51 protein-coding genes (1 of these 51 only partly in view) are annotated in these 57671 nt (G+C 71.4%); 15 read left to right on the top strand and 36 right to left on the bottom strand.

Translation table 11 applies throughout. The annotated features are described in order from the left end of the window. The 12 genes from ABD120_RS19435 to pdxT form a co-directional block, all read right to left on the bottom strand. Positions 1–1656 carry the 5' portion of a RelA/SpoT family protein gene (locus tag ABD120_RS19435; RefSeq protein WP_343951348.1) on the bottom strand. The gene continues 540 nt to the left of window position 1, outside the view, so 1656 of the gene's 2196 nt are visible here — the first part of the coding sequence; it begins with the start codon at positions 1654–1656; its stop codon lies off the left edge, out of view. A 179-nt stretch (positions 1657–1835) separates the two neighbouring features. Beyond that, positions 1836–2345: an adenine phosphoribosyltransferase gene (locus tag ABD120_RS19430; RefSeq protein WP_343951347.1), complete on the bottom strand. Its 510-nt coding sequence runs from the start codon at positions 2343–2345 to the stop codon at positions 1836–1838. Positions 2346–2433: 88 nt separating this feature from the next. Then, complete coding sequence (gene secF, locus ABD120_RS19425) at positions 2434–3438, bottom strand: protein translocase subunit SecF (protein ID WP_343951346.1); 1005 nt, start codon at positions 3436–3438, stop codon at positions 2434–2436. A gap of 1 nt (position 3439) precedes the next feature. Further along, positions 3440–5257, bottom strand: coding sequence for a protein translocase subunit SecD (gene secD, locus ABD120_RS19420; RefSeq protein ID WP_343951345.1), 1818 nt, complete (start codon positions 5255–5257; stop codon positions 3440–3442). Positions 5258–5301: 44 nt separating this feature from the next. Further along, entirely contained in the window at positions 5302–5694 is a 393-nt protein-coding gene (yajC, locus tag ABD120_RS19415) for a preprotein translocase subunit YajC (RefSeq protein WP_343951344.1), read from the bottom strand. 276 nt (positions 5695–5970) lie between these two features. Further along, positions 5971–7014 carry a Holliday junction branch migration DNA helicase RuvB gene (ruvB, locus tag ABD120_RS19410; protein ID WP_343951343.1) on the bottom strand — a complete coding sequence of 348 codons (1044 nt, stop codon included), beginning with the start codon at positions 7012–7014 and terminating at the stop codon, positions 5971–5973. Between the two features lie 207 nt (positions 7015–7221). Beyond that, entirely contained in the window at positions 7222–7842 is a 621-nt protein-coding gene (gene ruvA, locus ABD120_RS19405) for a Holliday junction branch migration protein RuvA (RefSeq protein WP_343951342.1), read from the bottom strand. After that, positions 7839–8366, bottom strand: coding sequence for a crossover junction endodeoxyribonuclease RuvC (gene ruvC / locus ABD120_RS19400; protein WP_343951341.1), 528 nt, complete (start codon positions 8364–8366; stop codon positions 7839–7841). The genes ruvA and ruvC overlap by 4 nt, the downstream gene beginning before the upstream one ends. 277 nt (positions 8367–8643) lie before the next feature. Then, positions 8644–9792, bottom strand: coding sequence for a GNAT family N-acetyltransferase (locus ABD120_RS19395; protein ID WP_343951340.1), 1149 nt, complete (start codon positions 9790–9792; stop codon positions 8644–8646). Positions 9793–9825: 33 nt separating this feature from the next. Continuing rightward, positions 9826–10281: a hypothetical protein gene (locus ABD120_RS19390; protein ID WP_343951339.1), complete on the bottom strand. Its 456-nt coding sequence runs from the start codon at positions 10279–10281 to the stop codon at positions 9826–9828. Next, entirely contained in the window at positions 10281–11033 is a 753-nt protein-coding gene (locus tag ABD120_RS19385) for a YebC/PmpR family DNA-binding transcriptional regulator (RefSeq protein WP_343951338.1), read from the bottom strand. Before ABD120_RS19385 ends, ABD120_RS19390 begins: the two co-directional genes overlap by 1 nt. A gap of 3 nt (positions 11034–11036) precedes the next feature. After that, positions 11037–11561 carry a pyridoxal 5'-phosphate synthase glutaminase subunit PdxT gene (gene pdxT / locus ABD120_RS19380; RefSeq protein ID WP_425564002.1) on the bottom strand — a complete coding sequence of 175 codons (525 nt, stop codon included), beginning with the start codon at positions 11559–11561 and terminating at the stop codon, positions 11037–11039. A gap of 244 nt (positions 11562–11805) precedes the next feature. Here pdxT and ABD120_RS19375 point away from each other — a divergent pair, with 244 nt between their 5' ends. Then, positions 11806–12648 carry an alpha/beta hydrolase gene (locus tag ABD120_RS19375; RefSeq protein ID WP_343951336.1) on the top strand — a complete coding sequence of 281 codons (843 nt, stop codon included), beginning with the start codon at positions 11806–11808 and terminating at the stop codon, positions 12646–12648. Positions 12649–12722: 74 nt separating this feature from the next. Here ABD120_RS19375 and ABD120_RS19370 read toward each other — a convergent pair whose 3' ends face one another. The 9 genes from ABD120_RS19370 to pgsA all read right to left on the bottom strand — a co-directional run bounded on the left by ABD120_RS19370 (position 12723) and on the right by pgsA (position 21183). After that, positions 12723–14375: an alkaline phosphatase D family protein gene (locus tag ABD120_RS19370; RefSeq protein ID WP_343951335.1), complete on the bottom strand. Its 1653-nt coding sequence runs from the start codon at positions 14373–14375 to the stop codon at positions 12723–12725. 400 nt (positions 14376–14775) lie between these two features. Then, complete coding sequence (locus ABD120_RS19365) at positions 14776–14964, bottom strand: hypothetical protein (protein ID WP_343951334.1); 189 nt, start codon at positions 14962–14964, stop codon at positions 14776–14778. A 90-nt stretch (positions 14965–15054) separates the two neighbouring features. After that, positions 15055–15582, bottom strand: coding sequence for a nucleotidyltransferase domain-containing protein (locus ABD120_RS19360; RefSeq protein WP_425564000.1), 528 nt, complete (start codon positions 15580–15582; stop codon positions 15055–15057). Positions 15583–15868: 286 nt separating this feature from the next. Beyond that, entirely contained in the window at positions 15869–16783 is a 915-nt protein-coding gene (gene pdxS, locus ABD120_RS19355; protein WP_343951333.1) for a pyridoxal 5'-phosphate synthase lyase subunit PdxS, read from the bottom strand. 150 nt (positions 16784–16933) lie between these two features. Next, a complete protein-coding gene (locus ABD120_RS19350) occupies positions 16934–17935 on the bottom strand; it encodes a DUF3048 domain-containing protein (protein WP_343951332.1) in 1002 nt (333 codons plus the stop codon). 78 nt (positions 17936–18013) lie between these two features. Further along, complete coding sequence (locus ABD120_RS19345; RefSeq protein WP_343951331.1) at positions 18014–18556, bottom strand: hypothetical protein; 543 nt, start codon at positions 18554–18556, stop codon at positions 18014–18016. Positions 18557–18566: 10 nt separating this feature from the next. Beyond that, positions 18567–19637 carry a glycosyltransferase family 4 protein gene (locus ABD120_RS19340; protein ID WP_343951395.1) on the bottom strand — a complete coding sequence of 357 codons (1071 nt, stop codon included), beginning with the start codon at positions 19635–19637 and terminating at the stop codon, positions 18567–18569. Positions 19638–19681: 44 nt separating this feature from the next. Continuing rightward, positions 19682–20590, bottom strand: coding sequence for a phosphatidylinositol mannoside acyltransferase (locus ABD120_RS19335; protein WP_343951330.1), 909 nt, complete (start codon positions 20588–20590; stop codon positions 19682–19684). Further along, on the bottom strand, positions 20587–21183 hold the full coding sequence (gene pgsA, locus ABD120_RS19330; protein ID WP_343951329.1) for a phosphatidylinositol phosphate synthase: 597 nt from the start codon (positions 21181–21183) through the stop codon (positions 20587–20589). Before pgsA ends, ABD120_RS19335 begins: the two co-directional genes overlap by 4 nt. Before the next feature lie 164 nt (positions 21184–21347). On the opposite strand from pgsA, the gene ABD120_RS19325 reads away from it, so the two are divergent. The 3 genes from ABD120_RS19325 to ABD120_RS19315 all read left to right on the top strand — a co-directional run bounded on the left by ABD120_RS19325 (position 21348) and on the right by ABD120_RS19315 (position 27527). Then, on the top strand, positions 21348–23486 hold the full coding sequence (locus ABD120_RS19325) for an elongation factor G-like protein EF-G2 (RefSeq protein ID WP_343951328.1): 2139 nt from the start codon (positions 21348–21350) through the stop codon (positions 23484–23486). 111 nt (positions 23487–23597) lie between these two features. Then, positions 23598–25148, top strand: a complete 1551-nt coding sequence (locus ABD120_RS19320; RefSeq protein WP_343951327.1) for a glycoside hydrolase family 10-like protein — start codon at positions 23598–23600, stop codon at positions 25146–25148. 309 nt (positions 25149–25457) lie between these two features. Further along, positions 25458–27527 carry a hypothetical protein gene (locus tag ABD120_RS19315; RefSeq protein WP_343951326.1) on the top strand — a complete coding sequence of 690 codons (2070 nt, stop codon included), beginning with the start codon at positions 25458–25460 and terminating at the stop codon, positions 27525–27527. On the opposite strand, the gene ABD120_RS19310 is transcribed toward ABD120_RS19315, so the two are convergent. Next, positions 27480–28007: an HIT family protein gene (locus tag ABD120_RS19310; RefSeq protein ID WP_343951325.1), complete on the bottom strand. Its 528-nt coding sequence runs from the start codon at positions 28005–28007 to the stop codon at positions 27480–27482. The two genes, ABD120_RS19315 and ABD120_RS19310, sit on opposite strands and share 48 nt — an antisense overlap. 181 nt (positions 28008–28188) lie before the next feature. Here ABD120_RS19310 and ABD120_RS19305 point away from each other — a divergent pair, with 181 nt between their 5' ends. Beyond that, complete coding sequence (locus tag ABD120_RS19305; protein ID WP_343951324.1) at positions 28189–28905, top strand: PIG-L deacetylase family protein; 717 nt, start codon at positions 28189–28191, stop codon at positions 28903–28905. 40 nt (positions 28906–28945) lie between these two features. On the opposite strand, the gene ABD120_RS19300 is transcribed toward ABD120_RS19305, so the two are convergent. The 4 genes from ABD120_RS19300 to ABD120_RS19285 all read right to left on the bottom strand — a co-directional run bounded on the left by ABD120_RS19300 (position 28946) and on the right by ABD120_RS19285 (position 33826). Next, positions 28946–30103 (bottom strand): alkaline phosphatase PhoX, encoded by a 1158-nt coding sequence (locus tag ABD120_RS19300; protein WP_343951323.1) that lies wholly within the window; start codon positions 30101–30103, stop codon positions 28946–28948. Between the two features lie 159 nt (positions 30104–30262). Next, positions 30263–32227: a threonine--tRNA ligase gene (gene thrS, locus ABD120_RS19295; RefSeq protein ID WP_343951322.1), complete on the bottom strand. Its 1965-nt coding sequence runs from the start codon at positions 32225–32227 to the stop codon at positions 30263–30265. Between the two features lie 40 nt (positions 32228–32267). Then, positions 32268–32873 (bottom strand): glycoside hydrolase family 25 protein, encoded by a 606-nt coding sequence (locus ABD120_RS19290; RefSeq protein ID WP_343951321.1) that lies wholly within the window; start codon positions 32871–32873, stop codon positions 32268–32270. Between the two features lie 56 nt (positions 32874–32929). Then, positions 32930–33826 (bottom strand): TIGR03564 family F420-dependent LLM class oxidoreductase, encoded by an 897-nt coding sequence (locus ABD120_RS19285; protein ID WP_343951320.1) that lies wholly within the window; start codon positions 33824–33826, stop codon positions 32930–32932. Positions 33827–33889: 63 nt separating this feature from the next. On the opposite strand from ABD120_RS19285, the gene pgm reads away from it, so the two are divergent. Further along, the gene (pgm, locus tag ABD120_RS19280) at positions 33890–35509 is read left to right on the top strand and encodes a phosphoglucomutase (alpha-D-glucose-1,6-bisphosphate-dependent) (protein WP_343951319.1); all 1620 of its coding nucleotides are present in this window, start codon (positions 33890–33892) and stop codon (positions 35507–35509) included. A gap of 3 nt (positions 35510–35512) precedes the next feature. On the opposite strand, the gene ABD120_RS19275 is transcribed toward pgm, so the two are convergent. Continuing rightward, entirely contained in the window at positions 35513–36667 is a 1155-nt protein-coding gene (locus ABD120_RS19275) for a hypothetical protein (RefSeq protein WP_343951318.1), read from the bottom strand. A 385-nt stretch (positions 36668–37052) separates the two neighbouring features. On the opposite strand from ABD120_RS19275, the gene ABD120_RS19270 reads away from it, so the two are divergent. The 3 genes from ABD120_RS19270 to ABD120_RS19260 are packed head-to-tail and all read left to right on the top strand — an operon-like array spanning position 37053 to position 39306. Then, positions 37053–38222 carry a cytochrome P450 gene (locus tag ABD120_RS19270; protein WP_343951317.1) on the top strand — a complete coding sequence of 390 codons (1170 nt, stop codon included), beginning with the start codon at positions 37053–37055 and terminating at the stop codon, positions 38220–38222. A 19-nt stretch (positions 38223–38241) separates the two neighbouring features. Further along, positions 38242–38988, top strand: coding sequence for an HAD family hydrolase (locus ABD120_RS19265; RefSeq protein WP_343951316.1), 747 nt, complete (start codon positions 38242–38244; stop codon positions 38986–38988). A 45-nt stretch (positions 38989–39033) separates the two neighbouring features. Then, a complete protein-coding gene (locus ABD120_RS19260; protein WP_343951315.1) occupies positions 39034–39306 on the top strand; it encodes a DUF4031 domain-containing protein in 273 nt (90 codons plus the stop codon). Here the strand turns inward: ABD120_RS19260 and ABD120_RS19255 are convergent. Then, the gene (locus ABD120_RS19255; protein ID WP_343951314.1) at positions 39260–39904 is read right to left on the bottom strand and encodes an HD domain-containing protein; all 645 of its coding nucleotides are present in this window, start codon (positions 39902–39904) and stop codon (positions 39260–39262) included. The genes ABD120_RS19260 and ABD120_RS19255 overlap by 47 nt on opposite strands. Before the next feature lie 38 nt (positions 39905–39942). Here ABD120_RS19255 and ABD120_RS19250 point away from each other — a divergent pair, with 38 nt between their 5' ends. Further along, positions 39943–40131, top strand: coding sequence for a hypothetical protein (locus tag ABD120_RS19250; protein WP_343951313.1), 189 nt, complete (start codon positions 39943–39945; stop codon positions 40129–40131). On the opposite strand, the gene ABD120_RS19245 is transcribed toward ABD120_RS19250, so the two are convergent. Further along, positions 40128–41027, bottom strand: coding sequence for a DUF3800 domain-containing protein (locus tag ABD120_RS19245; protein WP_343951312.1), 900 nt, complete (start codon positions 41025–41027; stop codon positions 40128–40130). The two genes, ABD120_RS19250 and ABD120_RS19245, sit on opposite strands and share 4 nt — an antisense overlap. Before the next feature lie 66 nt (positions 41028–41093). Between ABD120_RS19245 and ABD120_RS19240 the strand changes: the two genes are divergently transcribed. After that, entirely contained in the window at positions 41094–41321 is a 228-nt protein-coding gene (locus ABD120_RS19240; protein WP_343951311.1) for a DUF6011 domain-containing protein, read from the top strand. Positions 41322–41325: 4 nt separating this feature from the next. Here ABD120_RS19240 and ABD120_RS19235 read toward each other — a convergent pair whose 3' ends face one another. Then, on the bottom strand, positions 41326–41871 hold the full coding sequence (locus ABD120_RS19235; RefSeq protein ID WP_343951310.1) for a carboxymuconolactone decarboxylase family protein: 546 nt from the start codon (positions 41869–41871) through the stop codon (positions 41326–41328). A 98-nt stretch (positions 41872–41969) separates the two neighbouring features. Here ABD120_RS19235 and ABD120_RS19230 point away from each other — a divergent pair, with 98 nt between their 5' ends. Then, complete coding sequence (locus ABD120_RS19230) at positions 41970–42842, top strand: DinB family protein (protein ID WP_343951309.1); 873 nt, start codon at positions 41970–41972, stop codon at positions 42840–42842. Between the two features lie 15 nt (positions 42843–42857). On the opposite strand, the gene ABD120_RS19225 is transcribed toward ABD120_RS19230, so the two are convergent. From ABD120_RS19225 to ABD120_RS19200, 6 genes are all read right to left on the bottom strand, one after another. After that, positions 42858–44048, bottom strand: coding sequence for a class I SAM-dependent methyltransferase (locus tag ABD120_RS19225; protein WP_343951308.1), 1191 nt, complete (start codon positions 44046–44048; stop codon positions 42858–42860). A 65-nt stretch (positions 44049–44113) separates the two neighbouring features. Continuing rightward, positions 44114–45493, bottom strand: a complete 1380-nt coding sequence (locus ABD120_RS19220) for a cytochrome P450 (protein WP_343951307.1) — start codon at positions 45491–45493, stop codon at positions 44114–44116. Then, the gene (locus tag ABD120_RS19215; RefSeq protein ID WP_343951306.1) at positions 45490–46524 is read right to left on the bottom strand and encodes an enediyne biosynthesis protein; all 1035 of its coding nucleotides are present in this window, start codon (positions 46522–46524) and stop codon (positions 45490–45492) included. The genes ABD120_RS19220 and ABD120_RS19215 overlap by 4 nt, the downstream gene beginning before the upstream one ends. A gap of 5 nt (positions 46525–46529) precedes the next feature. After that, positions 46530–48497, bottom strand: coding sequence for a CRTAC1 family protein (locus ABD120_RS19210; RefSeq protein ID WP_343951305.1), 1968 nt, complete (start codon positions 48495–48497; stop codon positions 46530–46532). Further along, on the bottom strand, positions 48494–49474 hold the full coding sequence (locus ABD120_RS19205) for a DUF1702 family protein (protein WP_343951304.1): 981 nt from the start codon (positions 49472–49474) through the stop codon (positions 48494–48496). The genes ABD120_RS19210 and ABD120_RS19205 overlap by 4 nt, the downstream gene beginning before the upstream one ends. A 9-nt stretch (positions 49475–49483) precedes the next feature. Next, the gene (locus ABD120_RS19200; RefSeq protein ID WP_343951303.1) at positions 49484–50524 is read right to left on the bottom strand and encodes a DUF1702 family protein; all 1041 of its coding nucleotides are present in this window, start codon (positions 50522–50524) and stop codon (positions 49484–49486) included. Between the two features lie 277 nt (positions 50525–50801). On the opposite strand from ABD120_RS19200, the gene ABD120_RS19195 reads away from it, so the two are divergent. Genes ABD120_RS19195 through ABD120_RS19185 form a run of 3 tightly spaced genes read left to right on the top strand, consistent with a single transcriptional unit; the run spans position 50802 to position 57659 of the window. Continuing rightward, the gene (locus ABD120_RS19195) at positions 50802–56630 is read left to right on the top strand and encodes an SDR family NAD(P)-dependent oxidoreductase (protein WP_343951302.1); all 5829 of its coding nucleotides are present in this window, start codon (positions 50802–50804) and stop codon (positions 56628–56630) included. Then, complete coding sequence (locus ABD120_RS19190) at positions 56630–57115, top strand: acyl-CoA thioesterase (RefSeq protein WP_343951301.1); 486 nt, start codon at positions 56630–56632, stop codon at positions 57113–57115. The genes ABD120_RS19195 and ABD120_RS19190 overlap by 1 nt, the downstream gene beginning before the upstream one ends. A 1-nt stretch (position 57116) precedes the next feature. Then, positions 57117–57659, top strand: a complete 543-nt coding sequence (locus ABD120_RS19185; protein WP_343951300.1) for a flavin reductase family protein — start codon at positions 57117–57119, stop codon at positions 57657–57659. Positions 57660–57671 lie beyond the last annotated feature (12 nt).

Raw genomic sequence — 57671 nt, 5'->3', positions numbered from 1 at the left:
GATGGAGGCCACGAGCTTCTGCACGACCGTCTGCGCGGCCACATGGCCCTCGCCCACGGCGGCATACAGCGCGGACACGTCCGGGTAGCGCAGGTCGCGCGAGAGCGCCAGCAGCGCCTCGCCCGACATCAGCCGCTGCAGCGGCAGGCCCTGCTTGCGCATGGCCCGGCCGATGGCCTCCTTGCCCGCCTCGATGGCGGTCTCGCGGCGCTCCTTGGAGAACCACTGCCGGATCTTGTTGCGGGCCCGCCCCGACTTGACGAACTTCAGCCAGTCGCGCGACGGCCCGGCGTCCGGCGACTTGGAGGTGAAGATCTCGACCGTGTCGCCGTTGCCGAGCCGCGACTCCAGCGGCACCAGGCGGCCGTTGACGCGGGCGCCGATGCAGCGGTGGCCCACCTCGGTGTGGACGGCGTAGGCGAAGTCGACCGGCGTGCCCCCCTCGGGCAGCGCCACGACCTGCCCGCGCGGCGTGAACACGTACACCTCGGAGACCGACAGGTCGAAACGCAGCGACTCCAGGAACTCGCCCGGGTCGGCCGTCTCCTTCTGCCAGTCGAGAAGCTGGCGCAGCCAGGCCATGTCGCTGCCCGGCTTGACCTTGCCGCCCGGGGCGACGGCGCCGACCTCCTCCTTGTACTTCCAGTGGGCGGCGACGCCGTACTCGGCCCTGTGGTGCATCGCGTGCGTGCGGATCTGCAGCTCGACCGGCTTGCCCTCCGGGCCGATCACCGTCGTGTGCAGCGACTGGTACATGTTGAACTTGGGCATCGCGATGTAGTCCTTGAAACGCCCGGGCACGGGGTTCCACCGCGCGTGGATCGTTCCGAGGGCCGCATAGCAGTCGCGCACCGAATCGACCAGCACCCGGATGCCCACCAGGTCGTAGATGTCGTCGAAGGCGACGTCCCTGGCGATCATCTTCTGGTAGACGGAGTAGTAGTGCTTGGGCCGTCCCTTGACCACCGCGCGGATCCGCGCCTCGCGCAGGTCGCCCGAGACCTTCTCGATGACCTCCTGAAGGAACAGGTCGCGCCTCGGCGCCCGCTCCGACACCATGCGGGCGATCTCGTCGTACCGCTTCGGATAGAGCATCGCGAACGCGAGGTCCTCAAGCTCCCACTTGATGGTGTTCATGCCGAGCCGGTGGGCCAGCGGCGCGAAGATCTCCAGCGTCTCGCGGGACTTCTGCTGCCGCTTGTGCTCGGGCAGGTAGCGCATCGTGCGCATGTTGTGGAGCCGGTCGGCGAGCTTGATCACCAGGACGCGGATGTCGCGGGACATCGCCACGACCATCTTGCGCACGGTCTCGGCCTGTGCGGCGTCGCCGAACTTGACCTTGTCGAGCTTGGTGACGCCGTCGACCAGCGAGCCGATCGTGTCGCCGAAGTCGCCGCGCAGTTCGTCGAGCCCGTAGGCGGTGTCCTCGACCGTGTCGTGCAGCAGCGCCGCGCACAGTGTCTCGTCGTCGGTGCCGAGTTCGGCCAGAATGGTGGCGACCGCCAGCGGATGCGTGATGTACGGGTCGCCGCTCTTGCGCTTCTGATCACGGTGGTGGAACGCGGCCACGTCGTAGGCACGCTCGATCAGGCGCAGGTCGGCTTTGGGGTGGGTGGCTCTGACCGTGCGGAACAACGGTTCGAGCACCTGGCTCATCGCCCCACCCCCAAATCGCCGCCGACGCGCGGAAGGGGCACCGGGCTCGGTCGCTCCGGTGTTCCCGCCGTCCGTCACGTCGGACACGACCACATCACGGGGCACTCAGACTCCTTACGTTCGAGTCCAGATCCCCCAAGTGTATCCAGGTGGCAAACCTGGCCTGCTCCGGGTCCGGCTCAGACGATCACCAGGGACCGCAGGTCCACACCCTCCAGGCGCTCACGGCCCTTCAGAAAGGCCAGCTCCATGAGGACCGCGATGCCCACGACCTCGGCTCCGGTGCGTCGCACCAACTCCACCGTCGCCCGCGCGGTGCCGCCCGTGGCGAGGACGTCATCGACGATGAGCACGCGGTCACCGGGCGCCATGGCGTCGCGGTGAACCTCGATGGTGGCTGAGCCGTACTCCAGATCGTAGGACTCTTCGAGCGTCGCGGAGGGCAGTTTGCCCTTCTTCCTGACCGGGACGAACCCGGCACCGGCCCGATAGGCCACCGGTGCCGCCAGGATGAAGCCGCGCGACTCGATCCCGACGATCTTGTCGACCTCGAACATGCCGGCGATCTCGTCCACGACCGCCTTGAAGGCCACGTGGTCGTCCAGCAGCGGGGTGATGTCCTTGAACATCACCCCGGGCTGGGGGTAGTCGGGAACGTCCCGGATGAGATCCAGGATCCGGTCCTTCATGCAAAGTCCCTTCCGGACGGCCGCAGCCGCCCTCTCACGGCGAGACCCCCGCCCGGCGAGCGGACGGGGGTCTTGCCGGATACATGCCTCAGCCGCCTGCTACGGCCGTCTTCTTGCCGCCTTTGCCGCCGCCGCCCGTGGCGGCGAGCCTGCGTGCGATCGCCTGGTACTTCGGCTCCCGCTCCTTCAGGGTGACCAGCAGCGGCGTGGCCACGCACAGGGAGGAGTAGGTGCCGACCACCATTCCGACGAACAGCGAGAGCGACAGGTCCTTCAGCGTTCCGGCGCCCAGCAGCGTGGTGCCGATGAACAGGATCGCCGCCACCGGGAGGATCGCCACGAGCGAGGTGTTGAGCGACCTGATCAGCGTGTGGTTCAGGGCGTCGTTGGCCGCCTGGGTGTAGGTCTTCTTGGAGGTCGTGCCGAGCTTGGCGGTGACCTCCTTGATCATGTCGAAGACCACGACCGCGTCGTACAACGAATAGCCGAGGATGGTCAGGAAGCCCAGCAGGGTCGCGGGCGTGACCTCGAAGCCCGACCAGGCGTAGATGCCTGCGGTGATCACCAGGTCGTGGACCAGCGCGACGATGGCGGCCAGCGCCATCTTCGGTTCGAAGGCCATCGACAGGTACAGGATGATCGCGACCATGAAGACGGCCAGGCCGAGCCAGGCCTTGTTGGAGACCTCACCTCCCCAGGAGGCGCCGATCGACTGGATGTCCACCTGCGAGACCGGGACCTTGAAGTCCTGGACGATCGCGTTCTGGACCTTGGTGACGGTCGCCTCCGGCAGCGTCTCGGTGGTCACACGCCACCGGTCGCCCGCCTTCTGCACGATCGCCTGGTGCGTCCCCTCGTCGAGGAAGGTCGAGCGGACCTGCTCGATGCTGGCCGTCTCCGCCTTGAAAGAGAAGACCGAGCCACCCCTGAACTCGACGCCCAGGTTGAGCGGGCTGCCCGTGTTGATGGCGCTGAAGATCAGCCCGGCGAGCGAGAACGCGATCAGCAGGCCCGACAGGGAGTACCACAGCTTCTGCTTGCCGACGAAGTCGACGTCGATCTCGCCCCGGTAGAGGCGGCGGCCGAGTCCCATGTCAGGCCTCCTGCGGGGTGTTGGATCGGACGGGCTCGCTCGCCATGCGCTCGGCGTCGAGGCCGGACAGCGGGTGGCCCTTGGCGAAGAACTTCAATCTCGCCAGGAGCGCGATGAACGGCTTCGTGAACAGGAACACCACCACGATGTCGATCAGCGTGGTCAGACCCATCGCGAAGGCGAACCCGGCCACACCGCCCACCGCCAGGAAGTACAGGACGACCGCGGCGATGAACATGACGGCGTCGGCGATCAGGATCGTGCGGCGAGCGCGGACCCAGGCCACCTCGACGGCCGCGCGAAGCGTCCGCCGGCCTTCCTTCATCTCATCACGAATACGTTCGAAGTACACGATGAAGGAGTCGGCGGTGATACCGATCGACACCACGAGGCCGATGATGTGCGGCAACGACAGGGCGAAGCCGCCGTTGGCGCCCAAGACCACCACCGACTGGTAGGTGATCACGGTGGCGACCCCGAGGCTCAGGACGGCGACGACGCCGAGGCCCCGGTAGTAGAGCAGGCAGTACAGCACGACCAGGGCCAGACCGATGGCGCCCGCGATGAGGCCGCCGGTCAGCTGGTCGGTGCCGAGCGTCGAGGAGACGGTCTCCACCGAGCTGCGGTTGAACTTCAGGGGCAGCGCGCCGTACTTGAGCTGGTCGGCCAGCGTCGTCGAGGTCTGCTGGTTGAACCCGCCGGTGATCTCGGCGCGACCGCCGGGGATCGGGCCCTGGATGACCGGCGCGGTGATCACCACGCCGTCGAGGACGACGGCGACCTGGTTGCGCGGCTCCTGCGAGCCGAACGCCAGCGAGGTCAGCTTGCTCCACTCGGCCGCGCCCTTGCTCTTGAAGTCGAGCTGGACGACCCAGTCGGTGCTGCCCTGGCGCACACCGGAGGTGGCGGTGTTGATGTCGGTGCCGACGACCTTGGCGACGTCGAGGACGTACTTGGCGCTGCCGTCGTCCGCACAGGCGGCGAACTGTTTGGTCGGGTCGTCGAGCGCACCCGTGCCGCGCGACTTCGGATCGGCGCAGTTGAGCGCCTGGTACTGCTTGAGCACCGCGGGATCGATGCCGTTGGTGTCGAAGGCGGGCGCCTGCTCCTGCGGCGGCGCGCTCGGCGCGCCGGACGGGCTGGCCTTGGCCCCGCCCTTGTCGTTGTTCTTGGGCGCCTGGCCGTCGGACTGGTTGTTCTTGTTGTCCTGGGGCGTCGGCGAGGTCAGCGCCGACGACAGCGCCTTGCCGGTGGGGCTGGCGGACGGCTGGGACGCGGTCTCCGTCGCCGACGGACGCGCGCTCGGCTCGCCGCTCTGGTTCTGCTTGCCGTCGCCGTTCTGCTTGGCGCCCTCAGAGGGCTTCGCGCTGCCCGAGGGGGTGGCCGACGGGCTGCCGCTCGGCACCGGCGCGTCGGTCGGCAGCACCTGCGGCGGGGCGGTCCCCTCGACGCCGAGCACCTGGCGGAAGCGCAGCTCCGCCGTGGTGCCGACCAGCTTGATGACCTCCTCCTGGCCCTTGCCCGGCACGGAGATGATGATGTTGTCGCCGGACTTGGCGACCTCCGCGTCGGAGATGCCGGTGCCGTTCACCCGCTCGCGGATGATGCTGACGGCACGGTCAAGGGACTCCTGAGGAGGGGCACCGCCATTGGGGGTCACGGGTGACAGCGTCACCGTCGTGCCACCTGCGAGGTCGAGCCCCAGCTTCGGCGTGAACGCCTTCTGCAGGAACATCGTCCCGCCCAAGGCGATGATGAGCGCCAGGAGCAACAGGAGCGTCCGCCCCGGGTTGCTGTGGCGGCTGGTCGGTCGGGCCACGGGTCGTCAGTTCTTTCGGCTCAGGGGTGTCTGTCGAAGACTGCTCAGGACCGCTTGGAGCTGGAGTCCTGGTCGTTGTCGGTGTCGGCCTTGGCGGCGTCCCCGGCGGCCGGCGTGTCGGCGCTGCCGTCCTCCGGCGAGGCGGTGGTCGCCTTCTCGTCCACGGGCTCGCCCGGCGTGATGACGCGGCCGATCGCGGCCTTCACCCAGCGGGTCTCGATGCCGGGCGCGATCTCGAGGATGACGTCCTCGTGGTCCACGGCGACCACTGTGGCGAACAGGCCGGTCGTGGTCATGACCCTCGTGCCGGGCGAGAGGGAGTTCTGCATCTTGACTGCTTCCTGCTGCCGCTTGCGCTGCGGCCGGATCAGCAGGAAGTAGAAGACCACCACCAGAAGTACCAGCGGCAGAATGCTTCCGAGCTGTCCCATATCCATTGGGGCGACCTTCCATTGTCGTACAAGAAGATGACACCGGCCTCGCGCCGGAAATTCCGTGCGTTGCGTCGGGCCGCGCCGCTCAGCCCGTCAGCCTACACAGCCAGCCAAGCCACGGAGTGTAGGCGGTTGTTGCGAAACGCGGCAACGAGGCAGCGCTTCGCCGCGCGGGGAAGTTCCCGAATTGGAACGGTTGCAACCGTTCTGTGATCGCACGCACCACCGCACTCCGTCATCTCCATCCTGACACGATCCCTGACTCCTGCGGCAGCAGGCTCACCGGTCGTCGGGGTCGCTCATCACCGCGCCGACGGCGTCGGGCGGCGGGGTCAGCCCCAGGTGGATCCATGCGGACGCCGTCGCCACCCGGCCCCGGGGGGTGCGGGCCAGCAGTCCCTGGCGCACCAGGAACGGCTCCGCCACCACTTCGACGGTCTCCGGCTCCTCTCCCACGGCCACCGCCAGTGTCGACAGCCCCACGGGTCCGCCACCGAACTTGCGCAGCAGCACCCCCAGCACCGCCCGGTCGAGACGGTCGAGGCCCTCGGCGTCCACCTCGTAGAGGTTCAGAGCGGCGGCGGCCACGTCACGGGTGATCACGCCGTCGGCCCGCACCTCGGCGAAGTCGCGCACCCGCCGCAGCAGCCGGTTGGCGATGCGGGGGGTGCCGCGCGAGCGCCGGGCGATCTCGTGGGCGCCGTCGCCCGGCAGGTGCACGCCGAGCAGGCGGGACGAGCGGTCGAGGACCAGTTCGAGCTCGGGTACGTCGTAGAAGTCCATGTGGGCGGTGAAGCCGAACCGGTCGCGCAGCGGCGCGGGCAGCAGTCCGGCCCTGGTGGTGGCGCCGACGAGGGTGAACGGGGCGATGTCCAGCGGGATCGCGGTCGCTCCCGGCCCCTTGCCGACGACGATGTCGACGCGGAAGTCCTCCATCGCGAGGTAGAGCATCTCCTCGGCGGGACGGGCCATCCGGTGGATCTCGTCGATGAACAGGACCTCGCCCTCCGACAGCGTCGACAGGATGGCGGCGAGGTCTCCGGCGCGTTCGAGGGCGGGACCGGAGGTGATGCGCAGCGGGGCGCCCAGCTCGGCCGCGACGATCATCGCCAGGGTGGTCTTGCCGAGACCGGGTGAACCGCTCATCAGGACGTGGTCCGGCGGAAGCTCGCGTCTCATCGCGCTCTCCAGCACCAGCGACAACTGCTCGCGCACCCGCGCCTGGCCGATGAACTCCGCCAGCCGCTTGGGCCGCAGCGCCGCCTCGATCTGGAGCTCGTCGCCCTCGGCACCGGGCGCGACCAGGTCACGCTCCAGGCTCACTCCGCCACCTCCCCGCCGTCGTGATTCCGGAGCATCGCACAGCCCGGCCGTCCGCGCCGCCACCGCAGCCGACCGCCCCGCCGACATCACAGCGCCGCCACCACAGCGCCGCCGCCCCGCCGACGCGACCGGGCCACGCCTCGGAGCGACCCGGAACGATCATGGTAGCGGCTCTTCGCGACGGCCTCGCGACAGGCGCGTGGGCGTTCATCGCACGCTCAGCGCTCTCAGCGCCGCCTTCAGCATCGCGGCGACCTGGGGCTGGCGTCCTGCGGCGAGTTCGGCGTCGGCCTCGGGACGCAGCAGGGCCACGGCCTCGTCGGCGTCCCTGGCCGAGTAACCGAGTCCGACCAGGCCCGAGTGGACCTGGTCGCGCCACGGCTGCGGTGCGGAGGTGCCGACGATCGCCGCGTTGACGACCTCCTCCGGGGTGCCGAGGCGGTCCTTGAGTTCGAGGACGATGCGCTGGGCGCCCTTCTGCCCGATGCCCGGGACCTGGGTGAGCGCCTTGAGGTCGGCCGCCGCGACCGCCACACGCAGGGCGTTGGGAGTGTGGACGGCGAGCATCGCCAAGGCCAGCTTGGGGCCCACGCCGCTGGCCGTCTGCAGCATCTCGAACACGGTGCGCTCGTCGTCGCTGCCGAAGCCGAACAGCGTCAGCGACTCCTCGCGCACCACCAGCGAGGTCGCCAGCCTGGCCGGGTCGCCGACCCGCAGCGATGCCAGCGTGCCGGGCGTGCAGTGGACCAGGATGCCCACCCCGCCGACCTCCACGACCGCGCCGTCGGGCGCGATCGCCGTCACCTTCCCCGCCACCGACGCGATCACCTGGCACGTCCTCTCGTCGCCTTGGCCAGCGCGCTGGCCAGCCGTTGCTGGTTGCCGCCGCGCCAGACGTGGCAGATCGCCAGCGCCAGCGCGTCGGCGGCGTCGGCGGGCTTCGGCATCTCCTTCAGCCGCAGCAGCCTGGTCACCATACTGCCCACCTGCGCCTTGTCGGCGGTGCCGCTCCCGCAGATCGCGGCCTTGGCCTCGGAGGGGGTGTAGAGGGACACCGGCAGGCCCCGGCGGGCCGCGCACAGGATCGCGACGCCGGAGGCCTGCGCGGTGCCGATGACGGTCTGCGTGTTGTGCTGGCTGAAGACCCGCTCGACCGCGACGGCCTCCGGGCGCACGGTGTCGAGCCAGTGTTCGAGACCGGCTTCCAGGGCGACGAGGCGGTCGGGCAGCGGATCGTCGGCGCCGGTGCGGACGACCCCCACGGCGATCAGTTCCAGCGGCACACCCGTTCTGCCCACGACGGCGCCCACGCCGCACCGGGTCAGGCCGGGATCGACACCCATCACCCGCACAGGCCGCCCCTCCAGATTGAGAACACCAGTTCGCACCGCACTCTATCGCTCCCCGCCCGCCCGCGCCCGCCCTTCGCGCCACCGGCGCCTTGCCCGGCGACAGGTCCCCGGCCGTACCTGGCCGAAACCTCGGATACGGGCCAGCCCCATACCGGCACGGCGTGGAGAGGCACGACCTGGAGACGGTCGGCTCGCGGCGGCGATATGAGGCTGGGCCGTAGCAAAGCGTGTTAGAAGAGCCAGAACATAACCGGGCGCACCGGAGACGGACAGGGCCTCAGAAGTACTGGAGCATGTACGGGCGCGCGGAGAAGATCGTGTCCAGGGCCGCGTCGGAGGCGTCCGGGCCGGTCAGCAGGCCCGACAGGCGCAGCGTCGCCGTCGGCACTCCCGCGTACAGCGCCGCCAGGCCGCCCGCGCCCACCCGCGTCCCCTCACCGGAGGCCGCCTCGACGCGCCCGGCGCCGTCCGCGACCGTGAGCCGCCACGTCCCCGCGTTGCCCGGCAGGATCGCGTCCTCGACCTCCAGCAGGACCTCGGCGCGCACCTGCGCCGGGTACCCCCGCCGCTCGATCGCGGCGGGCAGGTCGACGACCCGGAGCATCCACCGCGTCTGCCTCACCGTCTCCTTGGTGCGCTCCTCCAGCGACCACAGCACGGGGTCGTCCGGTGCGACCGCCGCGAACACCGTCTGGGCCACCGACGAGGCGGACCCGATGAGCGACCACAGCGCCCGCGACGTCGCCTCCGACGCCGCCACGACGCTGTCGACCTCGAGGTCGCCGCCGTCCCAGCGGTAGACGGCGTACCCGTCGTCGGCCACGTACCGGAAGTCGTTCGCCTGGGCCAGCAGCAGCCGCCAGGTGCGCTCGTCCCACGTGATCGGCCCGCTGGCCCGGGTGCGGGCGTGCACCCGGGCGATGACCCGCAGCAGCTCCGGCGCGTCGTCGGGCCCCATCCGCCGCAGTTCGACCGGCACCCCGGGACGGAGGGTCCGCAGCCGCTCGGCGGGGATGCCGACCACGTTCTGCGCCCCCGCGTGCTCGTACCCGACGGCGCGGTAGAGCGGCGACGTGGCCGGGTACAGCGCCGAGACCGCGTCACCGAGTTCGGCCGCCCTGCCGAGCACGGCGGTCATGAGCCGCTTGGCGACACCCCGCCCTCGGTCCTCGGGGTTCACGGTCACCCCGGCGACCCCCGCCATGGGCTGCGGGCGCCCGTGCCACCACTGCGTGAAAGGGCGCAGGCGGGCGGCGGCCATGAGGCGGTCGCCGTCGAACGCGCCGAGGTAGCGGCCCTCGACGGCGACGGGGGCGAACACCCGGCGCCACGCCTCCTGGTCGGCCGGCGAGAGCGGGCCGAACGAGCGCCAGCGCAGGTCGAGGACGTCGTCGAAGTCGTCGGGCGTCAGATCGCGAATCTCCACACTCACCACCTTCGCATCAGACACAACCGGTTTTCAGCCCAGCGCCAGGCAGAGCACCCCGAGCGCGCCCGTGAGCAGGCCGACGCCCGCGCGCAGCGGCGCGGGCTGGGTGCCGCCCACCGTCCAGGCCCCGAGCGCGAGGAAGGCGGGGTAGAACACGATCGCGCCCATCGGGACGACGAAGAAGGCGGCCATCGTGCCCGCCTCGTCCGTGAACAGACTCGTCACACCGATGATCGACAGCGCCGCGAGCACACCCGCGATCAGGGCGGCCAGCAGCGACCTCGCCTCGCGGACGGACCACACGTGGACCACGACCGCCGCGATCGCGCCCATCGGCCACATGGGCACGACCAGGAAGTAGCTCCAGCCCGCGCCGGAGTCCGGGTCGGCCGACAGCGCCATCATGAACAGCGTGACCGCGAGCAGGCTGACGATCGAACCGCAGATCAGCCCGGCTCGCGCCGCGGAGAGAACCGGGGAACGCACTAGGCGTCCAGCTTCTCCATGATCTCATCGGAGACGTCGAAGTTGGCGAACACGTTCTGGACGTCGTCGCTGTCCTCCAGCGCGTCGATGAGGCGGAACACCTTGCGGGCGCCCTCCTCGTCGAGGGGGACGTTCAGGGTCGGCAGGAAGCCGGACTCGGCGGAGTCGTAGTCGATGCCCGCCTCCTGCAGCGCCTTGCGCACCGGCACCAGGTCACCGGCCTCCGAGACGACCTCGAACGCCTCACCCAGGTCGTTGACCTCTTCGGCGCCGGCGTCGAGGACCGCCGTGAGCACGTCGTCCTCGCTGAGCCCGTTCTTCGGGACGATGACGACGCCCTTGCGGTTGAACATGTACGACACCGAGCCGGGGTCGGCCAGCGAGCCGCCGTTGCGCGACAGCGCGACGCGGACCTCGGAGGCGGCGCGGTTGCGGTTGTCGGTGAGGCACTCGATGAGCACCGCGACCCCGCCTGGGGCGTACCCCTCGTACATGATCGTCTGCCAGTCGGCGCCACCCGCTTCGAGGCCGCCGCCACGCTTGCGGGCGCGCTCGATGTTGTCGTTGGGCACCGAGTTCTTCTTCGCCTTGAAGATGGCGTCGAACAGGGTCGGGTTGGCGTCGGGGTCCGGGCCGCCGGTCCTGGCCGCCACCTCGATGTTCTTGATGAGCTTGGCGAACAGCTTGCCGCGCTTGGCGTCGAGCGCGGCCTTCTTGTGCTTCGTCGTCGCCCATTTGGAGTGGCCGGACATGACCTAGAGCTCCTTCACCATCTGTACGAAGTATTCGTGCACGCGTGTGTCGCCGGTCAGCTCGGGGTGGAACGACGTGGCGAGCAGCGGCCCCTGACGGACCGCGACGATCCTATCCCCCGGCGGCGCCGTAGCCAGCACTTCTACCTCCGGACCCACCGATTCCACCCAGGGCGCGCGAATGAACACGGCGTGGACCTGGGTGCCGACGAAATCGAGGTCGGCCTCGAAGGAGTCCACCTGGCGGCCGAACGCGTTGCGCCGTACGACCATGTCGATGCCGCCGATGGTCTGCTGGCCGTCGATGCCGTCCTGGATGCGGTCGGCCAGCATGATCATCCCGGCGCAGGAGCCGTACGCGGGCATGCCGTCCTTGATCCGTATCCGCAGGGGGTCGAGCAGGTCGAAGACGTCGGCGAGTTTCCACATCGTGGTCGACTCCCCGCCGGGGACGACCAGCGCGTCGACCGCCTCCAGCTCCGCCGGCCTGCGGACGGCCGTGGCCGTCGCGCCCGCCGCCTCCAGCATCGCGACATGCTCGCGCACGTCTCCTTGGAGCGCGAGTACACCGATCGTCGGCACGCGAATCCTTCCTCCCCGGTGGGTGTTTGCCCCCAATTCAACACCAAGCCCGAAATGACTCTTCCCTCCCCTGTACGGCCGGTCTCGGCGGCAGTACCGGAGTACTACCTCGGGGGGAGCCGGGCACCGCTTCGGGTTCCATCCTGAGACCGACGCGGGCAAGCGTCACGATCGCATAACGTCGGGTCTCATGCGCCGCCTCCTCCTCGCCACCTTGATCACCCTTGTCCTCGCGGGCGGGAGCTGCCTGCCGGGCACCACACCGCTCACGCTCCCGCCGATGACCGCGTCCGCACTCGCCCAGCGGTACACCGACAACGGCCCCGAGCGGCAGTGGATGGCGATCGACCGCATGGGCGACGGGCGGGCGATCGAGGTCATCGGCGACCTGGCGGCGGCGGAGAAGGTGATCGTGTACGTCCCGGGCACCGGGTACGGGCTGTCCGACTTCACGAGTTCCGCCGTCTCGCCGGGCGGGGCGGCCAGAGCGCTGTACGGACAGGCCATGGCGCTCAGCCCGGGCGAGAGGGTGGCGGTGATCGGGTGGCTCGGGTACGACCCGCCGGAGATGACCGACCCGAGCGTCATCACCACCTATCCGGCGATCAAGGGGGCCAGGGCGCTGCGCACCCTCGTGGCCGCGCTCGACGGCAAGCAGCGCGTCGCCCTCGTGTGTCACAGCTACGGCTCCGTGGTGTGCGGGAAGGCCGCCCCCGGGCTGCCGGTCGCCGACATCGTCGCGCTCGGCAGCCCGGGGATGGGTGTGGACACGCTGGCCGAGCTGGAGACCTCCGCCCGTGTGTGGGCGAGCCTGTCGCGCTCGGACAACGTGCTCAGGCCGGGGGTGAGGTTCGGCCCGATCGGCTTCGGCACCGACCCGTCGGAGCCGGGCTTCGGGGCCCGCGTGTTCGACGGCGGCGCGGGCGGTCACAACGACTACCTCCGGGCGGGGCCCGTCCTGGCCTACATCACCGGCGTCGCCCTGTACGGCGCCCCGCCCTCGGCACCGGCCGTCGCGTCCCGGCCGAGCTGACCGTGCCGAGCCGACCGTCCCGAGCTGACCGTCCCGGGCCGACCGTCCCGGGCCGACCTTGCCCACCGCCGTGTCTACGGCCGATCGGTCTCCAAGCGGACGGTCTCCTCCACGGTGATCTCGTCGCGCGCGTGGACGGACGGGTCCAGCGGGCGGAGGTAGGTCTGCTTGACCCCGGGCACCCGGTCCTCGACGACGAACCTCGCCCGTGTGTGCACACCCGCCCCCGGGACCTGCACCTGCGGCACGACCCGGAAGTCCGCCGTCATCAGGTCACGCTCGATCTTCGTCAGCACGTACCCGCGCTGGTTGTTGTAGAACCTCAGGTGCGGGTTGATCCGCAGGAACGGGTGCGTGGCGGGGTCTGAGTCCCTGCCGTCGCCGCCCGTGCTGACGGAGCTGGTCACCAGTTCGGCGCCCACGCTGGGCCCGGTCGGGTCGTCGTAGTCGAGTTTGAGGTCGGCGGCCCAGTGGGCGTGGACGTCGCCCGTGAGGACGACCGGGTTGCGGACCCCGGCGTCGATCCAGCCTTGCGTGATGCGACTCCGGGAGGCGGCGTACCCGTCCCAGGCGTCCTGGGAGGTGACTTTGACCGGTCCGGCGTTGTTGTCGCGCTGGGCGAAGAAGACCTGCTGGCCGAGGATGTCCCACTGGGCGCTTGACCTGCGGAAACCGTCGAGGAGCCAGGCTTCCTGCGCGGCGCCGGTGATGGAGCGGGCCGGGTCGCTCGCGGCCGGGCAGTCGCGGTAGCCGTCGCCGCAGCCCTGGTCGTCGCGGTACTGCCGGGTGTCCAGCATATGGAAGGTGGCCAGGCGGCCCCACCGCACGCGCCGGTACAGCTGCAGGTCGATGCCGCGCGGGATCGACGTGCGACGCAGCGGCATGTTCTCGTAGTAGGCGCGGAAGGCGGCCTCGCGGCGGCCGAGGAAACCCGGCTGCGGGATCTCGGGCTTCTCCGGGACGTCGTCGGCCCAGTTGTTGTCGAGTTCGTGGTCGTCCCACACGACGAGCCAGGGCGCGGCGGCGTGGGCGGCCTGGAGGTCGGGGTCGCTCTTGTACTGGGCGTGCCGCTGCCGGTAGCCGGCGAGCGTCTCGGTCTCGGGGCCCTCGTGGTGGCGGACGTTGCCGCCGGGGATGACATAGGTGTCGCGCGTGTACTCGTACTGGTAGTCGCCGAGGTGGAGGACGACGTCCGGGTGGTCTTCGGCCATGCGGCGGTATGAAGTGAAGTAGCCGTGTTCGTACTGAGCGCAGGAGACGAACGCCATCGTGAGGGCGCCGCCGTACGCGAGGGGGTGGGGGGTGGTTCTGGTGCGGCCGAGAGGCGAGAGGTGGCGTCCGGTCTTGAAGCGGTACCAGTACTCGCGGTCCGGGGCGAGACCTTCGACCTCGACGTGGACGCTGTGCCCCCATTCGGGCCGGGCGCGGGCGACGCCGGTGCGGACGACGTGGCGGGCGTGCTCGTCGGCGTAGACCTGCCATTGGACGGTGAAGGGGCGGGAGGGCATGCCGCCGAGGCCGTCCTCGGCCATCGGGTGGGTGGCGAGGCGGGTCCAGATGACGAATCCGGCGTGGTCGGGGTCGCCGCTGGCGACGCCGAGTGTGAACGGGGTGGTGGCTAAGTCGCGGCTGCGGGTGTCGGCGGTGGCGGGGCTCGCGGGGAGGCCGGCGGCGGCTCCTGCGGCCAGGCCGGTGATGAGGAAGTGGCGACGGTTGACGTTTCGCACGGCTGCGGCTCCCTGTCGTTCAAGGGGTGAACGCCCGCCAGCCTGACCGAGGGTCATGACCGACGGATGAACGCCACCTAACATGATCAAGACGACATATGCCTAGATGTCAGCTTTTCAGGGACAAAGCCAGCGAGCGTCAACTTTAGGTTGACCACATCAGGCCGTCAACCTAAGGTTGACGAATGCGTGCATGGGCTCTGAAGCTGGCGATCGCGGTCCTGATCGCCGGCCTGCTGGCAGCGACCCTGTGGTGAGCCGCCCTCCTCGTCTACGCCCCGGCGCCGCCCGGCGGCAACGCGCCGCACCGGACTGAGGTCAAGCCATTGCTCCGCATCGGCGGCACCGCACCGGACTGCGGCCGGGCCATTGCTCCGCAACGGCCCACACCACCCCTCCGTCACGGCCCGGCCGCCCTGCCCGCCACCCGCCGCCCCGCGCCGACGACCTCCAGGGGCACGCTCCTGGAGGCGGCCACACCCCGCCGTGACGCCGCCCCCTTGCCCCGGGGACCGGCCGCGCGCGGCCGCCGTACGGACGGCGCCGGACCCCGCCGTCCCCCAGCGGAGGTGCCGCCGCTCTTGACCACGACGATCGGTTTGCGGCCGGCGGGGCGCCTGGCCAGGCGCCCCGCCGCGCGGCGCCGAACCCCGAGCGGGCGGCACCGGGGACCGTCGCCTCAGAGATACCTGCGGTAATCCTCCGGAATCGCCAGCCCGAACCGCTCGCACAACGCCGACACGTCCGCCCAGTCGTCGTCGTCGACCGCGTACCCGGTGTGGAACCGCACCAGCCACTCGGGGGCGACGCACGCCACCTCCCGCCCGCCCACCAGCCCTCGGCCGGTCAGCGCCGGGGCCGGGTACACGTCGCCGTTCTCCGGCGGCCCGAGGACGCCGTGGCCGTTCCCGTCGAGGACGATGACGTGGAAGTCGACCTGATGGCCCGCCGCGTCCCCGAGGACGAAGTTCCACGGGCAGGTGTCGTCGCGCTCGACCGGGCCGTACCCGCGCTCGCGCAGCGCGGACTCGGCGGTCGGCAGGTCCTTCTCCTCCAGGACGATGTCCAGGTCGGCGTGCGGCCGCGTCTGCGCTCCCAGGCAGGCGTCCACCGCCCATCCTCCGTCGAGCCAGATATGGACGCCCAGCCCCTCCATCAAGTCAAGAAATTTCAGGACATCATCCGCTGTCGTCTCAGGTTTGATCACATCGACCAGTCTGGCGCCCGCCCACCCGCCGGCCCAGTCGTTTTCGGCCCGGACGGGGCTCCCCGCGAAGCCGCCGCCCAGGTGGACGCGCACCGCCGACGGCTCAGGACGGGACCCTGGTCGCCCGCGACCCTACGGCAACGCCTCAGGCCGCTTACATGGCCGAAAACAACGGATGCCCGGCCGTCGGGACGGCCGGGCATCCGCGAAGACCGGGTTTCCTACCAGCCGGGCATCCACAGAAGTCCGGATTCCCTACCAGCCGGGCATCGGCTGAGATCGCTTCCTACCAGCCGCGCTCGGCCAGGCGGTGGGGCTGCGGGATCTCCTCGACGTTGATACCGACCATGGCCTCGCCCAGTCCCCGAGAGACCTTGGCGACCACGTCGGGGTCGTCGTGGAACGTGGTGGCCTTGACGATGGCCGCCGCCCGCTTGGCCGGGTCGCCCGACTTGAAGATGCCGGACCCGACGAACACGCCCTCGGCCCCGAGCTGCATCATCATGGCCGCGTCCGCCGGAGTCGCGATGCCGCCCGCGGTGAACATCACGACCGGCAGCTTGCCCGCCTTGGCGACCTCGGCCACCAGGTCGTACGGCGCCTGCAGTTCCTTGGCCGCGACGTACAGCTCGTCCTCGGGCAGCGACGACAGCCGCTTGAGCTCGCCCCGGATGGTGCGCATGTGGGTGACGGCGTTGGAGACGTCGCCGGTGCCGGCCTCGCCCTTGGAGCGGATCATGGCGGCGCCCTCGGTGATGCGGCGCAGGGCCTCGCCGAGATTGGTGGCACCGCAGACGAACGGCACGGCGAAGCCGAACTTGTCGATGTGGTTGGTGTAGTCGGCCGGGGTCAGCACCTCGGACTCGTCGATGTAGTCGACGCCGAGCGACTGGAGCACCTGGGCCTCGACGAAGTGGCCGATGCGGGCCTTGGCCATGACCGGGATCGAGACGGCCGCGATGATGCCGTCGATCATGTCGGGGTCGCTCATCCGGGACACGCCGCCCTGGGCGCGGATGTCGGCGGGCACGCGTTCGAGTGCCATGACGGCGACCGCTCCGGCGTCCTCGGCGATCTTCGCCTGCTCCGGGGTGACGACGTCCATGATGACGCCGCCCTTGAGCATCTCGGCCATGCCTCGCTTGACGCGGGCCGTTCCGGTGACGGGTGTGGTTTCGGGCGTGCTGCTGGACACGGTCATCCTCACGGGCTCTCGGGGCTGTCCGCCTGCCGGGTTTCGGGCGGACACGACGGGCTCACCTCTGCGGTAAGTTATCAACCCCATCGTAGGTCCTGGAGCACCCCTCCCCCGACATGCCAGCATGTCAGGATTTATGGCGGCTTTTGTACGTCACGGAGTGACCGGTGTCCGACTCGCCAGCGCGACCCACACCTGACCTGGGGCGAAGTTCATCGGCTCGCCCTCGGGTGTCGTGAACGTGGTGCCGGAATCCTCCGACTTGCGCTCCCACCTGGCCCGGTAGCCCTTGCCGTCGCGCAGCACGATCGCCGAGCCCTTGCCGACGGTGCGCACCAGCGGCGTGTAGCTCTGGTTCTTGTCGTGGAACTGCGACCGCTCGGTCTTCGTGTACTGGATGACCACCGTCGAGGCGCTCAGCTGGCCGCCTTCGGCCGCCATGTTCTTCTTTCCGTCCTGCCAGATCAGCCACTCCTTGTCCGCCTCCTCCCAGGCGAAGGTGAGACGGGCCGCCGGCCACCGTACGGTCCAGGACTTCTTCTCGACGCCGCCGGTCTCGGGCGCGTCTCCGAAGGTGAAGCCGATGTCCTTGGCCTTGGACGCCTTGGGCGCCGCCGACAGCAGCTTCTTGGTGTCGGCGAACAGGTTGTACGGCGCCACGCGGCCGGGCTGGCGGAAGTAGGCGGCGCCGTTCCTGGTGTCGCCCACGTCGAACAGCGACGCCTGGGCGATGAGCGGCAGCATCTTGGTCTGCGCACCGGAGTAGGCGAAGGCGGGCTTGCCGAACTGCGGCGCCAGGTGCAGGTCGGAGACGCGGGCGCTGCGCACCGGGCCGACCTTGGCCGGGATCTTGGAGGAGAAGATCGCCATGAGCCGGGTCAGCCCGGCCTCGACCTGCTTGACGTACACGATGTCGGCGCTCTTCAGGCCCATCTGCGGCTTGCCCGCACCGGTGTTCTCGATCTTCACGGCGAGGACCGGCTTGCGATCGGCGTCGGGCAGGCCGGTGAAGGGGTGGCCCTCCTCCGGCTCCTCCGCGACGGGCGACTGGCTGCCCGACGTCTGCGGCTGGGCGGGCGGCGGCGGCTTCTCCTCCGAGGAGCAGGCCGCCACGGGCAGCAGGACCGCCGCTCCAGCCAGCGTGACTGTGATCATCCGCGGTAGTCGCACGTGCCCCACTCCTCGCCTTGCTCGCGAAAACGGGAGAAGCTTACCGGGGAATAACAAATCCGGTCATTCAGTTGCCATACTCTTCGGCGGATCATCGTCGATCTCGAAAAACTGCGGAAATTCCGTGTGACCCGCCAGCCGGAGCGTCCTGGCCAGCCAGCGGCGCTGCGCCACCCGGGTGGCGGCCACCGCGTTGTTGTGGAAACGGCGGGAGTAGACCACCTTGGCGACGGCCTCGTCGACTTCCTCCAGCAGTTCGGCGCCGCCCGGCGCCTCGGACAGCCGCTCGCGGAAACGCTCCTGGTCGAGCGCGGCCCGCAGGGTGCGCGACAGGTCGCTCTCCGCGTGCTCGCGCTCCTCCGGACCGGCGATCCTGGCCTCGTGGGCCGCCGCCGCCAGCACCAGGGAGGTGGCCGGGTCGAGCAGCCGCGAGCCCGCCAGCAGCAGCACCACCGAGCGGCGGCGCATCAGCGCCGCCTCCAGCGACTCCTGGGCCAGTTCCAGCCGGATGTGCAGGCGGTCGAGCCGGCCCGCCCGCCACGAGACGTAGACGGCGGCGAGCACCACGAGGATGCCCGTCACCAGCACGATCACGGTCGAGGTCACGCCACACCCCTCACAACGCGTCTTCCTCCACGCCGCCGGCGCCCGCCATGACCGTCTCGTAGACGCGCATCACGTCGCGGGCCACCGTGGACCAGTCGTACTTGCGCACCGCGACGCGCGCCGCCGAGGCGAGTTTGACCCGCCGCTCGGGGGCGTCGAGCAGGGCGCGGGCCTCGCGGGCCAGGGAGTCGGGGTCGCCGTTGGCGAACAGCGCGCCCGCCTGCCCCTCGTCCAGCACCCGGCGGAAGGCCGGGATGTCGCTGGCGAGCACGGTCGCGCCGGCGGCCATCGCCTCGGCCAGCACGATGCCGAAGCTCTCACCCCGGGTGTTGGGTGCGCAGAAGACGTCGACGGAGTGGTAGACGCGGATCTTGTCGGCCTCGCTCACCATGCCCAGCAGCGTGACGCGATCGCGCAGCTCCTTGGGGATCTTGGCCTCGCCCGGCCCGGCGACCAGCAGCTTCACGCCGGGCAGCCGCTTGAGCGCCTCCAGCAGGATCGGCAGTCCCTTGCGTTCCTCGTCGAGGCGGCCGAGAAAGCCGATCGTGGCGCCGTCGGGGCCCCAGCCGTCGAGCGGCCCGGCCTCCCCGGCGTACCTGGCGACGGTGACGCCGTTGGGGATCAAGACGGCGTCGCCGCCGAACTGCTCGACCAGGCTCTTGCGGGCGGCGTCGGAGACGCAGATGCGGCCGTGCAGCTTCTCCAGGGCGCTGCGCAGCAGCGGCTCGGCCACCGCGATGGCCCGCGAACGGGTGAAGGAGGCGTGGAAAGTGGCCACGATCGGGCCCCTGGCCGCCCAGCAGGCAAGCACGCCGAGGCTCGGGATGAGCGGCTCGTGGATGTGCAGGACGTCGAACCCGCCGTCGCGGATCCAGCGCCGCACCCGCGCCGCCGAGATGAAGCCGAACGACATCCGCGCCACCGACCCGTTGTACGGGACGGGGACGGCCCAGCCCGCGCCCGTCACGTACGCCGGCAGTTCGGCGTCGTCGCCGGCGGGCGCGATGACGGAGACCGTGTGCCCCTGCGCGATGAGCGCCTGCGCCAGGTCGTCGATGTGCTGCTTGACCCCGCCCGGCATGTCCCACGAGTAGGGGCAGACGATGCCGATCCGCTTGGTGTCCGTCACCGCTTCAGGTCCTCCAGCCACAGCCGCTGCAGCATGTGCCAGTCCTCGGGGTGCTGGGAGATGCCCTTCTCGAACACGTCCGTGAGCCGCTGCGCGACGGTGGCCACCTTCTCCCTGCGGGTGCCCTCCTCGGGCACCGGGATCTCCGGGTGGATGTCGATGCCCCAGTCGTCGCCGTCGAAGTACATGATCGCCGGGAGCAGGGCGGCACCGGTCTGGACGGCCAGCAGCGCCGGGCCCGCGGGCACCTTGGTGGCCGCGCCGAAGAAGCGCACCTCGACGCCGGACTTGGTCAGGTCGCGTTCGGCGGGCAGGCAGACGACGCCGCCGCGCCGTACGCGCATGGCGAGGGTGCCGAAGTTGTGGCCGTCGCCGCCGGTGAGCGGCAGCACCTCCATGCCGAGCCCTTCGCGGAAGGCCACGTAGCGGCGGAACAGCGACTCGGGGCGCAGCCGTTCGGCGACGGTCGTGAACGGGTGGCCGACGCCGACGAGCCAGGCCCCCGCCTGGTCCCAGTTGCCCATGTGCGGCAGCGCGAGCACGACGCCGCGTCCGGCGGCGACGGTGTCGTGGACGTGCTCGGCGCCCGTCACGCGGGTGCGCCGGACGACCTCGGCGCGGTCGATGGACGGCAGGCGGAAGATCTCGTGGAAGTAGCGGAAGTAGGAGCGCATGCCCTGCCGGGTCAGCTCGCCGAGTTCGGCGCCGCCCACCGGCAGGCCGGTCACGCGCGACAGGTTGGACTCCAGACGGCGTACCGAGCCACCCCGCCTGCGCCAGACGCGGTCGGCGGCGAAGCGGAACGCGGCGGCCGTCGGCTTCTCGGGAAGGTGGGGCACCAGCTTCCAGCCGGCGGCGAACCCGGCCGCGACGGCGCGGTCGGCCAAGGACGGCTTGCGGCTCATGGCTCCCTCGTCTGCCGGTGGACGTGCACGACCCTCTGCACCACCGTGACGGCGCTGGCGGCCGCGAGCAACCACATGCCGAGCGCCAGGATGTAGGGGACGAACGAGAAGAAGGCCGCGACCAGCCCGACGACCAGCCGTTCCGGCCGTTCGGCGAGGCCGACGTCACAGGTGAGGCCGAGCGACTCGGCCCTGGCCTTGGCGTAGGAGACCAGTCCGCCCGCCACGACGGCGAACAGCGTCACCGCCGTCAGCAGCAGGTCGCCACGGGCGGCGAAGTAGAGGAGCAGGCCGCCGAAGATGGCCGCGTCGGCGACGCGGTCGAGCGTGGAGTCGAGGAAGGCCCCCCAGGTGCTGCCACCGCCGCCGCCGAGCCGCGCCACGACGCCGTCGAGGAGGTCGAACAGGACGAACACGGTGATGACCAGGGTGCCGACCTGCAGCAGGCCCTGGGGGAAGAAGAACAGGGCCGACACGACCGTGCCGACGGTGCCGATCGCGGTGACGGCGTTGGGGCCGATCCCGCGACGGACAAGCGCCCTGCCCAGCGGGGTGAGTATCCGGGTCATGGCCGGTCGCAGGAGTTTGAGCATCGCGGTCCGATCGTAGGCCATGAACAGCCCGGCGACTTTCTTTGCCTCACACCCCTTGTGATATTCGCCACAGGGGTATTTCGTGAACACACCGCGTCCATGCGGTTTCGTCCCCTCCGCGCGGGCGCGGCGTTGGAACCTCAACCGACGCAGCGGGAGGCACAGTGGCAGAGAAGAACCCGGGAGGCCATGGAGCCGCGGGCAGGGCGCCAACGGCCGACAGGGCGGACGCGATACGCAACGTCGTGCTCGTCGGCCACTCAGGAGCGGGCAAGACCACACTCGTCGAGCAACTGCTGGCGGCGACGGGCACCGTCCAGCGCGTGGGCCGGGTGGAGGACGGCAACACGGTCAGCGACTTCGACGAGGTGGAGGTGCGCCAGCAGCGCTCGGTGAACCTCGCCCTCGCCCCCGTGGTCTTCAACGGGATCAAGATCAACCTGCTGGACACCCCCGGTTACGCCGACTTCGTCGGCGATCTGCGCGCCGGGCTGCGGGCCGCCGACGCGGCCCTTTTCGTCGTCTCGGCCTCCGACGGCGTCGACGGGCTGACCCGGATGCTGTGGGAGGAGTGCGCCCAGGTCGAGATGCCGAGGGCCGTGGTCATCACCAAGCTCGACCACCAGCGCGCCGACTACGACGCGGTGCTCGCGGCCTGCCAGGAGGTCTTCGGCGACGGCGTCTCCCCCCTGTATCTGCCGGTGATCACCAACGGCCGCCTCAACGGGCTCATCGGCCTGCTGTCGCAGAAGTTCTACAACTACGCCACGGGCACCCGCGCGGAGAGGGCGCCGGGGCCCGAGCACGTCGAGCGGATCGAGGCCGAACGCGACTCGCTCATCGAGGGGATCATCCAGGAGAGCGAGGACGAGTCGCTCATGGAGCGCTACCTCACGGGCGAGCCCATCGAGACCAAGATCCTCGTCGACGACCTGGAGAAGGCCGTCGCCCGGGGCAGCTTCTTCCCCGTGCTGTGCACCGGCGGCGGCGTCGGCGCGACCGAGGTGCTCGAACTCGTCACACAGGGCTTCCCGAGCCCCTTCGAGCACCCGCTGCCCGACGTCAGCGACCTGAACGGCAGGCCGGTCTCGGTCAAGGCGTGCGACCAGGACGGCCCGCTCGTGGCCGAGGTCGTCAAGACCACGAGCGACCCGTACGTCGGGCGCATCAGCCTGGTCCGCGTGTTCTCCGGCACCCTGCGCCCCGACATGACCGTGCACGTCTCCGGTCACGGCCTGGCCGAGCGCGGGCACGAGGACCACGACGTGGACGAGCGCGTCGGCGCCCTCACCAGCCCGCTCGGCAAGCAGCAGCGGCCGGTGCCCAAGGGCGTGGCGGGCGACATCGTGGCCGTGGCCAAGCTCTCCCGGGCCGAGACCGGCGACACGCTGTCCGAGGTGGACCGGCCACTGCTCATGACCGCCTGGACCATGCCGGACCCGCTGCTGCCGGTCGCCATCCGCGCGAAGTCGAAGGCCGACGAGGACAAGCTGTCGATGGCGCTCGGCCGCCTGGTCGCGGAGGATCCGACGCTGCGGCTGGAGAACAACGCGGAGACCAGGCAGCTCGTGCTGTGGTGCATGGGCGAGGCGCACGCCGACGTGCTGCTCGACCGGCTGGCCAAGCGGCACGGGGTGGAGGTCGAGCGCATCGACCTGCGGGTGCCGCTGCGGGAGACCTTCGGCGGCACGTGCAAGGCCATGGGCCGCAACGTCAAGCAGACGGGCGGCCACGGCCAGTACGCGATCTGCCACCTGGAGGTCGAGCCCCTGCCCTCCGGCGGGGGTTTCGAGTTCGTCGACAAGATCGTGGGCGGGGTGGTGCCGCGCCAGTTCATCCCGTCGGTGGAGAAGGGCGTGCGCGCGCAGATGGAGCGCGGCGTCGTCGCCGGGTACCCGATGGTGGACCTGCGCGTCACCCTGTACGACGGCAAGGCGCACTCGGTCGACTCCTCCGACATGGCCTTCCAGATCGCGGGGCAGCTCGCGCTCAAGGAGGCGGCCGCCAAGGTCCCCACCCTGCTGCTGGAGCCGGTCGACGAGCTGGCCGTCCTGGTCGCGGACGAGCATGTCGGGTCGGTGATGTCGGACCTGTCGTCGCGGCGGGGCCGGGTGCTCGGCACCGAGCCGGCCGGTTCCGGCCGCACCCTGGTCAAGGCGGAGGTGCCGGAGCTGGAGCTGTCGAGGTACGCCATCGACCTGCGGTCGATGTCGCACGGCACCGGGACGTTCTCCCGCTCCTTCCTGAGGTACGAGCCGCTGCCGTCACATCTGGCCGGCAAGCTGGCCGACGGCGTGGAGTGACCGTGACGTGACCGTTGGTGCGGGCGACCGCACCAACGGTCACACGAATATCACGAGTTGATTCCAGTTTTCGGCCAAAGCATCCCCAGCCGAATGACAGACTGAGGAACCATGCGAACCGGACGTCCCCTGCTTGCCGCAGTCGCCATCGCCGCCGTGACCACGGGCGCCGCCTACGTGCTCGGTCAGGGCGCCGAGTCCGAGGCCGCGCGCGAACCCGCCGTCAGGGCGGCCGAGGTCGCCGCCTGCACGCCCGACGCCCGCTACCCCAAGCGGCAACTGCGCGGCGTCTGGATCGCCACCGTCAAGAACATCGACTGGCCCTCGCGGACCGGCCTGTCGATCGAGCGGCAGAAGGCCGAGTACGTCAAGATCCTGGACGCGGCCGCCAAGCGGAAGCTCAACGCGGTCTTCGTCCAGGTCCGCCCGGCTTCCGACGCGCTGTACCGCTCCTCGATCGAGCCGTGGTCGCAGTACCTCACCGGCACCCCGGGCAAGGACCCCGGCTGGGACCCTCTGCCGTTCCTCATCTCCCAGGCGCACCAGCGGGGCCTGGAGTTCCACGCCTGGTTCAACCCCTACCGTGCCGCCTACGACACCAGGACCGCCGATCTGCCCGCCTCGCACCCGGCCCGGGTGCACCGCGACTGGGTCGTGAAGTACGGCGACCGCCTCTACTACAACCCGGGCCTGCCGCAGGTGCGCGAGCACGTGACCCGGGTCATCACCGACGTCGTCCAGCGTTACGACGTCGACGGCGTGCACTTCGACGACTACTTCTACCCCTACCCGGGCGGGGGCGGCACCTTCGACGACCGGGCCGCGTTCGCGAAGTACGGCGACGGCAAGAAGCTCGCCGACTGGCGCCGCGACAACGTCAACAAGCTGGTCGCCCAGGTCGACAAGGCCGTCCACGACACCAAGGGCCACGTCAAGTTCGGCATCAGCCCGTTCGGCATCTGGCGCAACAAGGCCCAGGACCCCTCCGGCTCCGACACCTCCGGCATGTCGGCCTACGACGCCATCTACGCCGACGCCCGCCACTGGATCAAGGAGGGCACGGTCGACTACGTGATGCCGCAGTTGTACTGGCCGCGCGGCTTCCGGGCGGCCGACTACCGGGCACTGGTGCCGTGGTGGGCCAACGAGGTCAAGGGCACCGGCGTCGACCTGTACCTCGGCCAGGCCCTCTACCGGGTGGGCGCCACCGACGACAGGGCGTGGACCAAGCCGGGCGAGCTGTCGGCGCACCTGACGCTCAACCGCCGCTACCCGCAGGTGGACGGGGACGTTTACTTCAGCGCCAAGCAGTTGCTGAGCAACCCGCTGAAGGCGATGGACCGCATCTCGGCCGAGCACTACAGCCGTCCGGCCCTGCTGCCGCTGATCAAGGGTCTCGGCGGCGACGCCCCGGCCAAGCCGGCCGGGTTCCGGGCCTCGGGCACCAAGCTGACCTGGCAGGCGACGCCGGGCGCCCGGGGGTATGCGGTCTACCGGGTGCCGGAGTCCGGCGCGTCCTGCCAGGCCGCCGACGCGCGCAACCTGGTGTCCGTGCTCTCCTCACCCGCCTTCGACGGCAAGCCTGGCACCTACCTGATCACATCCCTGTCCCGGCTCCAGCAGGAGTCGGCGCCGGTCGAGGTGAAGATCCCCGCAGTCTGAGCACGGTCAGGGAGGGTCGGTCGTGGCATCGCCGTGACCGACCCTCCCTGACGGGCGGGCACAGGGCGGTCGTGGCAGCGCCGTGTCCGTGTCCCCGTCGGGCGGGCAACAGGGCGGCGTCGCGGCGGGTGGCGGCGCGGGTGCGCGCCGCCTGGGTCGACNNCGCCGGCCGACGGCGGCGGGTGGGCGGTGGGGCAGCCGGGCCGTGACGGAGAAGGGCGCCCGAGCCCGCGCGGGCAGTCGCGAACCCCGGGCGGCGGGCTCGGCCGCAGTGAGAGGATGGGACACCTTCTAGGGACGGGAGACACAGTGCGGCGGGCGCTCGGTGTGGTGTTGTTGCTGCTGCTGGCGGGTGTGCTCACCCCGGCTGCGCAGGCTCAGGCACGCGATCAGGCGCGGGTGGCGCTGATCGGGGTGTCCGCGCTGCACTGGAAGGACATCACTCCGTCCGACACCCCCAACCTCCACCGGCTCGCGCAGTCCAGTGCCCTGGGCTCGATGTCGGTCCGCACGGTCGGCAACGTCACCTGCCCCTACGACGGCTGGCTGACGATCTCGGCGGGCATCCGCTCCGCCGCGGGCTACCGGTGCGGCGCTCCCCCGATGCCCGAGCAGCGTGGTGCCGGAGCCGTCATCCCCGACTACGAGTACCTCATCGACGTCGCCGGGCAGAAGAACGTCGGCATCCTCGGCGAGACCCTCAAGGCGGCCGGTGCCGCCACCGTCGCCATCGGCCCCGGAGCAGCGCTCGCGCTGGCCGACCGCACCGGCGCCACCCCCGCCTACCACGCCTCCCCGCTCCAGTTGCGGACCGCCGACCTGGAGACCGCGCGCCTGATCGTGATGGACGTCGACGACCTCGTCCGCCCCTACCTCGGCGCCGACGACAAGCTGCCCCGCGAGCCCGACCCGCTGCCGGCCGCCGAGCGCCGCAAGGCGCTGCGCCTGGCCGACGCCAAGGCGGGCGCGCTGCTGTCGATCCTGCCCGCCGGCACGACGGTGCTGCTGGCCGGGGTGTCCGACCACGGCGGCGTCCCGCACCTGCGGACGGCGATGCTCAGCGAGCCCGGCGCGCAGGGCAGGCTGCTCGGCGCCTCCTCGACCCGCCGCGAGGACATCTCGATCCTGCCCGACCTGACCACGACCGCGCTCACCAAGCTGGGCGTCGCGGTCCCCCACACGGTCATCGGCCAGGTCATGACGGCCGGCGACGGCGGGGCGACGTTCCAGCGGATGACCGACGCCGACGAGAGCGCCCAGACCATGCGCTCGGTCAAGGGCGTGTACTTCACGGCGCTGGCGGTCCTGCAGGTCCTGTTCTACGTCCTGGCCTTCCTGCTGCTGCGCCGCCGCGCGGCGCTGCCGTGGGTACGGGGGGCCGCGGTGGCGCTGGCCGCGCTGCCGGTCACCTCCTTCCTGGTGAACCTGCTGCCGTGGTCGACGCACGTGGAACTGTTCGGCGGGATGCTGCTGTTCTGGGTGGCGCTGACCGGGCTGGCCTTCGCCGGTCCGTGGCGCCGCAAGCCGCTCGGGCCGCTGGCCGTCGTCGCCGGGGCGACCGCGCTCACCCTCGCCGGCGACCTGCTGACGGGCACCACCCTGCAGCTCAACAGCTTCATGGGCTTCAGCGCCGAGCAGGGCGCCCGCTACTACGGGCTCGGCAACATCCCCTTCGCCCTGCTGGCCACGGGCACCCTGCTGGCCACCACGGTCGTCGCCCACCGCTGGCCCGGCAAGATCGGCGCCGCCGTGGTGGCGATCGTGGGGGCCTTCGCGATGGTGCTCGGCGGCTCCGGGCTCGGCAGCGACTTCGGCGGCGTGATCGCGTTCGTGCCCGGCATCGCGGTCACCGCGCTGATCATCCTGGGCAAGCGCATCTCGCTGATGAAACTGGCGCTGTTCTGCGTCGCGGGCGGCCTGGCCGTCACCGCGTTCGCCGTCGCCAACTACCTCAAGCCGCCGAGCGAGCAGTCGCACCTCGGCCGGTTCGTCGGCCAGGTGCTCGACGGCGAGGCGTTCGAGGTGGTGTGGCGGAAGTTCGAGGCGATGATCAGCACGCTGATCAACCCGAACCTCGTCCCGATCGTGATCGCCGCCCTCGGCTTCCTCGTCTACGCGGTGATGCGGCCGGAGAAGGCGTCCTCCGGCGTGGTGCCCGCGGCCTTCGAGCACTCGCCCGCGCTCAAGGCGGGGCTCATCGGCACGCTCGTCAGCGGAGTGGTGGGCATGCTCGTCAACGACTCGGGCGCCGCCGTGCTGTCCATGGCGCTCGCGCTGGCCATCCCGCTGCTGCTGTCGGCGGGCATCGCCGCGATGCGGCAGCAGGACGGCTCAGCCGCCCCAGGCGTCGGCGAGCAGCTCGCGGGTGTCGCGAAGTAGCTGCGGCAGCACCTTCGTCTGCGCGACCACCGGCATGAAGTTGGTGTCGCCGCCCCACCTCGGGACCACGTGCTGGTGCAGGTGGGCGGCGATGCCCGCGCCCGCCACCTGGCCCAGGTTCATGCCGACGTTGAAGCCCTGGGCGCCACTCGCCTTACGCAGCGCGCGCAGCGCCCGCTGGGTGAAATCGCCGAGTTCGGCGGTCTCCGCCGGGTCGAGTTCGTCGTACTCGGCGACGTGCCGGTACGGGACGACCATGAGGTGGCCCGAATTGTAGGGGTAGAGGTTGAGGACCGCGTAGACGCGGGCACCTCTGGCGACGATCAGGCCGTCGGCGTCGTCCATGGCGGGGATCGTGCAGAACGGGCAGCCGTCACCCGGGCCCTCACCGGTGGGTTTGTTCTCGCCCTTGATGTATGCCATCCGATGCGGGGTCCACAGCCGCTGAAAGTTGTCCGGCGCCCCGGCCTGATCCTGCATGCTAAGCAGCATATTCTTCCCGCCGGGCGCACCAGGACATCCAGGCCGCACTCGGCCGGGCCCGAGGCGTCCGGGGTGCGGCGCTTCCCGCTGTTGGAAGGCCGGGCGGTACGGCTTCGGGGAGGATCGGTCGCAAGGCGGTCGCTACGGTGGGGGAAAGGAAACTCAAAGGGAGGCTGGGATGGCGGAGCTGGCAGAGATGCCCGGAGACTGGCGGCGCGCACTGGCGATCGTGGCGCATCCGGACGATCTGGAGTACGGGTGCGCGTCGGCGGTGGCGTTCTGGACGGACAACGGCAAAGAGGTCTCCTACCTGCTCGCCACCCGGGGTGAGGCCGGGATCGACGGGATCACCCCCGCCGAGGCCGGGCCGCTGCGCGAACGAGAGCAGCGGGCCAGCGCCGCCGCCGTCGGGGTGTCGAGCGTGGAGTTCCTCGACCACGCCGACGGGGTGATCGAGTACGGCGTGCGGCTACGGCGCGATCTGACGGCGGCGATCCGGCGGCATCGTCCCGAGTTGCTGGTCACCATGACCTATGAGGACACCTGGGGCGGCAGATACTGGAACTCCGCTGACCACCGGGCGGTGGGGCGGGCCGTCCTGGATGCGGCCGCCGATGCGGGCAATCAATGGATATTTCCGGATGTGGGGGTGCCGTGGGGCGGGGTGCGGTGGGTGGCGGTGGCGGGTTCGGAGAACCCGACCCACGCGCTCGACGTCTCGACCTGCCTGCACCGGGGGGTGGCATCACTGCTGGAGCATCGCGCGTACATCGCGGCGCTGACGGACGAGGACCCCGAGTCGTACGTGCGCACGATCGTGGAAGAGTCCGCCCATGCGGCCGCCCCGTACTTCGGCGGCCGCCCGGCGGTGACCTTCCGCCTGTTCACCCTGTGACGGGGCGGCGCTCACGGACAGGACCGGAGCCCGCCCGCCGTCACCGGCGGAAGGGGCCCTGGACGCAGTAGGTGATGCCGGCCGACGAGGAGCCGGACGTACCGCGCTGGGAGGAGAAGTAGAGCCGGTCGCCCGCCGGGTTGAACGCCGGTCCGGTGATCTCCGACGAGCTCTGCCCCGTGATGCGCAGGAACGGCGACACCTGGCTGCCCGGGGTGATGAGGCAGATCTCCATGTTCGCCCCGTCCTCGGCGACGTACAGGTCGCCGCCTGTCGTCCCGGTCACGTTGTCCACCCCCGTCAGCGGCGGTGTGCCCGGCGTGACCAGGCTGTCGTCGTAGGCCAGTTCGTACGTCCCGGCCACCAGGTTCACCTGCCACAGCCGGTTGTCGCCCTTGGTGGTGAACCACACCCTGTCGTCGGCGTAGTGGCAGCCCTCTCCACCGTTGAACACCTTCGCCCCCTGGACCTGGTGGCGGGTCCGGGTCGGCGAGCCGTCGGGGTCGGGGATGTTCGCCCAGGTGAACGAGCCGGACGTGGCCGTGCCCGCGACCAGGACCTGCAGGGTGCCGCGCGACAGGTCGCCCCACGTCGTCGGGACGAACCGGTAGAAGCGCCCGTCGGACTCGTCCTCCGTGAGGTACACGACCTTGCGCACCGGGTCGGCCGCCGCGGCCTCGTGCTGGAAGAGACCCATCGCGGGCCGCCGTACGGCGGTGCCGCCGAACGGGTAGGTCTCGTACACGTACCCCCGGTCGACCTCCTCGCACGACAGCCACGTCTTCCACGGCGTCGCGCCACCGGCGCAGTTGAGCCGGGTGCCACCCAGGATGCGGCCGGCCGACACGATCGTGCCCGCGGCGTTGAAGCGGATCACCGACGCGCCGCCGTCGGGGTTGATCTCGGAGTTGGACACGTAGGCCCAGCCGGTGCCGTCGGCGAAGCAGGCGCCGCCGTCGGGGGCGTCGTGCCAGGTGTAGGAGGTGCCCGCGACGACCTGGCGGGAGCGGGCCACGATCTTGCTGGTGAACCCGGACGGGAGCATGATGCCGTTGGTGTCGGCGGCCCGCAGCGGGCCGTACGGGCCGGGGGCGGGCTGGGCGGGTGAGCCGAGGCCCGTGCCTTCCCAGAGGGTGAAGGGCAGCGCGAGCGCTCCGGCCCCGACGACCGAGGCACGCAGGAAGTTCCGTCGTTCCATGTCCGACCCTTTCCTGTACCGGGGGCTCTTTCATGTCAGGACTGATCGTGCATCATGGTGCTGGGCGGCTCAGCGGCCTCCAGCTTCTCAAGACGCACAAGGTTCTCAAAACCTAGATTTCACCGTTTGTGGCAACAACGGAGAAGGGGGCCGTCTGAGTCAGACCTGGATCCGCCGTTCGACCGCGCCGATGATCTCGGCGACCGCCTCCTCGACCGGTACGCCGTTCTTCTGCTCGCCGTTGCGGTAGCGGAACGACACGGCCCCGTTGGCGATGTCGTCGTCACCGGCCAGCAGCATGAACGGCACCTTGGCCTTCTGCGCGTTGCGGATCTTCTTCTGCATGCGGTCGTCGGCGGTGTCGACCTCGACCCGGATGCCGCGCTCGCGCAACTTCTTGGCCACGTCCTGAAGATAGGGCGCGTGCGCCTCCGCGATCGGGATGCCGACGACCTGCACGGGCGCGAGCCACGGAGGGAAGGCGCCCGCGTAGTGCTCGACGAGCACCCCGAGGAAGCGCTCGACCGATCCGAACAGCGCCCGGTGGATCATGACCGGGGTCTTCCGGCTGCCGTCGGCCGCCTGGTACTCCAGGCCGAAGCGCTTGGGCTGGTTGAAGTCGAGCTGGATCGTCGAGAGCTGCCACGTGCGGCCGATCGCGTCCTTGGCCTGGACGGAGATCTTGGGACCGTAGAAGGCGGCGCCGCCCGGGTCGGCGACGAGGTCGAGGCCGGACTCCTCGGCCGCCTGGCGCAGCGCCTCGGTGGCCTCGTCCCAGTCGGCCTGCTCGCCGATGAACTTCTCGGAGTCGTCGCGGGTGGACAGCTCAAGGTAGAACTCGTCCAGGCCGAAGTCACGCAGCACGCTGAGCACGAAGGTCAGCAGCGACTTCAGCTCGTCGCCCATCTGCTCCTGGGTGGTGTAGATGTGCGAGTCGTCCTGCGTCATGCCGCGCACGCGGGTGAGGCCGTGGACGACGCCCGACTTCTCGTAGCGGTAGACGCTGCCGAACTCGCACAGCCGCAGCGGCAGCTCGCGGTAGGAGCGGCCGCGTGCGCGGAAGATCAGGTTGTGCATCGGGCAGTTCATCGGCTTGACGCGGTAGTCGACGCCGTCGAGCTCGAAGGCCGGGAACATGTCCTCGCCGTACCAGGGCAGGTGGCCCGAGGTCTCGAACAGGGAGGACTTGGTCAGATGCGGCGTGTTGACGAACTCGTAGCCCGCCTCCAGCTGCCGCTGGCGCATGTAGTCCTCCATCTCCTTGCGGATGATCCCGCCCTTGGGATGGAAGATCGGCAGCCCGCTGCCCAGCTCCGGCGGGAAGCTGAACAGGTCGAGCTCGGCGCCGAGCTTGCGGTGGTCGCGCCGCTCGGCCTCTTCGAGCAGCTTGAGGTAGTCGTCCTGCCGTTCGCGGGACTCCCACGCGGTGCCGTAGATGCGCTGGAGCTGCGGGTTCTTCTCACTGCCCCGCCAGTAGGCGCCACCGGTGCGCATGAGCTTGAAGGCCGGGATCACCCGGGTGCTCGGCAGGTGGGGGCCTCGGCAGAGGTCCTTCCAGCACAGCTCGCCGCTCTTGGGGTCGAGGTTGTCGTAGATGGTCAGCTCGGCGCCGCCCACCTCGACGGTCTCCTCGTCGGCCGCGCCGCCCTTCAGGCCGATGAGCTCCAGCTTGTACGGCTCGGCCGCCAGCTCGGCCCGCGCCTCCTCGTCGGAGACGACCCGCCGCGAGAACACCTGCCCCTGCTTGACGATCTCGCGCATGCGCTTCTCGACGCGCTTGAGGTCGTCGGGCTGGAAGGGGTGCGCGACGTCGAAGTCGTAGTAGAACCCGTTGTCGACGGGCGGCCCGATGCCCAGCTTGGCCTCGGGGAACAGCTCCTGGACCGCCTGGGCGAGCACATGGGCGGCCGAGTGGCGCAGGATGGCGCGGCCGTCCGCGCTGTCGATGGCAACCGGCTCGACCACGTCGCCCGGGACGGCGTAGGAGGCCAGGTCGCGCAGTTCGCCGTTGACACGGGCGGCGATCACCGTGCGGCCGTCGGCCTCCAGGGCCTGGCCGTACGTCGTGCCGGGCTCGACCACACGCTCGGCTCCGGCGAGGGTGATGCGTAGCTCGGCTGACACGGTGGCTCCTTGGATCGCACGGGTTTGATGGACAACGATGCTATCGCGGCCTGAACCCCAGCCTGGTCAGGTCTCGGCGGCTGCCGTGGAAGACGTTGCGGTCCAGCGGGCTGTTGGCGTGCTGGTGGATCGTCCAGTCGTTCCAGGGCAGCGGCACCATGGGGTTGCCGCGCGGCAGATCGGGCCCGGCGATCCACAGCGGGTGGTCGCCGAGCCCGGCGCAGTGGCCGGTCCTCGCGAACGACAGGAACGTGTAGACGAAGGGGCGCAGACCCGTGCTGCGCTCGACGTAGTGGCACCAGCGGCGGGCGTACCTCGCCACCCGCTCGGGCGGCAGTCCGTCGTTGGTCTCCAGGTCGAGCGCGATCAGGTCGCCCTTGCGCAGGCCGCCGGCGGCGTAGACCGTGCGCAGGAAGTGGCGGGCCTGCTCCACCGGGTCGCCCTTGGGGCGGGCGAAGTGGTAGGCGCCGCAGACGAGCCAGCTCGCCCGCATGCCGTCCCAGTTGCGGGCGAAGTAGCGGTCGGTGTAGGTGCCGCCCTCCGTGGCCTTGGCGAAGGCGAAGGCGACGCCGCTGCGCGCGTGTCCCGACCAGTCGACCGTCCCCTGCCAGTTGGAGACATCGATGCCGTGCAGCACTCGTTTCACCTTGCCGGAGTCTAGGTCGATCCGGCCGGGCGGGCTCAGCGGCGCGCCGTCGGCGTTCAACCTGCGAGTTCGGCCAGGAGTCTGCGGGTGCGGTCGCGGTCGCCGTACTCGGAGGCGATGAAGTCGGTGACGCCGGCGCGGCCCAGTTCGGCGAGTTGCCGGGCGACGCTGTCCTCGTCCCCGACGACGGCGACCCCGCCCGGGCCCGCCGCGCCCTCCCTGTCGAGCACCGCGCGGTAGGAGGGCAGGGTGCCGTACATGGCGAGCATCCGGTCGGCCTCGTCGCGGGCGGCCTGCGGGTCGTCCGTGACGGTGACGGGCAGCCCGCACACGACGCGCGGGGCCGGGCGTCCGGCCTTGTCCGCGGCGGCGGTGAGCGCGGGCACGACGTGCTCGGCGACGGTCTTGGGGCCGGTCATCCACAGGACGGTGCCGTCGGCGAGCGATCCGGCCAGCTCCAGCATGCGGGGGGCGAGGGCGGCGACGAGCACCTGCATGCCCCGGCCCGGGGTGCCGAGGGCGATCTGCGCCTTGAGCGTCTCGCCCTCGTAGGCGACCTGCCCGTCCTTGACCAGCGGCACGAGGACGGACAGGTAGTCCTTCATATGCCTGGCCGGCTTGGCGAAGTCGTAGCCGAACATGTCCTCGATGACGACCTGGTGCGACAGGCCGATGCCGAGGGTGAGCCGGCCGCCGACGGCCGTGTTGACGGTCAGCGCCTGCTGGGCGAGGGCGGCCGGGTGGCGCGGGTAGGTGGGCACCACGGCGGTGCCGACCTCGATGCCGGGTACCGCCGGGCCCGCCGCCGCCAGCGCGGTGAGCGCGTCGACGCCGAAGATGTGGGAGATCCACGCCGACGGGAAGCCGTCGTCGCGCGCACGCCGAAGGTCGTCGCGCAGCGCGCCGACGGGGTCGTCACCGCGTGGTTCGCCGAGGAAAAGTCCGATCCGCATCGCCGCCGAGACTCCGTTTCTGCGTTCAGGTGCCCGTCATGGGCCCCGTCATAAGCTTGGCGCATGACCCACGATCGCGCGGGACAGCCCGCCCAGCCGTCCGACCTGGTGGACGTCGCCAGGCTGGTGACCGCCTACTACGCGCTCCACCCCGACGTGGACGATCCGGGCCAGCGGGTGGCGTTCGGAACCTCGGGCCATCGCGGCTCGGCGTTGCGCTCCGCCTTCAACGAGGACCACATCCTGGCCACCAGCCAGGCGATCTGCGAGTACCGTACCGCGCAGGGCGTCACCGGTCCGCTGTTCCTGGGAGCCGACACGCACGCGCTGTCCGAGCCCGCACGGGTCTCGGCGCTGGAGGTGTTCGCCGCCAACGGGGTGCGGGTGCTCGTCGACAGCCGCGACGGCTACACGCCGACCCCGGCGCTCTCCCACGCGATCCTCGCCCATCCGGGCTCCGACGGGGTCGTGGTGACGCCGTCGCACAACCCGCCGGCCGACGGCGGCTTCAAGTACAACCCGCCGAACGGGGGCCCGGCCGGCACCGACGCGACCGGGTGGATCCAGGACCGGGCCAACGAGTTGCTGGCCGAGGGGCTCAAGGGGGTGCGCCGGGTTCCGTACACGCGGGCGCTGGCGGCCGACACGACCGGCCGCTACGACTTCATGGACGCCTACGTGGCCGACCTGCCGTCGGTGATCGACGTCGAGGCGGTGCGCGCGGCCGGGGTGCGCATCGGCGCCGACCCGCTGGGCGGGGCGAGCGTGGCGTACTGGGGGGAGATCGCCGAACGGCACCGGCTCGACCTGACCGTGGTCAACCCGCTGGTGGACCCGACGTGGCGGTTCATGACGCTCGACTGGGACGGCAGGATCCGCATGGACTGCTCGTCGCCGTACGCGATGGCCTCGCTGATCGGCAACCGCTCGCGCTTCGACGTCTCCACGGGCAACGACGCCGACGCGGACAGGCACGGTGTCGTCACCCCGGACGGCGGGCTGCTCAACCCCAACCACTACCTCGCCGTGGTGGTGTCCTACCTGTTCTCCCACCGCGACGGCTGGCCGGCCGCCTCGGGGGTGGGCAAGACGCTGGTGAGCAGCAGCATGATCGACCGGGTGACGGCCGGGCTCGGCAGGCGGCTGTACGAGGTGCCCGTCGGGTTCAAGTGGTTCGTCCCCGGGTTGCTCGACGGCTCGCTCGGATTCGGCGGCGAGGAGAGCGCGGGCGCCTCGTTCCTGCGGCGCGACGGCTCGACGTGGACCACCGACAAGGACGGGATCATCCTGGCGCTGCTGGCCGCCGAGATCATCGCCGTCACCGGCAGGTCGCCGAGCGAGCTGTACGGCGAGCTCACGCGGCGCTTCGGCGAGCCCGCCTACGCCCGCGTGGACGCGCCCGCGACCCGCGAGCAGAAGGCCGTGCTCGGCCGCCTGTCGGCCTCGCAGGTGACGGCGGACTCGCTGGCGGGCGACCGGGTCACCGCGATCCTCACCGAGGCGCCGGGCAACGGGGCCGCGCTCGGCGGGATCAAGGTGGCGACCGAGCAGGCGTGGTTCGCCGCCCGCCCGTCCGGCACCGAGGACGTCTACAAGATCTACGCCGAGTCGTTCCGCGGCCCCGAGCACCTGTCGCGGGTGCAGGAGGAGGCCAGGGCGGTGGTCAACGCCGCCCTGGGCTGAGCCTCACTTGGTGTCGGCGAGGACGCGGTCGTCGGCGATGGCGGGGAAGGCCCCGGTGTCGACGATGCCGTGCTCCTGGTAGAGGGCCTCGATCAGCGAGTGCGCCTGGGGTTCCAGCTTCCAGAGCGCTCGCCATTCGCGGGCGATCGTCAGTGAGATGCCCACTTCCTGGGCGATGTCGATCGTCCTCGGCACGATCCGCTTGGCGATCTGCCGGTCCCAGTACTGCCGGGCGGCGCGCATCAGCCGCGCCCGCTCGGCGCTGTCGACGACCTGCGGCGTCGTGTCGTACACCACGTCGTCGTCGTCGACGAGTTCGGCCAGCACCGGCGGCAGCGCCCGCGCGGGCACCGGCTGGTGGTTCTGCTCCCACGGCACGCGCGGGTCGGCGTCGACCAGCTTGGAGGTGTTGTACAGGGCGGCGATCTGCGCCAGCAGCGCCTCCTGCCTGGTCTGGTCGACGGCCAGGCCGGTGTGCTCGACCGCTTGGTCCATCGCCTTGTCGAGCTTGGCGAGGGCGGCCCTGACCTTGCGCTCGGGCGCTCCGCCCTCACGCAGCGCCTTGGCCTTCTTGGCGGCCAGGGCGACCCGGGTGAGCCTGCGGTGGGCGTCCACCTCGCTGGCGTTGCGGTCGTTGACCTCGGCCAGGCCGAGCCGGACCAGCATGCGCTCGGGGGTGAGACGCCAGTTGATGCGGCCGGTGCCCCGGATGCGGTGGCGCTCGATGGCCATGCCGCGCTCCCACAGCCACGCGGCCACCAGGGGCGCGGCCAGGCGGAAGACGGCCTCGGGCAGGCTGCCCGCGTCCATGCTGGACAGCACGGCGGTCAGGCAGGTCAGCACCCACACGGCGATGCCGTCGATGCCCGCCGAGTAGTTCTCCCGCATGTTGCGTCTGGCCCGCACGGCACTGGTGATGATGGCGATCTCGATGAAGGCGAACAGCAGCAACCTGAGCGGGCCGTCGAGCCCGAGGACGTCTTCGGAGAAGCGCCACATGCCCTGCGCGGACACGCCGGTGGCGATGCAGGCGGCCACGACGGTGAGGACGTCCTCGACGGGACGCGGGGCGACGTACCGGGTGAAGAAGGTGGAACTCGCGCGCCAGGCGACCCGGCCGAACACGTAGGCCAGGGCGAGCGCGACGAGCGCGGACACTCCGATGATGGTCGCGACGAAGGGCTTTTCCGAGATGAAAGCGGCTATTTCCTCAAATGGGGGCATCAGTCACTGTCCGTCAGGTTGGATGTCCGACTGCGTTCGACGAGATCATTGCAGAATGTCGCTCCCTTGTACGCCAAACCGGCCCCCGTCCGCCATAGAGCGACACGATCGCAAACCCTAGCGGCAGTCGGAGCTCCCGGAGACCCGGGACCGGGGCAGGAGCCGCCCTTCCCACTTACGGAGGATGTGCGAGGGCGGGTCATGCTCCACACTGAACGAGGCGTCCCCGCAGTCCGCGGCACGGGCACTTGTCGCAGGTGGGACTATCTATAGGGGACTTATCACCACATAGCGCAATGCCCCCGGCAGGATGGATTTGATGGAAGAGTCAGAGTTTCCCCTCGTGCAGTTCATGCGGGAGGGTTTCGACCCCGTCGCCGAACTCGGCCGCATCCGGACCGAGCAGCGGGTGTTCCCCATGGAGATCCCCGGTGACCAGACCGTCTTCCTGCTCACGCGGTATGAGGACGTCCGCGCCGTACTCGGTGACCACGAGCGCTTCAGCAGCGACTTCGCGGGCATCATCGGCCTCGGCTCCAACCAGGACGACCCCGGCGGCCTCGGCTTCCGCGACCCGCCCGAGCACACCCGGCTGCGCAAGTACCTCACGCCCGAGTTCACCATGCGCCGCCTGCGCAGGCTCGAACCGCGCATCGAGGAGATGGTCGAGGAGCACCTCGACCGGATGGACAAGGACGGCGCGCCCGCCGACCTCGTGCAGTCCTTCGCGCTGCCGATCCCGTCGCTGGTGGTCTGCGAGCTCCTCGGCGTCCCGTACGACGAGCGCGCCGACTTCCTCAAGATGAGCACCGACCGCTTCGACTTCATGGCCGGGCCGGAGGCGTCGCTCCAGGCGATCAACGACGCCATGACCTACCTGGTCGACCTGGTCGCCCGCGAGCGCCGCGACCCCGGCGACGGGCTGCTCGGGCAGCTTCTGCGCGAGCACGGCGACGAGCTGGACGACCGTACTCTCGCCAGCATGGCCGACGGCCTGCTCACCGGCGGCCACGACACCAGCACCAGCATGCTGGCGCTGGGCTCGCTGTGGCTGATGGAGAACCCGGAGGTCGCCGCCAGGGTCCGCGAGGAGGACGGCTACATCAACCAGGTGGTCGAAGAGCTGCTGCGGTACATGACGGTCGTCCAGGTCGCCTTCCCGCGCTTCGCCCGCGAGGACCTCGAACTGCTCGGCACGCCGATCAAGAAGGGCCAGATGGTCCTGTGCTCGCTGGCCGCCGCCAACCGCGACCCGGCCCTCGGCGAGGGGATGGACAAGGTACGGCCCGAACGCGCCTCCAGCGGCTCCCACCTGGCCTTCGGGCACGGTATCCACCGCTGCATCGGCGCACCGCTCGCCCAGATGGAGATGCGCATCGCCTTCCCGGCCCTGCTGCGCCGCTTCCCGGGGCTCCGGGTCGCCGGCGAGGTGCCGTTCCGCAAGCTCGCCATCATCTACGGCGTGGAGAAACTACCCGTCACCTGGTAGTGAGCGTACCGTCACAGATGTGAACGGACCCGAGATCGACCTGTCCTCGATCGGTGCCGTCGTCCTCGACAGCGACGGCGTCGTGACCGACACCGCCCGGGTGCACGCGGCCGCCTGGAAGCACGTCTTCGACCCCTTCCTGCGCGGCCGCTCGGCCCCCTTCGACGTCGAGGCCGACTACCGGCGCCACGTGGACGGCCGCCCCCGCCTCGACGGGCTGCGCGCCTTCCTGTCCTCCAGGGGCATCGACCTCGCGCAGGGCGCCCCGGACGACGAACCCGGGACCCCGACCGTCCACGGGCTCGGGGCGGCCAAGGACCGCGAGTTCCTCACCCAGATCGGCAAATACGGCGTCGCCGCCTTCCCCTCCGCCGTCGCGCTCCTGCACGAACTGCGCCGGCGCGGCAGCCGTACGGCGGCGGTCACCGCGAGCGTCCACGGGCGGCGGCTCATCGCCGGAGCGGGGGTCGAGCACCTGTTCGACCTGGTGGTCGACGGGTACGACGCCACGCTCATGAACCTGCCCGGCAAACCGGACCCGGCCCTGTTCCTTGAGGCGTGCCACCGGCTCGACCTGCCCGCCGCACGGGCTGCGGTGGTGGAGTCCGCGCTGCCGGGGCTCGTGGCGGGGCGCGCGGGCGGCTTCGGGCTCGTCGTCGCCGTCGGTCCGCGGGAGCGGGCGGCGGAGCTGCGCGCGCACGGCGCGGACGTGGTGGTCGCCGACCTGGACGAACTGACGGTGCGGGGACGGGTGCCCGTCTCCTAGCGACGGCCGGCGCCGGCTTGCGGCGGTTCCTGGACAATATGGTCCGTGACGATTCTGATCGACCCGCCCGTGTGGCCGGGGCCGCGTGAGCTGATGTGGTCGCATCTGGTGAGCGACGTGTCCCTCGCGGAGCTGCACGCCTTCGCCGAGGCGCTGGGGATGCCGCGCCGCGCCTTCGACCGCGACCACTACGACGTGCCGGAGACCCTGTACGACAAGGCCGTGGAGCTGGGCGCGGAGGAGGTCGGCTCGCGCGAGCTGGTGAGCAGGCTCACCGGCGCGGGGCTGCGCCGCCGCCGGAGCGCCGCGGGCCGGTGAGCGCGGCCAGTTCGGCGGTGAGCTGCCGCACGGCCCGCTCCTGCCACAGCCGCCGCGCCCGGGGCGTGCGGTAGAGGGAGGGTACGGCCAGCAGTCTGCGCAGCACCTCCGCGCGGCCCTTCCTGAACAGCTCGTCGGGCACGTGGGCGTACTCCTGCCTGATCGCCCGCGCGTACTCCTCGTAGCCGGGCCGGCCCAGCACCGCGAGGTCGGCGTCGCACAGGACGGCCCCGTTCGCGTCGCCGTCGCGCAACCGGTCGTGGGCCGCGGTCAGCCGCACGAGCCTGGCCACCTCCGCCACCATCTCCGAGGGCACCCCGCACAGCGGCAGCCGCGCCTGGGCGAGCTGGGCGCTGCGCTCCTCGTCCCAGCCGGGGCGGCCGTCGTACACGGCGTCGTGGAACCAGGCGGCCAGCCGGACGGCGGTCGGCTCGCCCGCCTCTGCGGCCAGCTCGTCCACGGCGTCGAGGACTGCGCGCAGGTGGGTGCGCGTGTGGTAGCGGCGGTGCGGCTCGGACCAGCGGGCCCACAGCTCGGCGCCGAGCGCCCTGGCCGCCGGCGAATCGCCGACCAGCTCCACGAATGCCCGATAACTCATTACCCATCCTTTAAGTCCTGGTCGCTAGGGTTTGCCCCGTGGCAGTGTGGCGTACCCCCGACGGGGTCCAGGTGGAGGCGATCGTCCTCGACGACCGGCCCGTCCTGCGCATCTCCCGCCAGGTCGGCGACCAGACCTACCTGTACGGCTACTGCGCCAGTGTCGACGACCTGGCCGAGCACGGCATCGACCTGGCCCAGCTCACCGAACCGCGCCCCGCCTCCTAGGATGCCGCCTCGGGGGCCAGCAGCCGCCAGCTCCGCGCGTCGCCCCAGGTCGAGCCCTCGTCGACGTACGGCCGCAGCAGCGCCGTGAGATCGGGGTCGCCGTGGCCGCCGAGTTCCTCCGAGGCGATCCGGCGGGCGGCGCCCGCGAGCAGGTCGGCGACCTGCACCCGGGCGTCGGTGCGTGAGTCCACGAGCCGGAAGTCGGCGAGCAGGCCGCCGGACAGGCGGGCGATCCTGGCCACCCGTTCCTCCGACAGCACCGTCTGCTGATCGTGCACGACCGTGACCGGCACACCGCCCGAGGCGCCGTAGGCGATCGCGCGCAGGATCGCCGGGATCAGCGGGTCGAGCGCGGGGCTCTCGTCCTCCCGCGTCCCGAACTCCGCGAGGTACGGCATCGCCGCGAGCAGCCCGCGCGCCAGACCCGAGCCCGCCCGCAGCGGCTCGGCGAGAAGCCCGAGCAGGTCGCCGGGGTCGCGGGCGCCGTTGCGCGCTCCCGAGCGCATGTGGTCGTTGACCGCCTCCAGCAGGCGCGGCCACGCCTGCCCGAACTCCCTCGGCCCGGCCTCCCGCAGCTCCCCCGCCGTCAGCCCGAGCACGTCGGCCAGGCGCCGGATCAGGAGGTGGGTCTTGTCGGTGAGGTGGACGCGGACCTGGCCGTAGGCCGGGCTCGACGGGCCGAGCAGCCACATCAGCGCCCTGCGGTGCTTGGAGCGGCGCAGGATGCTCGACTTGTACTCGGTCGTGGGCGAGGGCGCCCGGTCGCGGAGCTCGGCCAGGCACCGGGCCGCGGACTCCGCGTCGAGCCGGACGGCGGCGTGGGCGAACACGTCGGTGTTGCCGCCGACGAGCTTCTCCCCCTCGGCGCCGGACTCGTCGCAGGCGATCTCGGGCACACGGCCATCCAACTCGCCCGCCGCCCGTGAACACAAGCAGGTTTCAGCCGGTCCTAGGGTGGGCGGGTGAGCTCAGACGACGTGACGTTGTTCGACCTCGGCGAGCCCGCCGTCCGCGAGCACGTGGTGCGGTGCGCCGCGTGCAAGCACGCGCTGCGGACCCCCGAGTCCCGGCTGGCGGGCATCGGGCCGGACTGCGCCTCCCGCCTGGGCCTGGCCTCCAGGAGGCCGCTGCGGATCACCGGCGTGCCGTCGGGCTGGAACTGCGACGGCCAGCTCGACCTCCTGGAGTGAGGGTTCAGCGCGGCAGCGCCGCCACGTATCCGGTCTCGACCAGGCCGGCCGCCATCGCCCGGTAGGCGTCGGGGTCGTCGGGCGCGATCGTGGCCAGGCCGTCCACGTAGCGGTTGAACATGCAGAAGGCGGCGGCGATGAGGACCGCGTCGTGGATCTCCACGTCGGTGGCCCCGGCGACCCTGGCGGTGGTGACCTGCCCGGCGGTGACCGTCTTGCCGTCCTGCTGCACGGATCCGGCGATGTCGAGCAGCGCCCGCATCTTGGCCGACAGTTCCGCCCGCGCCGGGTCGGCGCAGATCTGCTCGACCGGCGCGCTGTCCTCCGGCAGCTGCGCCTGCGCGAACGCGGCGTGCGAGGCGTAGCAGAAGCGGCAGTCGTTGCGCGCGGACACGTAGGCGGCGATCAGCTCGCGCTCGCCTCTGGACAGCGCGTTGTCGTCGCGCAGGAGCACCTCGGCCAGCTCGCCCAGCGGGCGGGCGGTCTGCGGCCGGTAGTGGAACAGGCCGACGATGCCCGGAAGGTCGTTCCCCAGCGTGATGTGTGCCATGACATCTCCTCTGCGAGTGGTGGAGCGCACGATGGAAGAAACCGGGTCGGGGAACCCGGTGTTAGCGTGACCGTCATCCGGATGAGGGGACGGTGCCCGTGTCCAGACCGAACCAGCAGTGGTGGACGGCGCGCGCGACGCTCGCGCAGGTGGGCGACCGGTTCGCCCGGTTGCTCACCTCCGTCCCGCCCCAGGCGATGGCGACCCGCGAGTGGACCGTCGCGGAGACCGGCGCGCACATCGCCTCGATCGCCCTCTACTACACCGCCATCATGCGCCAGGACGGCACGCCGAGCCCGATCCCCGAGGTCGACGCGCCGATCGCGGCCGCCACGGTCGACACCGTGGCCGACGTGAACGACCTGGTGCTCGGGTTCTTCCCCGAGCGGGACCCGGCCGAGCTGGCCGGGCGGCTGCGGGCCGACATCGCCGAGATCCTGCGGCTGACCGAGGGCATGAACCCGGCGACCCCGATCCGCTGGCTGGGCGGCGCCCAGGTGCCGCTCGCGGGCCTGTTCGCCCACCTGATCAACGAGATGCACGTGCACGGCTGGGACATCGCCCAGGTCAGCCGCCTGCCGTGGCGGATCCCACCGCGCGAGGCCGCGCTGTTCTTCGAGCTGTTCCTCATCGGCATGATCAAGATCGACTACGGGCGGCTGATGGACACGGGCGTCCCCAAGCGGCGCGGCCGGATCGCGGTGCGCTTCCACTCCCGCTACACCACGCCGGTGACGCTGGTGCTGCAGGACGGCCGGGTGACGGTGGAGAAGTTCTCCGTTCGGCCCGACCTGCACCTGGCCTTCGACCCGACGACGCTGAACCTCATGCTGTTCGGCCGCATCAGCCGGTCGCGGGCGCTGTTCAGCGGCAAGATCGCCGCGTGGGGACGGCGGCTGTGGCTGCTTCCGCCGTTCATGCGGGAGGTCCACCTGCCGGACAACGCGCGCCCGCGCAGCCACTACGCCTGAGCCCACGGGGTCCTCTCAGTCCTTCGCGCGGGCCAGCACCGCGCCCACGAAGAAGTCGGGGTACTGCTCGGCGACGGCGTCCACGTCGGGCAGGATCCGCACGTCGGCGAGCCCGGCGGCCTCGAAGGTGGCCCGCCAGGCGGCGGGCGTCAGGAACCCGTGCGTCGGCCGCTTGACCGGGTCGGTGGCCACGTCTGTGAAGCTGTCGAGGAAGTCGAAGACGAACTCGACGTAGATGGGCCGGGCCAGCTTCGTGGGGCGCACGCACTCGGAGACGAGCACCGTTCCGCCGGGCTTGAGGGCCTTGGCGGCCTCGGCGATCACGAAGTCGAGGTCGGGTGCCACGTGGAAGCAGTTGACGGAGTAGACGACGTCGAAGGTGCCCGGTTCGACGCCCTGTTTCGCCCACGGCAGGGTCATGTCGAGCCGCGCCGTCTCGACGGCCGTCGACGGCGCGGCGGCCTGCCTGGCGACCCGCTCGCCGTGCCTGGCGAAGGTCTCCGCGACCTCGGTGAAGCGGTAGCGCGCGATGCCGGGGCCGAGCCTGCGCAGGGCCTCCTGCGCGGCGCTGCCGCAGCCGCCGCCGATCTCCAGGATCTCCAGCGCGCCGCCGTCCCCGGGGACCAGGCGCGACAGCGCCTCGGCGCCGAGCGTGTTGTTGATCGTGTACAACAGGTTGTCGTTGGAGAAGTACCGCAGCCAGAGCGGCAGCGTCTGCGGGGAGAACAGGATCTCCTCACCGCCGGCCGCACCGCTGAAGTAGCGCGGGGCCTGCTCGACCAACGTCCCGACGAGTTCGGCCGCGACGGCCGCGCCCGGCTCCAGTTCGGCGAGTTCGGCGGCGACGGCCTCGAAGTCCTCGGCCGGCACCGATCCCGGCAGGAAGCGGTCGCCGCGCTGCTCCAGCAGCCCGGCGTCGGACAGCTTCTCGTACAGGAACTTCAGGGGGACGGTACGACGCCACGGGATCGACAGCGTCTTCTTCGCCTCCAGGACGGTGACGCCCGCCGCCCCCGGCAGCGCGCCGATCGAGGTCAGGATGCGGTGGGCGGCCGCGTCGACGAGCCGGTCGAAGGTCTCGGTGGCCGCCAGGAACCGGTGGGTGAACAGCTCGCGGACCCGGTCGTCGGCGATGGCGGCGTGCAGCCTCGCGAACTCCGCCGGTCCCCTGCGCCGCCCGCCGCGCGTCTGCGCCAGGTTGGTCATGGTGCTCTACCGCCTTTCGTCTGGAACGCCCCCGGCGGCCCCGGAGGAGGCCGCCGGGGACGCGCTCATGCCGCGGAGCGGCCGGCCGCCTCCCACGGGTGGACGGTCATGGGCAGGCCGCCGCCCAGGCGCAGCGAGAGCATCGGCTCCGGCCTGGCCCGGAACCCGGGCACCCGCTCCAGCCTCAGGTCGCGCATCAGCGCGGAGACGATGAAGGTGGCCTCCATCATCCCGAGGTGGTTGCCGACGCAGAAGCGGGGACCGGCGCCGAACGGGAGGTGGGCGTACCTCGGCCGGGCCGAGGGCGCCTGCGGGTCGAAGCGCTCCGGGTCGAAGCGCTCCGGCTCCTCCCAGTACCTCGGATGCCGGTGCAGGGTGTACGGGCAGATGAGGACCTCCGCCCCCGCCGGGACGCGGTAGCCGCCGACGACGTCGTCGGCGACCGCGCGCCGGGTGAGGATCCACACCGGCGGGAACAGCCGCATGGTCTCCTGCAGCACCATGGTCGTGTACTTCAACCGGGGCAGGTCCTCGTAGGCCGGGCGGCGCCGGCCGTAGACGGCCACCGCCTCCTCGTGCAGGCGCCGCCCGACCTCCGGGTGCCTGCTCACCAGGTCGAGGGTCCAGCCGACGGTGCTGGCCGTCGTCTCGTGCCCGGCCAGCAGCAGCGTCACCAGTTCGTCGCGCATGCGGCGGTCGGCGACCGCCTTGTCGCGCTCCCTGGCGGTGGAGGCGATGAGCCGGGTCAGCACGTCGTCGCCGGACTCCGACGGGCCGGCCTTGCGCTGGGCCACCAGGATGTCGACGATCCGCTCCAGGTCGGCGCGGGCCCTGCGGAAGGTCCGCTGCCTGCGCAGCGGCAGCCACTGCGGGACCGAGCCCAGGGTCTCCATCTCGAACATGGCCTGGTCCTGGACGGCCTCGAAGGAGTGCCCGATGGACTCGAAGGCGCCGAGGTCGGTGTCGAGCAGGATGCTGCCGAGCACGCCCAGGGTGAGCGAGGTGATCTCGGACAGCACGTCCACCCGGCGGCCGGCCGCCTGGTGCAGGCGCAGCCGTTCGACCAGGCCGAGCGCCTCGTCGACGATCACGTCCGCCTGGGCGGCGATCCGCTTGTGCTGGAAGACCGGCTGGATGGTGCGCCGCTGCTCCTCCCACAGCGCGCCCTCGCTGGTCAGCAGCCCGTCGCCGAGGGCGCGTTTGGCCTCGGTGTAGCCGATGCCCTTGTGGTAGTTGGCGGCGTTGTCGGCCAGGACGTGCTTGGCGTGGTCGGGGTGGTTGAAGATGTACAGCTTCTTCGGGCCGATCGCCACGCGGACGGCGTCGCCGTACACGGTGACCGCTCCGCTCATGAGGCCGAGCCGGTCGGCGCGCAGCTGGCGCAGCAGCCCGAGGACCGCCCGGCGGGGCGGTCCCGGGGGGGTCCGGCCTCGGGTGGCGCTCATGCCGCCGGGCGAGCCGCGGGCTCGCTGTCGCTGAGGACCGCGACCGGGACGGAGTTCGCCTCGGCGACCCTGGCCTGCTCGGCCTTCAGCCGCTGTTCGGCCTCGAACTGGACGCGGGCCTTGTTGACGAAGTGCAGGCCCCACAGGAACATGCCCCGGATCAGGCACACGATCGCGGTGGCGAAGAACAGGCCGTAGGCGATGTGGGCGACCATGAACACCCCGTAGATCGCGGCGACACCGGCGCCGAAGGCGACCTGCGCCCCCGGTTTGGAGGGGGTGGTGCCCGGGTCCGTGACCATGTAGTTGCTGTAGAGGACGAACGCGACCCCGGTCATGACGGCCAGCGCGGCCGGGATCGAGGTGTCGAACACCAGTCCGCGCACCACGGCCTGGAGCGCGAACCCGCCCACCCAGCCGAGGATCAGCCACACCCGGTTGGTCAGCTTGGCGTTGAGGATGGTGCCCGACACCAGGATGATCGCGACGATCAGCCAGCTCACCGTGTCGTTGACGTGCTCGGTGAAGTGGTACGGCGGCGCGATGCTGCCCCACGGGAACAGGACGAGCACCATCAGGATGCCGAGGTTGGAGGGGTTCATGTAGTGGCGCAGGTTGCCGCGCACCGGCGCCCGCAGGATCCACTTGGCCGCCACCGCCAGGGTGACGGCGAACATCATCACCCAGATGCGGTCGTTGACGTAGATGAGCATGTTGAGCGCGAGGCTGGTGATGTGCGCCGGGAACAGGAACTCGACCAGGCCCTTCAGCCCCCGGCCCGCGTAGCGGGGGGCTCGGCCCTCGACCCGGGAGCCGATCTTCTCCAGCACCAGTTCCACGGCGTAGCCGGTGGCCAGGGCCACCAGCGGCCACGTCCACGGCTGCTCGAACCCGAGGACGGTGTAACCGAGGATGTTGAAGATCGTGATCGAGATGGCGAACCTGCGCAGCGCAGTGACGATCTTCGGATCATGCCTCGGAGGCCCACCGGCCGGCGGCTTCCCCACGACTGTCGCTTTCTGGTCACCCATGTTCGTCACTTCTCCCTGGCCTGGTCGCCCAGCACGAGCGCGTGCCTGCCCTGGCTGAGCGTGAGTTCCTGCTGGTGCGACTCGCCCTGGCGGTCGCGCCACTTCAGGGCCACCCGGACGGGGCCGGTGGCGTCGCCGAGGCCGATGTGCACCTCGCTGCTGCGGCGGCCGGAGTGGCCGCTGCTGCCGTCCACGCGCTGGATGTACTTCTTGCCGTCGGCGGTGGTCACCGTGACCTCGGCGCCGATGACCGGCGAGCCGGGCGCGGGCGCCGAGCCCACGGTCTTCGCCTGCTCGTGGGTCAGCGACAGGGTGAGGTGGCCGCCCGGCTTGGGCGCCTGGTTGCGGTAGAAGATCGGGTCACCGAACTGCCTGGCCACCGCGAGGTCGAGCAGGCCGTCGCCGTCGGCGTCGCCGGTGGCGATGCCCCGGGTCGGGATCGGCACGGCCAGGCCCAGTTCGGGGGCCAGGTCGGTGTAGCGGCCGTCGGCGCCCTTGACGTAGAACTTCAGCGTCTCGTTGCCGGCCAGGTCGTCGCCGGAGTTGGCGTTCGGCCAGAAGATCGGGTTGGACACGAGGGCGTCGTTGGCCATCGCCAGTTCCTGCAGCTGCGGCCAGCGGTTGGTGTAGCCGCGGATGAACCCGGTGGCCTGGGCGATCTGCAGGTCGCCGGAGTTGGCGAAGTCGTCGATCTTGACGTCCCAGTTCCAGCCGGACCAGGCGGTCCCGTTCTCGCCGCTGTCGTCGCGGAAGGGCGCCTCGCCGCCGCGCAGCCGGGCACGCAGCTCGGCCGGGTTCTCGGCGGTGTTGGTGTAGAAGAAGTTGCTCTCGACGATGCCCCACGAGGTGGTGAGGTTGGAGACGTAGGCGTCGAACAGACCGTCGTGGTCGAAGTCGCCGAAGTCGACGCCCATGCCCTTGAAGGAGTCGGCGCCGATCCGCTTGGACTTCGGAGTGCCGGGCCGGGCGGGGGTGGTGACGTTGGTGAACTTCACCTGGCCGGGCCTGGACTGGTTGTACAGCAGCCGGTCGGGGCCGAAGTCGTTGGCGATGTACAGCTCGGGCAGCAGGTCGCCGTCCAGGTCGGTGGCGCTGACGCCCAGCGACCAGCCGTTCCTCGCATCCTCGGGCAGCGCCTCGTCGGGGGCCCGCTTGAACGTGGCGTCCGGGTCGGCGCCCGCCTTGAAGCCCGCGCACAGCAGGATGATCTTCTCGCCGCCGTTCTGGGCGTGCGACAGGGAGTGGTTCATGACCACGCCGCCGTCGACCGACGGGTCGAGCACCGGGCTGTCGGGGAAGTAGTTGCCGAGGAAGATGTCGTCGTGGCCGTCGCCGTCGAAGTCGCCGACGGTCGCGGCGTTGGTGTTCCACTGCGGTCCCTTGTACCGGCCGTCCGGGCCCACGTTGCCGGGCAGCACCTCGACCGGCTTGTAGGCCGCGGTGCTCAGCCCGGCGTGGTCGGCCCTGGCCAGGTAGAGGATCGGCGTGCGCGCCCACATGTAGACGAGCAGGTCCTGCCTGCCGTCCTCGTTGAGGTCGGCGGGCACGCAGCCCATCGGCGCCATGATGTCGCTGACCGGCAGGGGTGCCGGGTCCAGTTCGAAGGGCGCGTAGCGCTGCTCGCCCTTGCCCGGCGTCGGCGTGACGATCACCTGGTCGGTGCGCGGGTCGACGAGGCACAGGTCGTTGGGCAGGCCGTCGCCGTCGAGATCGTTCATCGCGACCGCCGCGCCGACCGAGGAGATCCAGGCGTCGAAGTCCTTGTAGGCCCGGTTGACCTTCCTGATCGACTGCTGCTTGTCCGAGGTCGGCAGCGCCACGCTGTGGCCGGCGAACGAGTACCTGCTCGCCATCTCGTTCCGGGTCTGCGCCGAGCTCTCCGGCAGCGCGACCACGAAGTAGAAGCCGACGACCACCACGAGCGCGATGACACCGGTCAGCTGCCTGCGCAGCAGGCCTAGTGCCGCGTTCATCTGTTGACACCTCCAGAAGAGACGAATCGGGTGGCGAGCCGCCGCCGCCACACCTCGTAGGCGGGCAGGTCGCCCTCAGGACCCGAGGGGCGCAGCTCGCCCGCGATCCGGGCGACCTCCTCGGGCGTCGTGCCGCAGAAGACCCGGGTGGCCGCCGCCGTGTGCTCGGGCACGATGCCCGCGCGGGCGCGCGCGTCGGCCGCGAACGCGCACGCCTGCGCGAGCTCGCCCCGGTGCTCGGCCGCGCGGGCCAGCAGCGCGCGCAGTTCCTTCTCCTCGACCCCGCCGGCGTACGTGGCGGCCAGGCCGGTGCCGCTGTAGAGGTCGCCTCTGCGCGCGGCGGGGAACGCCTCGATCAGGTCGGCGACGCGCTCGGGGTCGGTGCCGCCGACGAACCACAGCGCGCGGCCGATGCCCTGGTCGATCGACTTGTCCGCGTAGGCGCCGTGGGCGCCGCCGGGCCAGGGGAAGGCCGCTTCCCGGTACTGGGCGCCGACGTAGCGGGCGGTGTTGAAGTACGCCTGGTGGAAGCCGTAGCCGTCGAGGACCAAAGGCACGAGCACCGGGTCGAGGGTGTGCGGTTTCGGCCACCGGAATCGCGGGAGGCGCGCCATCGCCCAGCCGATGCCGACGTACACGAGGTAGCGGTAGGAGTCGCCGAGGGGGCGGCGCAGGAACCTCTGCACATGGTCGGAGCGGCCGAACGGCAGTCCGTCGAGGACGGCCAGGCCCATGCCGGCGCCCTCGTAGGCGAAGCCGCGCTGCCAGTCGGGCAGCTTCTCCAGGTCGGCCTCGACCTCGGCGGGCGTGCGCGCCTGCATGGCGGCGGCGTAACCGCGCAGAAAGGTACGGCCGACGGTCTCAAGTCTTTCCTGCGCCTGCGCCGATTTCCGGTGGAAGCCGCGCCTGCCGAGGGTCGTCTCGGCGTCGTCCGGGGTCAGAATGCGGCGCCTCAGGGTGCGCCAGATGCTCGCCAATTCCGTCTCCTAACCATTGTTGGAACGGCGTGACCGGTTACGCCTGATACCGGGTTGCAGCGTGTTCCCGGTGAAATGCGCGCGAATTCTGCGACGCCATTGCTCGTAGACGGGCGCCGATTGCGGGCCTGCTTCGCGACCGTTGGTCCCGGCCTCGGCGAGGTCGGAGATCCGTACGGCGTCCGCGACGGGCAGGTCCGCGAGCGCCTGCGCGGCCAGGGCGGAGTGCGCGGGCACGTGGCCGGCGAAGGTGCGCGCCTTGATGGCCAGCACCGCGCCGAGGCCGAGTTGCGCCCGGTGCTCGCCCGCGCTCTCGCGCAGCGCGGCCAGGCCGTCCTCCGGGCAGCCGCCCGCGAACGTGGCGGCCAGGCCGACGCCGCTCCACAGGTCCGGCCAGCGCGCCTTCGGGAAGCGGCCGACGGCGGCGGCAGCGGCGGCCGGGTCGGCGCCGTGGATGAACCACAGCGCCCGCCCGATCCCCTGGTCGACGGCGTGCGGGAAGTAGTCCGGCGAGCCCTCCCACGGGTAGACGGGCGGCACCCGCTGCTCGTCCACGTACCGGCGGGTGTGGAAGTAGGCCAGGTCGAAGCCGTAGCCGTCGACGGCGAGCCAGGTCATCGTCGGGTAGTACGGCGAGCCGGTCAGGTCGGGCACGACGCCGCGCCACAGCCGCCTGGGCAGGCGTGCCATGGCGAAGCCGATGCCGATGTAGGTGAGGAACACGTGCGGCGCGCCCGGCCCGAGCAGCAGCTCACGGGTGCGGCGTCCGCGTCCGCCGGCCATCGCGTCGCGGATGGTGAACGCCATCGCCGCGCCTTCGTAGGCGAAGCCGCGCTGCTCCGGCTCGACCAGGTCCAGCCGCCTGCGTACGTTCCACAGGTCGCGGGCGGCGATACCCCACTCGAACCCGCACACCACGGTCTGCGGGATGGCCTCCAGCTGTTCCGTGGCGGGCGAACCGGCCCCTGGAAAACCGCGCTCGGCGAATGTGACGGACTTCAGATTCGGCGCGAGCGCGAACTGGCGCAGTGAACCGAGAAATGACGGCATCGACTCCTCCGGTGGTGGGGGCATTGCCAGAGTCGGCCGTTAATGAAGGGGTCGCATCTTCGCTACTGCGCTCCGAATACGATCAGCAGAATCCGAGAATCCCGCTTACCGCATCCAGGGAGAAGAAATCGGCCGACCCGGTGCGGCACGCTTTAGCTGGGCAATCGAAAATCAGCACAGGACTATCGCCGGACTCGGCTGGTTCGCGACATGTGTCCGGACGTAAATCGGCGCGTCGATTCGGGTCGGTGTGGTCATCGAGAAAAGGCGGTACAGGTTGAGCACCGTTCGGATCGCGATCGTCGGCATCGGACTCCGCTACCCCGACGCGGCAAGCACGGACGACCTCTGGGAGAACGTCCTGGCCGGGCGCCGCGCCTTCCGCAGGCTGCCGGACCAGCGCATGAACCAGGCGGACTACTGGTCCCCGGACCCGAACGCCCCCGACCGCTTCTACGCGGACAAGGCGGCGGTCCTGCGCGACTACTCCTTCGACCGGCTGAAGTTCAAGGTCGCGGGCAGCACCTACCGGGCCACCGACCTGACGCACTGGCTGGCGCTGGACGTGGCCTCCGCCGCGCTCGCGGACGCGGGCTTCCCCGACGCGGCCGGACTGCCGCTGCAGGCGACGGGCGTGGTCATCGGCAACAGTCTGACGGGCGAGTTCTCGCGCGCGAACCTGATGCGGCTGCGCTGGCCGTACGTGCGGCGCACGCTGGCGGCCGCGCTGGCGGCGAAGGGCTGGGACGAGGAGGAGACCGGCGGGTTCCTGCGGGACCTCGAACCGGTGTACAAGGCGCCGTTCCCCGCCGTGGACGAGGACACGCTGGCGGGCGGCCTGGCCAACACGATCGCCGGGCGGATCTGCAATTTCTACGACTTCCGGGGCGGCGGCTACACGGTGGACGGGGCCTGCTCCTCGTCGCTGCTGTCGATCGCGACGGCGGCGCGCGCGCTGGCCGACGGCGACCTGGACGTGTGCCTCGCCGGTGGCGTGGACCTGTCGATCGACCCGTTCGAGGTGATCGGCTTCGCGAAGACCGGGGCACTGTCCACGGACGAGATGAAGGTCTACGACAAGGACTCCAACGGCTTCTGGCCCGGTGAGGGCGCGGGCGTGCTGGTGCTGATGCGCGAGGACGACGCGCTGGCGCGGGGCCTGCGGATCTACGCCTCGATCACCGGGTGGGGGGTCTCCTCGGACGGCAAGGGCGGCATCACCCGGCCGGAGGCGGGCGGCCACCGGCTGGCCATCAGCCGCGCCTACGGCCGGGCCGGGTACGGGGTGGAGACGATCGGCTACTTCGAGGGGCACGGCACCGGCACGGCGCTCGGCGACGCGACCGAGCTGGAGGCGATCGGCACGGCCCGCCGTACCGCGGACCCGGGGGCGCGGGCGGCGGCGGTCAGCTCCGTGAAGGGCAACTTCGGCCACACCAAGGCGGCGGCGGGCGTCGCCGGCATGATCAAGGCGGCGCTGTCGGTCTACCACCAGGTGATCCCTCCGGCGACCGGCCATTTCGAGCCGCATCCGAAGCTCACGGGCGACTCCCCCGCCCTGTACGTGCCGACGGGGGCGGAGCTGTGGCCGCAGGACGGGCCGATCCGGGCGGGCGTGTCCGCGATGGGCTTCGGCGGCATCAACACCCACCTCGCGCTGGAGCAGGCCACCGGCTCCGCGCGCCGCGCCGAGCTGCCCGAGCGGGCGGCGGAGCTGGTCGGCGGACGGCAGGACGCCGAACTGCTGCTGGTGGAGGCGCCGGACACGGCGACGCTGCGCGACCGGATCGCGGAGCTGGCCGAGCTGGTGCCCGCGCTGTCGTTCGCCGAACTGGCCGACCTCGCGGCCACGCTGGCCGGGCGGCTGTCCGGCCAGCGGGCGCGGGCGGCGGTCGTGGCGGCCAGGCCCGCCGAGGCGGCCCGCAAGCTGCAGCGGCTGCTGGACGCGCTGGACGCGGGTGAGCAGCGCCTGTCCACCGCCGACGGGGTGTTCCTCGACCACCGCCAGACCGCGCCGAAGATCGCCTACCTGTTCCCCGGCCAGGGCTCGGGGCGGGGCGCCGTCGGCGCGATCCGGCGCCGGTTCGGCGCGGCGGAGGCGGTGTTCCAGGAGTCGGGCGTGCCGGAGGGCGGCGACCAGGTCGCCACCGAGGCGGCCCAGCCCCGGATCGTGGCGGGCTCCGTCGCCGCGCTGCGGGTGCTCGGCGCGCTCGGCGTGTACGCCGAGGTCGCGGTGGGCCACAGCCTCGGCGAGCTGACCGCGCTGGCCTGGGCGGGCGCCGTAGACGAGCGGGAGGTGCTGCGCCTGGCCAGGGCGCGGGGCCAGGTGATGGCGCAGGCGAGCAGGGGCGGCGGCGCGATGGCCGGGCTGGCGACCACGCCGGAGCAGGCCGCGCGGCTGTTCGGCGACGACCCGGTGGTGATCGCCGGGTTCAACGGGCCCCGGCAGACGGTGGTGTCCGGCGACGCCGAGGCCGTGGAGCGCGTGTGCGAGCGGGCCAGGGCGGCGGGCCTTTCGGCGACCCGGATCAGCGTCTCGCACGCCTTCCACTCGCCACTGGTCGAGCCGGCCGCGCAGGCGCTGGCCGAGCGCCTGTCGGACTTCTCCTTCACCCGGCCGGCCCGCTCGATGGTCTCGACGGTGACCGGCGATCTGCTCGACCCCGGCACCGACCTGCGGACGCTGCTGTGCGAGCAGGTGGTGCTCCCGGTCCGCTTCCACGAGGCGGCGGCCAAGGCGGTGCGCGACGCCGATCTCGCCGTCGAGGTGGGGCCCGGCCGGGTGCTCTCGGGGCTGATGCAGGAGATCGCGCCGGACATGCCGGTGCTGTCGGTCGACACCGACAACCGCTCGCTGACGCCGCTGCTGTCGGTGCTCGGCGCCGCGTACGTGATGGGGGCGGCGCTGAACACCGAGGCGCTGTTCGCCGGGCGGGTGGTGCGCCCGCTGCCGTTGGAGGGCGGGTTCGCGTTCCTGTCCAGCCCGTGCGAGGCCGCCCCCGACCTGTCCGTCGGGATGAGCGAGCCCGGCGCCGCCCAGGGCGGGGAGTCCGCGCCCCTGGCCGCCGACGAGCGGCCGTCCACGCTGGATCTGCTGCGCAGGCTCGCCGCCGAGCGGGTGGAGCTGCCGCTGGAGACCGTCACCGCGCAGACGCACCCGCTCGACGACCTGCACCTGAGCTCGATCACGGTGGGCCAGCTCGTCAACGACGTCACCCGGCGGCTCGGGCTGCCCGCGCTGGAGGCGACGACCAACTTCGCCACCGTGACGCTGGGCGAGCTGGCACAGGTGATCGACGAACTGGCCGAGAACGCCGGCGAGGGCGGCGGCGCCCCCGGCGGCGAGGTGGCCGGCGTGGCGCAGTGGGTGCGGCCGTTCGCGCTGGAGCACGTGCCCGCCGCGCAGCCCGCCGTGAACGTCGGCGGCGGCCCGAGCGGCACCTGGCGGGTGTTCGCCCCGGCCGCCCACCCGCTCGCCGACCGGCTGACGGCCGCGCTGGCCGAGGCCGGGATCGGCGACGGCGTGCTGCTGTGCCTGCCCGACGACGGCCAGGACAGCCGGGGCCTGATGCTGGAGGCGGCCCAGGCGGCCGTGTCCGCGCCGGAGGGAACCCGGTTCGTCGTCTCCCAGCACAGGTACGGCGCCTCCGGTCTGGCCAAGACCGCCTTCCTTGAGGCGGCGGGCGTGGCGACGACGCTCGTCACCCAGCCTGGCCTTGCCGCCGCCTCCCCCGCCGAACTCGACGAGGCCGCCCGCCGGGTGGTCGCCGAGGCCGCCGCCACCACGGCCTTCAGCGAGGTCCGCTACGAGGCCGGCGGGCGGCGCACCGTACCGGTGATGCGCGTCGCCCAACCGTCCGCGCGGCTGAGGACCGGCACCCCGCTGGACAGCTCGGACGTGCTGCTCGTCACCGGCGGCGGCCGGGGCATCACCGCCGAGTGCGCCCTGGCCATGGCCAAGGACTCGGCGGCCAAACTCGCCCTCATCGGACGGACCGACCCGGCCGAGGACGAGGAACTGTCGGCCAACCTGGCCCGCATGTCCGCCGCCGGGATCGTCTACCGGTACGAGCTCGTGGACGTCACGGACACCGGGAAGGTCGCCGAGTCCGTGGCCCGGCTGGAGGCCGCGCTCGGCCCGATCACCGCGATCATGCACGGGGCCGGGCGCAACGTGCCCACCTCCCTGGCCAACCTGACCGAGGAGGCGTTCGAGCAGACCACGGCCCCCAAGGTCGCCGGGCTGCGGGCCGTCCTCGACGCCGTCGACCAGGACCGGATCAAGCTCCTGGTGACGTTCGGCAGCGTCATCGGCCGGGGCGGGCTGCGCGGCGAGGCGCACTACGCGACCGCCAACGACTGGATGACCGAGCTGACCACGGACTTCCAGCGCGCGCACCCGGGGGCGCGGGCGCTGGCCCTGGAGTGGTCGGTCTGGTCGGGCGCCGGGATGGGCGAGAAGCTCGGCGTGGTCGAGGCGCTGGTGCGCGCCGGCATCACCCCGATCTCCCTGGAGAACGGGCTCGGCGTGCTGCGCCAGGTGCTCGCCGACCCGTCCGCCGGGCCGGTGCTGGTCATCACCGGGCGCATGGGCGGGCTGCCGACGCTGCCGCTGGAGCCCGAGCGGGACCTGCCGCTGACCCGGTTCGTCGACCGCGTGCTCGTCCACTACCCGGGCGTCGAACTGGTCACCGAGGTGGAGCTGTCCACCGGCAGCGACCCCTACCTGTCCGACCACCTGCTGGACGGCGACCTGCTGTTCCCCGCCGTCGTCGGCATGGAGGCCATGACGCAGGTCGCGACGGCGGCGCTGGGCCGTACCGGCTCGCCGCTGCTGGAGGACGTCGAGTTCCTGCGGCCCATCGTGGTCCGGCCGGGCAACCCCGCGACGGTACGGCTGGCGGCGCTGGTGCGCGACGCCGAGACCGTCGAGGTGGCCATCCGCGCCGAGGACACCGGGTTCAGCGCCGACCACTTCAGGGCCGTCGTCCGGCTGCCGCGCCCGTCGCTGCCCGACACCGGCGCCTCGCGGGAGGCGACCCTGCTGCCCATGGTGCCGCTCGACCCGATCACCGAGCTGTACGGCGGGCTGCTGTTCCAGGGCAAGCGCTTCCAGCGGCTGCTCGGCTACCGGCGGGCCAGCGCCAGGCACGCGGTCGCCGAACTGTCCACCGCCGCGCCCGCGCCCTGGTTCGCCGCCTACCTGCCGCAGGATCGGGTGCTGGCCGACCCGGGCACCCGTGACGCGGTCATGCACGCGCTGCAGTGCTGCGTCCCCGACGCGGTGCTGCTGCCGCAGGGCATCGAGCGGCTGTACCTAGCCGCGCCCGCCGACCAGAGCTCCGACTACGTGATCATGGACGCCAGGGAGCGGCTCCAGGACGGCGACAGCTACACCTACGACATCGACGTCCTCGACGACGCCGGGCGCCTGGTCGAACGCTGGCAGGGGCTGACCCTGCGGGCGGTCAGGAAGAAGGACGGCTCGGGCCCGTGGGTGCCGACGCTGCTCAGCGGCTACCTGGAGCGCTCGCTGGAGAAGGTGCTCGGCGGCAGCCGGGCCGTGGTCGTCGAACCCGACCCGGCGCCCGGCACCACAGCCGGTACCGCAACCGGGAGCGCCGCGGACCGGCGGACGCAGACCCAGCTGGCCGCCAGCCGGGCGGTGGGCGGGCCGGTGACCGTACGGCATCGGCCGGACGGCAAGCCCGAGCTGGACGGCGGCACGATCTCGGCCTCCCACGGCGCCGGGGTGAGCCTGGTGGTCACCGGGCAGGGCCGGATCGGCTGCGACGTGGAGCCGGTCGTCCACCGTACGGCGGAGGACTGGGCCGGGCTGCTCGGCCAGGAGCTGGGGCGCGTGCGCGACCTGGTGATGGCCGAGTCCGGCGAGGACGCCGACCTGGCGGGCACCCGGATGTGGACCGCGCTGGAGTGCCTGCAGAAGGCCGGGGTCACGACGCGCACGCTGACGCTGAACCGCCTCCACGGGGACGGCTGGGTGGTGCTGTCGGCCGGCGACGTGAAGGTGTCCACCTGGGTGACCACGCTGAACCACGCCGACGGGCCCGTGGTGTTCGCGGTCCTCGCTGGAGAGGGGAACTGATGGCCAACTACTACGAGTACCGCCACCGGGTGGGCTTCGAGGAGACCAACTTCGTCGGCAACGTCTACTACGTCAACTACCTGCGCTGGCAGGGTCACTGCCGGGAGCGCTTCCTGGAGGAGAAGGCGGCGCAGGTCCTGACGGACATCATGTTCAACGACCTGAAGCTGTTCACGCTCAAGGCGGAGTGCGACTTCTTCGCCGAGATCACCGCCTTCGACGAGCTGTCGGTGCGCATGCGGCTGGAGGAGCTGACCCAGACGCAGATCGAGTTCAGCTTCGACTACGTGCGGCTCAAGGACGGGCTGGAGAACCTGGTGGCCAGGGGCAGGCAGCGGATCGCGTGCATGCGCGGGCCGAACAACGAGACCGTGCCCGAGCGGGTGCCGGCCGTCCTGCGGGAGGCGCTGGCGCCCTACCACGGCGAGCGGTTCGGCCGGCGCTCCCCCGCCGGCCGGGCGGCGACGGCCACGGGCGGGGAGTGACATGCCGGGCGAACAGCAGGTGGTGGCGCTGCCGCCGAGGACCGAGATGGCGCCCGCGTCGCTGCGGGAGGTGCTGTCGCGGCTGCCGACGGGGGTGACGGTGCTGGCCACCGGCGGGCCGCGCGGGCACGGGATGACGGCCAACGCGTTCTGCTCGGTGTCGCTGGATCCGCCGCTGGCGCTGTGCTGCGTGGCGCGGCCCGCCCGGATCCACGAGGCGATCCTGTCCACGCGCAGCTTCGGGGTCTCGCTGCTGGCGGCCGACCAGCAGCATCTGGCCAGGTACTTCGCCGACCGCACCCGGCCGCAGGGCATGGCCCAGTTCGACGGGATCGACTGGGTGCCCGGGCCGCACACGGGGGCGCCGCTGCTGGTGGGTGCCCTGGCGTGGGTGGAGTGCGGGCTGACCGAGGTCTACCACGGCGGCGACCACTCGATCTTCCTCGGCGAGGTGCTGATGTCCTGCCGGGGACCGGGCGAGGACGCGCTGCTGTTCTACGGCGGCGCCTACCACGAGCTGTCGATGCCGAGCAAGGACGGCTAGCGGCAGGACGGA

Origin of the sequence: Nonomuraea longicatena, assembly GCF_039525605.1 — a bacterium.
Taxonomy (GTDB): domain Bacteria; phylum Actinomycetota; class Actinomycetes; order Streptosporangiales; family Streptosporangiaceae; genus Nonomuraea; species Nonomuraea longicatena.
The sequence above is the reverse complement of the archived record's forward strand: the minus strand, read 5'-3'. Positions and strand labels throughout refer to the sequence as shown.

What these genes read in the sequence shown, in the direction of transcription:
- pgm (WP_343951319.1), top strand. Translation starts at nt 33,890, where the DNA reads ATGACCCACGATCGCGCGGGACAGCCCGCCCAGCCGTCCGACCTGGTG.
- pdxS (WP_343951333.1), bottom strand. Translation starts at nt 16,783, where the DNA reads ATGACCGTGTCCAGCAGCACGCCCGAAACCACACCCGTCACCGGAACG.
- ABD120_RS19375 (WP_343951336.1), top strand. Translation starts at nt 11,806, where the DNA reads ATGCGCCGCCTCCTCCTCGCCACCTTGATCACCCTTGTCCTCGCGGGC.
- ABD120_RS19300 (WP_343951323.1), bottom strand. Translation starts at nt 30,103, where the DNA reads ATGGAACGACGGAACTTCCTGCGTGCCTCGGTCGTCGGGGCCGGAGCG.
- ABD120_RS19210 (WP_343951305.1), bottom strand. Translation starts at nt 48,497, where the DNA reads ATGAACGCGGCACTAGGCCTGCTGCGCAGGCAGCTGACCGGTGTCATC.
- ABD120_RS19310 (WP_343951325.1), bottom strand. Translation starts at nt 28,007, where the DNA reads ATGCAGGATCAGGCCGGGGCGCCGGACAACTTTCAGCGGCTGTGGACC.
- ABD120_RS19285 (WP_343951320.1), bottom strand. Translation starts at nt 33,826, where the DNA reads ATGCGGATCGGACTTTTCCTCGGCGAACCACGCGGTGACGACCCCGTC.
- ABD120_RS19255 (WP_343951314.1), bottom strand. Translation starts at nt 39,904, where the DNA reads ATGAGTTATCGGGCATTCGTGGAGCTGGTCGGCGATTCGCCGGCGGCC.
- secF (WP_343951346.1), bottom strand. Translation starts at nt 3,438, where the DNA reads ATGGGACTCGGCCGCCGCCTCTACCGGGGCGAGATCGACGTCGACTTC.
- ABD120_RS19235 (WP_343951310.1), bottom strand. Translation starts at nt 41,871, where the DNA reads ATGGCACACATCACGCTGGGGAACGACCTTCCGGGCATCGTCGGCCTG.
- ABD120_RS19270 (WP_343951317.1), top strand. Translation starts at nt 37,053, where the DNA reads ATGGAAGAGTCAGAGTTTCCCCTCGTGCAGTTCATGCGGGAGGGTTTC.
- ABD120_RS19340 (WP_343951395.1), bottom strand. Translation starts at nt 19,637, where the DNA reads ATGCCGGGCGGGGTCAAGCAGCACATCGACGACCTGGCGCAGGCGCTC.
- pgsA (WP_343951329.1), bottom strand. Translation starts at nt 21,183, where the DNA reads ATGCTCAAACTCCTGCGACCGGCCATGACCCGGATACTCACCCCGCTG.
- ABD120_RS19200 (WP_343951303.1), bottom strand. Translation starts at nt 50,524, where the DNA reads ATGCCGTCATTTCTCGGTTCACTGCGCCAGTTCGCGCTCGCGCCGAAT.
- ABD120_RS19385 (WP_343951338.1), bottom strand. Translation starts at nt 11,033, where the DNA reads ATGTCCGGCCACTCCAAATGGGCGACGACGAAGCACAAGAAGGCCGCG.
- ABD120_RS19215 (WP_343951306.1), bottom strand. Translation starts at nt 46,524, where the DNA reads ATGGGTGACCAGAAAGCGACAGTCGTGGGGAAGCCGCCGGCCGGTGGG.
- ABD120_RS19305 (WP_343951324.1), top strand. Translation starts at nt 28,189, where the DNA reads ATGGCGGAGCTGGCAGAGATGCCCGGAGACTGGCGGCGCGCACTGGCG.
- ABD120_RS19225 (WP_343951308.1), bottom strand. Translation starts at nt 44,048, where the DNA reads ATGACCAACCTGGCGCAGACGCGCGGCGGGCGGCGCAGGGGACCGGCG.
- ABD120_RS19190 (WP_343951301.1), top strand. Translation starts at nt 56,630, where the DNA reads ATGGCCAACTACTACGAGTACCGCCACCGGGTGGGCTTCGAGGAGACC.
- ABD120_RS19335 (WP_343951330.1), bottom strand. Translation starts at nt 20,590, where the DNA reads ATGAGCCGCAAGCCGTCCTTGGCCGACCGCGCCGTCGCGGCCGGGTTC.
- ABD120_RS19185 (WP_343951300.1), top strand. Translation starts at nt 57,117, where the DNA reads ATGCCGGGCGAACAGCAGGTGGTGGCGCTGCCGCCGAGGACCGAGATG.
- ABD120_RS19350 (WP_343951332.1), bottom strand. Translation starts at nt 17,935, where the DNA reads ATGATCACAGTCACGCTGGCTGGAGCGGCGGTCCTGCTGCCCGTGGCG.
- ABD120_RS19220 (WP_343951307.1), bottom strand. Translation starts at nt 45,493, where the DNA reads ATGAGCGCCACCCGAGGCCGGACCCCCCCGGGACCGCCCCGCCGGGCG.
- pdxT (WP_425564002.1), bottom strand. Translation starts at nt 11,561, where the DNA reads ATGCTGGAGGCGGCGGGCGCGACGGCCACGGCCGTCCGCAGGCCGGCG.
- yajC (WP_343951344.1), bottom strand. Translation starts at nt 5,694, where the DNA reads ATGGATATGGGACAGCTCGGAAGCATTCTGCCGCTGGTACTTCTGGTG.
- ABD120_RS19430 (WP_343951347.1), bottom strand. Translation starts at nt 2,345, where the DNA reads ATGAAGGACCGGATCCTGGATCTCATCCGGGACGTTCCCGACTACCCC.
- ABD120_RS19320 (WP_343951327.1), top strand. Translation starts at nt 23,598, where the DNA reads ATGCGAACCGGACGTCCCCTGCTTGCCGCAGTCGCCATCGCCGCCGTG.